Origin of the sequence: Arthrobacter endolithicus (genome assembly GCF_026627425.1) — a bacterium.
Classification (GTDB): Bacteria; Actinomycetota; Actinomycetes; order Actinomycetales; family Micrococcaceae; genus Arthrobacter_M.
Genome location: NZ_JAPNLH010000014.1, coordinates 57672 through 101599 on the forward strand (window position 1 = coordinate 57672; position 43928 = coordinate 101599).

The 43928-nt window shown below is 61.0% G+C and carries 40 protein-coding genes and 1 pseudogene; 22 read left to right on the forward strand and 19 right to left on the reverse strand.

Going from position 1 to position 43928, the window contains the following annotated elements; genetic code table 11:
- Positions 1 to 803 precede the first annotated feature (803 nt).
- Together OS914_RS18370 and OS914_RS18375 are read left to right on the forward strand one after the other, a co-directional pair.
- Positions 804 to 1112 (forward strand): annotated as a pseudogene (locus OS914_RS18370) (HNH endonuclease family protein); the annotation flags it as partial.
- Between the two features lie 219 nt (positions 1113 to 1331).
- Positions 1332 to 1997: an S-layer homology domain-containing protein gene (locus tag OS914_RS18375; RefSeq protein WP_476375313.1), complete on the forward strand. Its 666-nt coding sequence runs from the start codon at positions 1332 to 1334 to the stop codon at positions 1995 to 1997.
- Between the two features lie 890 nt (positions 1998 to 2887).
- On the opposite strand, the gene OS914_RS12995 is transcribed toward OS914_RS18375, so the two are convergent.
- On the reverse strand, positions 2888 to 3475 hold the full coding sequence (locus tag OS914_RS12995) for a recombinase family protein (RefSeq protein WP_267546482.1): 588 nt from the start codon (positions 3473 to 3475) through the stop codon (positions 2888 to 2890).
- Between the two features lie 1146 nt (positions 3476 to 4621).
- Positions 4622 to 4885 carry a hypothetical protein gene (locus tag OS914_RS13000; protein WP_267546483.1) on the reverse strand — a complete coding sequence of 88 codons (264 nt, stop codon included), beginning with the start codon at positions 4883 to 4885 and terminating at the stop codon, positions 4622 to 4624.
- Between the two features lie 234 nt (positions 4886 to 5119).
- Here OS914_RS13000 and OS914_RS13005 point away from each other — a divergent pair, with 234 nt between their 5' ends.
- From OS914_RS13005 to OS914_RS13020, 4 genes are all read left to right on the forward strand, one after another.
- Entirely contained in the window at positions 5120 to 6346 is a 1227-nt protein-coding gene (locus tag OS914_RS13005; protein ID WP_267546520.1) for an IS701 family transposase, read from the forward strand.
- A 406-nt stretch (positions 6347 to 6752) separates the two neighbouring features.
- Positions 6753 to 7427, forward strand: coding sequence for a DNA methyltransferase family protein (locus OS914_RS13010; RefSeq protein WP_267546484.1), 675 nt, complete (start codon positions 6753 to 6755; stop codon positions 7425 to 7427).
- The gene (locus tag OS914_RS13015; protein ID WP_267546485.1) at positions 7420 to 10707 is read left to right on the forward strand and encodes a DEAD/DEAH box helicase; all 3288 of its coding nucleotides are present in this window, start codon (positions 7420 to 7422) and stop codon (positions 10705 to 10707) included. Before OS914_RS13010 ends, OS914_RS13015 begins: the two co-directional genes overlap by 8 nt.
- Before the next feature lie 2 nt (positions 10708 to 10709).
- Complete coding sequence (locus OS914_RS13020; RefSeq protein ID WP_267546486.1) at positions 10710 to 11741, forward strand: Eco57I restriction-modification methylase domain-containing protein; 1032 nt, start codon at positions 10710 to 10712, stop codon at positions 11739 to 11741.
- A 284-nt stretch (positions 11742 to 12025) separates the two neighbouring features.
- Here the strand turns inward: OS914_RS13020 and OS914_RS13025 are convergent, their stop codons facing one another.
- The 3 genes from OS914_RS13025 to OS914_RS13040 all read right to left on the reverse strand — a co-directional run bounded on the left by OS914_RS13025 (position 12026) and on the right by OS914_RS13040 (position 15742).
- On the reverse strand, positions 12026 to 12826 hold the full coding sequence (locus OS914_RS13025; RefSeq protein WP_267546487.1) for a GIY-YIG nuclease family protein: 801 nt from the start codon (positions 12824 to 12826) through the stop codon (positions 12026 to 12028).
- A 966-nt stretch (positions 12827 to 13792) separates the two neighbouring features.
- Entirely contained in the window at positions 13793 to 14755 is a 963-nt protein-coding gene (locus OS914_RS13035) for a GTP pyrophosphokinase (protein WP_267546488.1), read from the reverse strand.
- A gap of 366 nt (positions 14756 to 15121) precedes the next feature.
- The gene (locus tag OS914_RS13040; RefSeq protein WP_267546489.1) at positions 15122 to 15742 is read right to left on the reverse strand and encodes a DNA-binding protein; all 621 of its coding nucleotides are present in this window, start codon (positions 15740 to 15742) and stop codon (positions 15122 to 15124) included.
- Between the two features lie 180 nt (positions 15743 to 15922).
- Here OS914_RS13040 and OS914_RS13045 point away from each other — a divergent pair, with 180 nt between their 5' ends.
- Positions 15923 to 16585: a helicase associated domain-containing protein gene (locus tag OS914_RS13045; RefSeq protein ID WP_267546490.1), complete on the forward strand. Its 663-nt coding sequence runs from the start codon at positions 15923 to 15925 to the stop codon at positions 16583 to 16585.
- A 12-nt stretch (positions 16586 to 16597) separates the two neighbouring features.
- On the opposite strand, the gene OS914_RS13050 is transcribed toward OS914_RS13045, so the two are convergent.
- The 4 genes from OS914_RS13050 to OS914_RS13065 all read right to left on the reverse strand — a co-directional run bounded on the left by OS914_RS13050 (position 16598) and on the right by OS914_RS13065 (position 18277).
- On the reverse strand, positions 16598 to 16879 hold the full coding sequence (locus tag OS914_RS13050) for a ParB family protein (RefSeq protein WP_267546491.1): 282 nt from the start codon (positions 16877 to 16879) through the stop codon (positions 16598 to 16600).
- Positions 16872 to 17174, reverse strand: a complete 303-nt coding sequence (locus OS914_RS13055; RefSeq protein WP_267546492.1) for a hypothetical protein — start codon at positions 17172 to 17174, stop codon at positions 16872 to 16874. The genes OS914_RS13050 and OS914_RS13055 overlap by 8 nt, the downstream gene beginning before the upstream one ends.
- A gap of 6 nt (positions 17175 to 17180) precedes the next feature.
- The gene (locus OS914_RS13060; protein WP_267546521.1) at positions 17181 to 17459 is read right to left on the reverse strand and encodes a glutaredoxin family protein; all 279 of its coding nucleotides are present in this window, start codon (positions 17457 to 17459) and stop codon (positions 17181 to 17183) included.
- A 389-nt stretch (positions 17460 to 17848) separates the two neighbouring features.
- Positions 17849 to 18277, reverse strand: coding sequence for a hypothetical protein (locus tag OS914_RS13065; protein ID WP_267546493.1), 429 nt, complete (start codon positions 18275 to 18277; stop codon positions 17849 to 17851).
- 1341 nt (positions 18278 to 19618) lie between these two features.
- Between OS914_RS13065 and OS914_RS13070 the strand changes: the two genes are divergently transcribed.
- Positions 19619 to 20839, forward strand: coding sequence for a DUF6575 domain-containing protein (locus OS914_RS13070; protein WP_267546494.1), 1221 nt, complete (start codon positions 19619 to 19621; stop codon positions 20837 to 20839).
- An 852-nt stretch (positions 20840 to 21691) separates the two neighbouring features.
- Here OS914_RS13070 and OS914_RS13075 read toward each other — a convergent pair.
- The 7 genes from OS914_RS13075 to OS914_RS13105 form a co-directional block, all read right to left on the reverse strand.
- Positions 21692 to 22075, reverse strand: a complete 384-nt coding sequence (locus tag OS914_RS13075; RefSeq protein WP_267546495.1) for a ParB family protein — start codon at positions 22073 to 22075, stop codon at positions 21692 to 21694.
- Positions 22072 to 22995, reverse strand: a complete 924-nt coding sequence (locus tag OS914_RS13080) for a ParA family protein (protein ID WP_267546496.1) — start codon at positions 22993 to 22995, stop codon at positions 22072 to 22074. The genes OS914_RS13075 and OS914_RS13080 overlap by 4 nt, the downstream gene beginning before the upstream one ends.
- Positions 22996 to 23154: 159 nt before the next feature.
- Positions 23155 to 24819 (reverse strand): hypothetical protein, encoded by a 1665-nt coding sequence (locus OS914_RS13085; protein ID WP_267546497.1) that lies wholly within the window; start codon positions 24817 to 24819, stop codon positions 23155 to 23157.
- 755 nt (positions 24820 to 25574) lie between these two features.
- Positions 25575 to 26681 (reverse strand): alpha/beta hydrolase family protein, encoded by a 1107-nt coding sequence (locus tag OS914_RS13090; RefSeq protein ID WP_267546498.1) that lies wholly within the window; start codon positions 26679 to 26681, stop codon positions 25575 to 25577.
- A gap of 41 nt (positions 26682 to 26722) precedes the next feature.
- The gene (locus OS914_RS13095) at positions 26723 to 27655 is read right to left on the reverse strand and encodes a hypothetical protein (protein WP_267546499.1); all 933 of its coding nucleotides are present in this window, start codon (positions 27653 to 27655) and stop codon (positions 26723 to 26725) included.
- Positions 27655 to 28014: a M78 family metallopeptidase domain-containing protein gene (locus OS914_RS13100; RefSeq protein WP_267546500.1), complete on the reverse strand. Its 360-nt coding sequence runs from the start codon at positions 28012 to 28014 to the stop codon at positions 27655 to 27657. The genes OS914_RS13095 and OS914_RS13100 overlap by 1 nt, the downstream gene beginning before the upstream one ends.
- A gap of 99 nt (positions 28015 to 28113) precedes the next feature.
- Positions 28114 to 29022 (reverse strand): MarR family winged helix-turn-helix transcriptional regulator, encoded by a 909-nt coding sequence (locus OS914_RS13105; RefSeq protein WP_267546501.1) that lies wholly within the window; start codon positions 29020 to 29022, stop codon positions 28114 to 28116.
- Between the two features lie 354 nt (positions 29023 to 29376).
- On the opposite strand from OS914_RS13105, the gene OS914_RS13110 reads away from it, so the two are divergent.
- The 12 genes from OS914_RS13110 to OS914_RS13165 all read left to right on the forward strand — a co-directional run bounded on the left by OS914_RS13110 (position 29377) and on the right by OS914_RS13165 (position 41996).
- Positions 29377 to 30462, forward strand: coding sequence for a CHAP domain-containing protein (locus OS914_RS13110; RefSeq protein ID WP_267546502.1), 1086 nt, complete (start codon positions 29377 to 29379; stop codon positions 30460 to 30462).
- Positions 30459 to 30995 (forward strand): hypothetical protein, encoded by a 537-nt coding sequence (locus OS914_RS13115; RefSeq protein WP_267546503.1) that lies wholly within the window; start codon positions 30459 to 30461, stop codon positions 30993 to 30995. The genes OS914_RS13110 and OS914_RS13115 overlap by 4 nt, the downstream gene beginning before the upstream one ends.
- A gap of 43 nt (positions 30996 to 31038) precedes the next feature.
- Entirely contained in the window at positions 31039 to 32538 is a 1500-nt protein-coding gene (locus OS914_RS13120; RefSeq protein ID WP_267546504.1) for a chromosome partitioning protein ParA, read from the forward strand.
- 38 nt (positions 32539 to 32576) lie between these two features.
- Positions 32577 to 33194: a DUF6668 family protein gene (locus OS914_RS13125; RefSeq protein ID WP_267546505.1), complete on the forward strand. Its 618-nt coding sequence runs from the start codon at positions 32577 to 32579 to the stop codon at positions 33192 to 33194.
- A 14-nt stretch (positions 33195 to 33208) separates the two neighbouring features.
- Entirely contained in the window at positions 33209 to 33478 is a 270-nt protein-coding gene (locus OS914_RS13130; RefSeq protein ID WP_267546506.1) for a hypothetical protein, read from the forward strand.
- 29 nt (positions 33479 to 33507) lie between these two features.
- On the forward strand, positions 33508 to 34269 hold the full coding sequence (locus OS914_RS13135; RefSeq protein WP_267546507.1) for a DUF8175 domain-containg protein: 762 nt from the start codon (positions 33508 to 33510) through the stop codon (positions 34267 to 34269).
- Positions 34266 to 35606: a TrbL/VirB6 family protein gene (locus tag OS914_RS13140; RefSeq protein ID WP_267546508.1), complete on the forward strand. Its 1341-nt coding sequence runs from the start codon at positions 34266 to 34268 to the stop codon at positions 35604 to 35606. The genes OS914_RS13135 and OS914_RS13140 overlap by 4 nt, the downstream gene beginning before the upstream one ends.
- Positions 35593 to 37101, forward strand: coding sequence for an SCO6880 family protein (locus OS914_RS13145; RefSeq protein ID WP_267546509.1), 1509 nt, complete (start codon positions 35593 to 35595; stop codon positions 37099 to 37101). The genes OS914_RS13140 and OS914_RS13145 overlap by 14 nt, the downstream gene beginning before the upstream one ends.
- 26 nt (positions 37102 to 37127) lie before the next feature.
- The gene (locus tag OS914_RS13150; RefSeq protein ID WP_267546510.1) at positions 37128 to 38696 is read left to right on the forward strand and encodes a helicase HerA domain-containing protein; all 1569 of its coding nucleotides are present in this window, start codon (positions 37128 to 37130) and stop codon (positions 38694 to 38696) included.
- Complete coding sequence (locus OS914_RS13155) at positions 38693 to 40471, forward strand: type IV secretory system conjugative DNA transfer family protein (protein WP_267546511.1); 1779 nt, start codon at positions 38693 to 38695, stop codon at positions 40469 to 40471. Before OS914_RS13150 ends, OS914_RS13155 begins: the two co-directional genes overlap by 4 nt.
- A 9-nt stretch (positions 40472 to 40480) precedes the next feature.
- Positions 40481 to 40924, forward strand: coding sequence for a DUF4913 domain-containing protein (locus OS914_RS13160; protein ID WP_267546512.1), 444 nt, complete (start codon positions 40481 to 40483; stop codon positions 40922 to 40924).
- A gap of 685 nt (positions 40925 to 41609) precedes the next feature.
- Positions 41610 to 41996 carry a DsrE family protein gene (locus OS914_RS13165; RefSeq protein WP_267546513.1) on the forward strand — a complete coding sequence of 129 codons (387 nt, stop codon included), beginning with the start codon at positions 41610 to 41612 and terminating at the stop codon, positions 41994 to 41996.
- Between the two features lie 13 nt (positions 41997 to 42009).
- On the opposite strand, the gene OS914_RS13170 is transcribed toward OS914_RS13165, so the two are convergent.
- The 3 genes from OS914_RS13170 to trxA all read right to left on the reverse strand — a co-directional run bounded on the left by OS914_RS13170 (position 42010) and on the right by trxA (position 43174).
- Positions 42010 to 42429 (reverse strand): hypothetical protein, encoded by a 420-nt coding sequence (locus OS914_RS13170; RefSeq protein WP_267546514.1) that lies wholly within the window; start codon positions 42427 to 42429, stop codon positions 42010 to 42012.
- Positions 42426 to 42611, reverse strand: coding sequence for a hypothetical protein (locus tag OS914_RS13175; protein WP_267546515.1), 186 nt, complete (start codon positions 42609 to 42611; stop codon positions 42426 to 42428). Before OS914_RS13175 ends, OS914_RS13170 begins: the two co-directional genes overlap by 4 nt.
- 197 nt (positions 42612 to 42808) lie before the next feature.
- The gene (gene trxA, locus OS914_RS13180) at positions 42809 to 43174 is read right to left on the reverse strand and encodes a thioredoxin (protein ID WP_267546516.1); all 366 of its coding nucleotides are present in this window, start codon (positions 43172 to 43174) and stop codon (positions 42809 to 42811) included.
- 133 nt (positions 43175 to 43307) lie between these two features.
- On the opposite strand from trxA, the gene OS914_RS13185 reads away from it, so the two are divergent.
- Positions 43308 to 43517 (forward strand): rhodanese-like domain-containing protein, encoded by a 210-nt coding sequence (locus OS914_RS13185; RefSeq protein WP_267546517.1) that lies wholly within the window; start codon positions 43308 to 43310, stop codon positions 43515 to 43517.
- Between the two features lie 88 nt (positions 43518 to 43605).
- The gene (locus OS914_RS13190; RefSeq protein WP_267546518.1) at positions 43606 to 43908 is read left to right on the forward strand and encodes a rhodanese-like domain-containing protein; all 303 of its coding nucleotides are present in this window, start codon (positions 43606 to 43608) and stop codon (positions 43906 to 43908) included.
- The last annotated feature ends 20 nt before the right edge of the window (positions 43909 to 43928 follow it).

Consider the following 43928-nt stretch of genomic DNA (forward strand, 5'->3'; position numbering starts at 1 on the left):
CGACACCGACAACTAACGAGACCAAACGATCACAGAAAGCCCCCGTCGAGCACTGAAACCCAAAATCGGATTCCCCGTCTGCGCGACCTTTGCAGGTAGGCGATGTATCCAGTTGGGGTGTACCCCAACTTGACGTCAGGGTGATGCCTTCTCGCCTGTCTGAATACTGTGAGCGGTCAGCGTCGGGGATACATCTGGGCCAGCAGCCTGATGCGGCGCACGCAGCGAAAGTTGGAGTAGGCCCCCGCAGGGCGAACGGGGTCTTTTGCCTGCCTGCACGCTTTACCTGCTTGCCTCCGACCGCAGCTGGTGCCCAGCCTTCAGAGGGCGGTGGGTGTGGCGCAAATAAGCGGCCGACGGCCAGTACAGAGCACTTTGGCCGGCGTCCGTCCGCCGGGCCTCCCGCGGGTTGCTGGCGGCACGGGACGGACTTTGTACCTTCAAATGTTGAATAACCGGGTGGCAAAGTAGTATCTAAGATCTCGCACGATATGGGCGTTCTTATCAATGGGGGGACACTGATGTCCAGAATAATTTCGTGGTCAGCATCGTTGGTGCTGGCCGCGTCGGCTGTGATTGGCCTGCCGCAGACAGCGGGTGCTGCTGATACTGCAAGTGCGGCTACCGTGCTGAGCTACCTCAGCGTTGGGGAAGAGTCGAACGCGGGGTATGATCGTTCCTCCTTTGAACATTGGATCGATGCGGACGGCGATGGGTGTGACACCCGCGCCGAAGTGCTCCAGCAGGAGTCCCTGGTTCCCGTGACCATGAGTTCGGGCTGCACGGTCGCGACGGGGCAATGGATGTCCTGGTATGACGGGAATACATGGACCAACGCCTCTGACGTGGACATCGATCACATGGTCCCCTTGGCTGAGGCCTGGGGGTCAGGCGCCAGGAACTGGACAGCGTCCCAGCGCCGCGATTATGCAAATGACCTCGGTCTCCCCGTCGCTTTAGAAGCCGTCACAGATAACGTCAACCAATCCAAAAGCGATCAGGACCCCTCCACTTGGATGCCACCCCTTACCGGCAGTGCCTGCGACTACGCCACAGACTGGACTTTGGTGAAGTACCGGTGGAACCTGAGCATCGATCCCGCCGAGCACACCGCACTCGCTTCCGTCCTTAAAGACGACTGCGGCGCCAGGCAGGTAGCACTTCCGGCTGTGGCGATAACCGCCGCGCCCGTATCGTTTGGCGATGTGCCGCCGTCAACACAGTTTTATACCGAAATTTCCTGGCTGGCAGCCCAGGGCATCTCCACGGGGTGGGTCGAAGCAGACGGCTCAAGAACCTACAGGCCCCTTAGCCCCGTTGCCCGGGACGCCATGGCCGCGTTCCTTTACCGGCTCGCCGGGAAACCCGTCTTCACCTCGCCTGCAGTGTCACCTTTTGCGGATGTCGATTCGTCTAATCAGTTTTACAAGGAGATCACCTGGCTCTCAGCCATGAACATCTCAACCGGATGGCCGGAACCTGACGGCCGGCGAACATTCCGGCCACTTGAGCCTGTCAACCGGGATGCCATGGCGGCGTTCCTCTACCGATCTGCGGGCAGCCCCTGGTTTCAGGCTCCGCCTTCATCTCCCTTCGTTGACGTCTCCACCGGGAACATGTTCTACCAGCAAATTACCTGGCTCGCCTCAATGGGGATCTCCACCGGGTGGGATGCAGGCTCCGGGTGTCAGGCCTTCCAGCCGGTACAGCCCGTCGCCAGAGACGCCATGGCCGCCTTCATCTTCAGATTCGTCAATGGAGGCACCAGCCCAGTCGGAAGCGGATGCAACACAGGCGGTGGTGGAACGGTCCTGCCACCTCCGCCACCTCCCACTCAACCGGCAAATCCGGGGGACACCAAAAACTGCGGTGACTTCGACACCTGGCAGGCGGCACAATCCTGGTTCGATACTTACTACCCCTACTACGGGGACGTGGCCCGGCTGGACTCCGACGGCGATCGCATCGCCTGTGAGACCCTTCCCGGACACCCCTGAAGCGTGAGCGGCCAGGTCCGAAACCGGATGCACCTGCCCTAGCCAGCCCGCCCTGCTGCTTCCCCGTGCCAGAACCTGTGCAGGCAGAGCGAACCCGTTGAGGTTAACCGGTTTCAGTGGCCCGGGGTCGGGGCGGGGCATTGTGGCCGGGTGTTGTTGTCAGAACGTGAGGTCATGATCCTGCCGGCACCACTACAGGTCGGCACTGCCCACGAAGGTGCTGCGCTGGGGAAGGATCCGGGGCCAGGACCACTCCGCCGGCGCTGGGCCTGGCGCATCCCATACGGCGGTGGGTGAGGTCGATGCCCCGGCGCACCTCTCGCCGTGAGGAGCTGGTGCAGGGCTGCTTCGACTCTTTCGTTGAGCGGTTCGGGTTTCATGCTATGCCGGTTTCCTGGATGAGTAGGTCGAGCTGTTTGACCAATGCTTGGTGTCTTCGTGCTTCGCTGTCCCAGCTGCGCCCGATGGCGTCTTGGGCCAGGAGGGCGGCGTCTTTGCGTTGGGCTTGAAGCACTTGCAGGTTGCTGTTCTCGGTGCGGAAGCTGGGGCAGTGTTCGCAGATGTTCGCATAGGGGCAGGCTTCCTGCGCCGGGGCGCGGAGGCAGAAGCCGCCGGCCAGGCGGGATTTGATGATCGGTGTTTCACGCCAGTTGCCGCCGGTGATGCTTGTGATGGGCAGCTGGGTTCTTCCTGTTCCGGTCGTGATGCCGATGCGGGTCTTAGCCAGGTCCAGGGCTCGTTCGTATTGACGGGTGTTGTCGCGGGTCTCGGATGTCTTCCTGACGGTTTCCTTCCTGGCGTGCTGTAAGCGGTCAGCGTCTGGGATACACCCCGTTCAGCAGCCTGAACCAGCTCACGCAGCGGGATCGGGCGCATCCCATCGCCATCGTTCATGAGCTGACCTCGGCGTACTTTCCGCTGCCGTTCAGTGCTGCATACAGCGTCTGCCGCGAGACGCCAAGATCCCGGGCCACCTTGGCTTTGGGCGCGTCCTGGGCAATCCGCTGGCGTGCCAGCTGGATTTGTTCCGGTGCAAGCTTCGGAACCCGGTCGTAAACGCCGTTCCTCTTGGCAATGGCAATGCCCTCCGCCTGACGCTCACGGATGGTCTTGCGCTCCAACTGCGCGATGGCGGCCAGGACCGTGAGCATGAACTCCCCCTGGGGCGTATCAGTGTTCAGGGCCGGGTTGTCGATGAACTCCAGGGCGACGCCCTTGGCTTTGAGTTGCTCAACGAGAGCGAGAAGGTCCGTCGTGGACCGTGCCAGGCGATCGGGTGACTTCACCCGAACCTTGTCCCCGTCGCGGACGTAGACGAGCATCTGCTGGAGCTGGGCTCTGTCGTCTGTGTTCTTGCCGCTGACCTTCTCGGAGAACAGCCTGTCCACAGGGCCAAGTGCTTCGAGCTGCCGCGCCTCGTTCTGGTCGGCAGCGCTAACCCGCACGTAGCCAACTACCTGCCCTTTGTGTCCAGCCATCTTTATAACCCTCCATCAGTTATGTCTAACCATAGTCGAAAAATACCTTGATTGACGTAACTCTGCAGTGATCTCAACATGTTAGTTCGGGTACACCCTGATGGACACTTGACAACGGCCCCGGTGCAACGAGTATTCTCTCGCCGCATCGGAGACGTCGTGGTTCAGCTGCTGCTTACATTGCAGCTGGTGATACCCGTCCCAGCCTGATGAAGGGGATCAGCTTCGTCGCGGGATCGACCCACCCAAGCCTTGTGATGGTCAGCAACGAATAGCCCACTTCTTCGCCTACCTTGGAGTACACCGACCCTCGTGCGGCCTTCGACTACTTGCAACCCTTCACTACTTGGCTGCAAGAGTACGCGCGAGATAAGGATGGGCGGGACAAGCCAAGTCCCCTCGCCGGCCCAGGCATCCACTATGCCTGGCTGATGCTCTCGAACCTTCAGAGAATATTCATGGAGTACGGCGTATCCTTCGATCACGTCAGGCTCACTTGGACCGGTCTGCATGGTGTCTAGTTCCTCTACGGGAACGGACTCACATGACCAAGCAACGCAGCTCAGATCAATGGTGCCGTAATCCCTTAGGAATGGCTCGTAGGTTCCGTGTTCCCAGAGCCATTGCCTAATGACTTCATCAGGCCACCCCAGTGCCAAAATGGCCGAGTGCCGGAAAAATGCCTCGCGTCCATCGGCGTCAAACCAAGAGTCCGGCCGGGGAAGACCGCTGAGATCTTTGAGATAGACAGACACCGTTAGATTCTTGCAGAGTGAAAGACCAATGTTCTAGTACTGCGTCCCCTCCGCCCGTGGTTCGTCATTCAGGCCAGTACTCGGGCTACGTCGTAGCTTGCGGACTTTGCCAGTGTGTGCCGGGCGTGGTCATAGCGACGGGTGGTGCGCGGGTCCGAGAGGTCGATCATCGCCGCACGAATTCACAAACCACCCCGATGGGACCACTCTCGGTTAGATGTCGCCGGCGTGGTTGGGCCCCCAAGAGGTTCCGCCATTGTGACCCCGGATATAGGGCCTGGACCCAGCGGGCCCGGTCATAGCATCGTTCACTGGAAATAGTCGACGGGAAACGAGGAGAACGGGCCCCGGCGCCGACCCTCCCGCCTTTAACGGATGAGCCGGAACATTCTCAGTTATAGCGCCAGCGGTGGTTTTCCAGTGCACGCAGCAGTGGAGCGGGGTCGGTCGTCAGATGGTCAACGGGGCGGTTCCCGGCCAGGTCCCTAAACGGGGCGATCATCCAGAGGGCGAAGTAGTTAGGTTGCACACCCAGCTCCATGGCCCTCCGAAAGAGCGCGGTGACGGTTGGCTGGAGTTGTCCGCCGGGGAGGAACTGGAACCCGGGGCAGAAGGTGCCGTTGTCGATGAAGACGCGGACGAGCTGCTGAGTCACGGGTTCGGGGTCTTCCATCAGCTCGGAGAGCCGGCGCCGCAATTACCCGAGGGTTGGCAGTGTGAACTCTCGGCGGATTCCTGCCCAGCTCTGATCGCTGATGGGCCGTGCCTTCAACGTCGACGCGCCCCTAGTAGTACTTAGTTAGGTCGGCGTGGCGGCTTTTAATCCCTGACCGATTCTGTTAATTTTTGAGGCACGAAACCGGATGAGCTTGCTGAGACCAAAGCGGAACTGGAAGCGTTCGTTCAGGATGTGTTCGCGTCGCTTCCGCGGGCGGATCAGCGGAACAAGGGGAACCTGTATCTGCACGGTCTGATGCTGGACGGGCGGCGGAAGTCGATGCAGCCGATGGGCGTCCTGCTCGGGGTCGATTACCAGCAGCTGCAGCAGTTCGTCTCGTCCTCGCCGTGGAAGCTCGAGCCGGTGCGCCGGGTCCTGGTGCGCAAGGCCGTTGAGGTGATCGGCCCCGATGCGTGGGTTGTTGACGATACCGGGTTCAAGAAGGAAGGCGGCTCCTCGCCGTGCGTTGCGCGGCAGTATTCGGGCACGTTGGGCAAGATCGGCAACTGCCAGATCGCGGTCAGTATCCATGCGGCCACTGACCAGGCGTCCTGCCCGCTGGACTGGCGGCTCTATGTGCCGCAAGCCTGGGATGACACGTCCGCGGACACGAATGCCCAAGCCGAAATGATCGCCGCCCGTCGGGCCAAGGCGCAGATCCCCCAGCTCCAGCGCCACCGGACGAAGTGGGCGATGGCCTTGGAAATGATCGACGAACCGGGCGCCTGGGGCTATCGGCCCCCGATCATGGTCGCAGACGCCGTCTATGGGGAGATCACCGCGTTCCGGTCCGGGCTGACCGAGCGGGCGATCCCCTACATGGTCGCCGTCAAGCACTCGACCACAGCACATCTGCAGGACGCAGCGATCGGCGTGGCTGAGTACGCCGGCAAAGGCCCCCGCTCACACCAGCGCCGCTACCTGGACGCCCCCACATCACTGAAGGACATGGTCGTGGCAGCCGGCCGTAAGGGATTGCATCAGGTCACCTGGCGGCACGGGACCAAGTCCACCACGAGCAACAAAACCGCTTCGATGAGGTCCCGTTTTATTGCACTGCGGGTCCGGGCCGCAAACCGTGAAATTCCCCGCGCCCAGGACGGTTCCCTCCCCGCCAAGTGGCTGCTCGCGGAATGGGCCAAAGGCGCACCCACACCCACCGATTACTGGCTCTCCACCTTGCCGGAGACGACACCGCTGAAGGAACTCGTCCGGATCGCGAAAATCCGGTGGCGCATCGAGCACGACTACCGCGAACTGAAAACCGGTCTCGGGCTCGACCACTTTGAAGGCCGCACCTGGCTCGGCTGGCACCACCACGCCACCCTCGTCACCGCCGCCCATTTATTCATCACCACACTGCGCCTGACACGCCCAAAAGCGCCTGGGGCAGCCTGAGCCTCTACGGCATCCTCCGCGAGCTCCAACACCTCGTCGCCGTCCGGACCGGATACTGCCCCTACTGCCACCCACGAGCACCAACCTAACTAAGTACTACTAGCCGCGATGCTTTTCAAGGAGCCATTGGGTGGAGAGAGCGGGTTCCGGCGCAGTGTGAAGGTCCGCAGCGCGGAGCTCGAGGAGCTCGAGGCGGACCTGAACTAACTTGCCAGTATTCGATGCTGACCAGGTCACCGCTTCCCACAGTCGCGGTGCAGGGGGCATCCCAGTTGCAAGGAATTGAGACATTGCCATTCGTTGGCCTGTCCGGGAGAGGCGCGGCCAGATCAGCAACGAGCTGCGGGTAAAGTCAGTTAGGCCCGCGCGGGCCTAACAGATCAGCGCGGCCTAAGATGCAAGGAGTATGGCACCAGTGACAGTGACGGCGACGGTGACGGTGACGATTGTTGAGGAGCAGGTCGTGAAGTCGCGCCATCGTGTCAAGACCTACGGTGAGGTCTTCACTCCGCGTCACATGGTCGACCGAATGCTCGACTTGGTCCGCGAGGAGTTGGAAACCGGCCACGACTTCGTCGACAAGACCTTCCTTGAGCCTGCAGCGGGCGACGGCAACTTCCTGGTCGCGATCCTGCGCCGTAAGCTCCACGCGATCGAGAAGCGTTACCCGGTCGAAGAGTGGCCGGAGGAGTCGCTGTTCGCTCTGGCCTCGATCTACGGCATCGAGCTGCTGGAGGACAACCACCAGGACGCGAAGGCGATCATGATCGCCGAGTTCCTGGGCTTCCACCAGGCCCACGGCACTCCCTGCGGCCCGGACACCGACCTGCGCCGGGCGGCGGTGTTTCTCATCGACACAAACATCGTCCGCGGCAACACCCTGACCGGCCAGACCCCAAAGGGTCAGGATATCCAGTTCTCGTGGTGGATCCGGATTGGAGGAACCCCCAGCATGGTGCAGCGTGAGCCGTTCACGCTCGCCTCGTTGCGCGACGACGGCGTCTTCGACTTCACCATCTACGACAGCTATCAGGTGTGCCGGATCGACAAGGTCCCCGAGGAAGTGAGGGCCGGTGCCTAGTCCGAAGATCAGCACGTTCCGCGAAATCACTCCACTGATCTACGCGTGGACGACGCCGGACATCCCCAAGTACGTTGGCTGGGAGAAGATCGGGTACACGGAGCAGGAGAGCGCCGACGCCCGTATTGCACAGCAGGCATCCCAGCTGTCCGTCGAGAAGAAGAAGGTGTGGGTGCGCCGAGCCTTGTTCACGTCTGAAGCCGGTGGGCGCTTCACGGACAAGGACTTCCACTCCTACCTTCACCAGCAAGGCGTCGAGCGTGAGACTCAGCCCAAGCGCACGGAGTGGCATCACTTTATGATCGCGCCGAAGGGGTCAATAGAGTACTTCAACGACTTTGCCGGTCAGGACTTCCGCGACGTACCGAGCATCGGCGTGGAAGAAGACTATGTCCTGCGTCCCGAGCAACAGGCGGCCGTCGACCAAGCCGTGGCTGCTTTCCAGTCGGGGCAGAGCGAGGTGCTCTGGAACGCCAAGCCCCGGTTCGGCAAGACGCTGACGACGTATGACCTGATGCGGACTCTTGGCGTCCGGCGGGTCTTGATCGTTACTAACCGCCCGGCAATCGCGAACTCCTGGTTCGACGACTTCACGCACTTCATCGGCCACCAGACCACATATCGGTTCGTCTCGGAGTCGGCCTCACTGGCCAGTCGTTCGCCCATGACTCGCGAGCAGTGGCGAGCCTTCTCGCTCAACCATCAGGACGAGGATCCGCGCATCGTAGAGTTCCTCTCGCTGCAGGACCTCAAGGGGTCTCAGTACTTCGGCGGCTCGTACGACAAGCTCACGCACATCGCTCACTTCGACTGGGACCTACTGGTGATCGACGAGGCTCACGAAGGTATCGACACCACCAAGACCGACGTCGCGTTCGACCAGATCAATCGCAGGCGGACGCTGCACCTGTCGGGTACGCCTTTCAGGGCGTTGGCTTCCGGCAAGTTCGACCGGGACCAGATCTTCAATTGGACGTACGAGGACGAGCAGACGGCCCGCCTGCAGTGGTCCGATGAAGGCAAGGAGAACCCGTACGCGGCACTGCCGACGCTCAACCTGCTGACCTATCAGATCTCGCGGATGATCACGGACCGTCTGGCCGAGGGCGTCGCGATCGATGAGGACGATGCGAACATCGACTACACGTTCGACCTCAACGAGTTCTTCGCGACCAAGGACAACGGGTTCTTTGAGCACGAGGCCGAGGTAATCAAGTTCCTCGACTGCATGGCGACCAATGCGAAGTACCCATTCTCTACTCCCGAGCTGCGCGATGAGATCCGGCATTCTTTTTGGCTGCTAAACCGGGTTGCCTCCGCGAGGGCTTTGGAGAAACTCCTCAAGGGGCACGACGTATTCAAGGACTACAAGGTCATCCTGGCGGCGGGGGACGGCCGTTCCGACGACACCGATCCGATTACCGTTGGCAAGTCTCTCGACAAGGTGCGCGCGTCCATCTCGGCGGCCGAGAAGGCGAACGGCAAGACCATTACCCTGTCGGTTGGGCAGCTGACTACTGGCGTGACAGTGCCCGAATGGACAGCGGTCATCATGTTGTCCAACCTGTCATCTCCGGCTCAATATATGCAAGCGGCGTTTCGCGCGCAGAACCCCTGCACCTTTGAGCGTGCCGGGCACGTGTACCAGAAGAAGAACGCGTACATCTTCGACTTCGCACCCGAGCGCACGCTGACGATCTTCGACGCCTTCGCCAACAACCTGCACCCGAACCCCTCGGGGGACGCGAAGGTGCGGCAGGAGAACATCCGCACGCTACTGAACTTCTTCCCGGTTCTGGGCGAGGACGCCGAGGGCCGGATGATCGAGCTCGATGCCTCCCAGGTCCTGACGTTCCCGCAAGTGTTCAAGGCCCGCGAGGTTGTGCGCCGCGGATTCCTGTCCAACCTGCTGTTCGCGAACGTCGCCGGCATCTTCCGATACTCCGAGCACGTCAAGGAGATCCTCGACAAACTACCCACCGCCAAGCAGGGCAAGATCACTAATAGGCAGAGCTTCGACATTCCGCAGCCGCCGCCCGTCACGGATCTTGATGGCAACGTCCAAGTCGACTTGGAGACTGTCATCAATCCCAAAGTGGCCGAGCTCGGCAAGCCCGTATGGCGTATCGAAGATATTCCTACGCCAGAGCCCGGTGCCCCTGCGCACGAGGCGGCGACGCAGATCGCGAAGGCCGTGACCGAGCAGAGTCGCCAGAAGCGCGAGGAGTTGAAGGAAGCCTACGAGCTCACGGTCAAACAGGTCGAGCGCGACGAGAAGCGCACCGAGCAGGTCGTGAAGGGCCAGGTGGAGCGCGCCTACACCGAGCACAGCATCGCCAGTAAGCATCTGGAAGACGAGCTGAAGAATGCGGCCACCGAGGCCGAGGCCCAGGTCACCAAGGCCAAGAAGGCCGAGCAGGACAAGGCATTCACGACGAATATCCTGGCCCTCGTCGAAGGGACGATGGACTCGATCGTGCCCGAGGTGGTGACTCGCGAGGAAACCAAGAAGGAGCAAAAGCGTGCAAACCAGACGATGGACGACGCCCGCTCCCACCTGCGCGGCTTCGCGCGAACGATCCCCATGTTCCTCATGGCGTATGGGGACCGCGGCATCCGCCTCTCGAACTTCGACGACTACACGCCCGACGACGTGTTCGAGGAGATCACAGGCATCAGCGAAGCCGAGTTCCGCCTCCTTCGAGGCGGTCAGGAGATCACCGAGGAGAACGGCACAGTCACGAAGATCCCGGGCATGTTCGACGAGGCCGTCTTCGATCAGGCTGTCCAGGAGTTCTTGGGCAAGAAGGAAGCGCTGGCCGACTACTTCGACGACGCGCAGACCGAGAATATCTTCGCCTACATCCCGCAGCAGAAGACATCTCTCGTGTTTACCCCGCAGCCGATCGTGAAGATGATGGTTGACACCCTCGAGGCGGAGAGCCCGGGCATCTTCACCGACCCGGACAAGACGTTCGCGGATCTCTTCTCGACAGCCGGCCTGTTCCTGATGGAGGTAGTGCGTCGTCTCGACACAGGCCTGGCCGAACTATTCCCCGTCCAGGATGAGCGCCTCCAGCACATCCTGACCTCACAGATTTTCGAAATGAGCCACAACGAGATCCTTCACCGCATCACCATCGAGGCCGTCTCCGGCGGCGTTGATGAACGGAAGAAGTGGGTCGAGTACTCCGGCCACTTCAGGGTCGGCAACCTCGCTCGGATGACCGCGGATGAGCGGCAAGAGATGGCCGATGACATGCTGACGGAAAGGCACTGACCATGAGTAAGAAATTCGACGTAGTGATCGGCAACCCGCCGTACCAGGAAGAGGCCGGCGGCACTGCGACTCACAGCATGCCCGTGTACCACCAGTTCATGGACGCGGCTTACGAGGTCGGAGAGAAGGTCGTGCTCATCACCCCGGCGCGTTTCCTGTTCAACGCTGGGTACACCCCGAAAGCGTGGAACGAGAAAATGCTCGCAGACCCGCATCTGACCGTCCCGCACTACGTGCCCAACAGCGACGAGCTCTTCCCTGGCACGGACATCAAGGGCGGTATCGCCGTTACCTACCGCGACGACGACTACAACGGTGAGCCGATTGGCACGTTCACGAAGTACCCGGAACTCAATACGATCCTCCACAAGGTGATCGAGTCGCACGTGGAGTCAATCGCCCCCGAGATCACGAGTTCGCGCTCATATCGGTATACAGCCGAGATGCACAATGACCATCCCCACGCGTCATCCATCATGTCCAGCGGTGAACAGTTCAAGATCAACACCAGGACATTCCAGCAACTCTCCTTCCTCTATCACTCCGAAGACCCTGGAGGAAACCAGGAGTATGTCCGCGTGTACGGGCTTGCCGGGCGTGCTCGTGCTTACCGCTGGACTCGCAGCGAGTACCTCACCGGCCCGAAGAGCTTCGGAGCGCACAAGGTCGTGGTCCCGGCCGCAAATGGTTCCGGAGATTTGGGCGAGGTGCTGTCAACCCCTGTTGTCGTCGGGCCGGATGTGGCAGTCACTCAGACCTTCATCACGATCGGATGCTTCAACGACCAGGCCACTGCCGACGCTTGCCTCAAGTATGTCAAGTCGAAGTTCGCCCGCGCACTTCTCGGCATTCTGAAGATCACCCAGCACAACCCGGCCAAGGTCTGGAAGTACGTCCCGCTGCAGGACTTCACGTCGGAATCGGACATCGACTGGAGCAAGCCGATCCCAGAGATTGATAAGCAGTTGTTTGCCAAGTACGGGCTCGACGCCGACGAGATCGCCTTTATCGAGGCCCAGGTCAAGTCGATGTAATGACCGCTGGAGATGCATGCCAGAGGTGGAAATCCGCGCTCATCTGCGAGTAGGTGGAGTGCTGGTCTTCGACAGCAGGAACCCCCGGAGACCGTGAGTGGGAAAGCTGGTGTTTGACTATGTCGACCCTTTTTGGCCCCGGCATGACGGGTGGATTCCAACCATCGTCGCAGTTCTCAGTCCTGCGTGATTGTCACGGTAACGGACGTTTAGGGTTTCCGCTGCACTCCGGCGTATGCGTTTCACCCGGCCGCTGCCGCTTGTTGAGTTGGTGCTGTCCAGTGTCAGCTCAGCGCTTGGTCTTCAAGTTGTTGGAAGGTTCGACCTGTAGCTGTTTTCCATGTAATTCTGCCGTTGATGCTGCCGCCCAAAATTACTGCACCGGCGGTGCTGGGGCTGTTGAATAGCTGGTCCTTAAGGAAGACGTAGTTATTGCCGCGAACTTCGACAACGCCTTGCGCTATAAGGTCATCGCGGCGGCGTAGGAGAGATGCTGAAAGCGATGGCCGGGCGGTTGCGTTGCCAACGGATCCTGCTAGAACCAAGAGGCCTTCGGTCGTCGGCCTTGCTCTGGCTTCGGTTCCGCCCTCTCTGAAGCCCAGGGTACCGGCACCATCGCTGGCGCCCGGCAGCGGTACCGCCATCAGAGGCTCCAGGATTGGATAACCCAGAGTCGTCAAGAGGATTGAGATGGTTTCCAAGTACTCTCGGCAGTCAGATTCCAGGGGGGCCGGGGTGTGGGGGTTCGAGGCATCGTTGCCGTTGTGCAATTCATAACGGGCGGCCACGGTTGCCCGCTTGATGACCTGCCATTCCATGTATCCGGTGTGAGTGTTGGTCCAGGCGTTTGTCAGGGACACTGCGACCAGTGCATGGTCCCAGAAGTTCTTTTTATCGGAGTGTTGTTTTAGCCTGTCTCCTATGGCGCCGCTCTGTCCGATATAGCAGGAAGGAAGGCCCGATGACGAGGAACCAAAAAGGAAGTAGACACCGACCTGCTTGGATTCGGGCATGTCCCTGAATTCCCGAAGCAGCGGGCGGGGAACTTCGAAGACGCAAACGGTACGTGTGGTGATTTCGGCCATTCGGATGCCGGCGGGGTCACCCTGCGGCAGGTATATCTGAATGGTTTGGGGCAGTGCCGTGTTCCGAAGCATGCATTGATCCTTCCACAGTGGAGGTTAGGACGCTGGGCCATGAGGCACACCAAACTTGACGATATTCGGTGAGTAACCGGCGCTAACGCCAGCGGAAGGATTCCAGCGCGCGGAACAGGGGTGCGGGATCGGTCTTCAGGTGGTCAATCGGGCGGGTCCCGGCAAGATCCCGGGGCTTGAGGACAAACGTGCGGGAAAGTCACGCTAGGCCGGTGGGGCCGTGCAGCGGAGGTTCTGGTCAGCATGACTGTTACGCGCCGCCACGGCGCTGGGGTGGCGTGTCGCCCAATGTTTGATTTGTTGAGGTGATCGTCGTAGCGCAGGGCCTGAAACAAGTTGGCGACTCATTGGACGGTGTGGTCCGAGGCATCGGACGGTCACTGGTTGACGACTGAACCGGAGTCGATTGCGATCACTGCGCCGTTTAGCGACGAGGTTCGGATCGGAGTCGTCCAGGAAGAAGAACCGCTCCGACACCGCCTGGGACGGGGTCTGCGCCTCGAATCGCCTGTACGGGGGATCCTCGGCCGCAGTCAAAGTATTTGTGTTTAGCCCTGCAGGCTCAGCGAGCCGAGGCAACCCTCGTTACGGCTGGAGATTGGTCTAGCGTGACTTTTCCGAGCATTGGTCCTCAAACCCTTGGCGCAGACGACTTCTGAAACTGACATATATAGGGTCTGGCGGGTGATGCCGAGTTCGGTGCTGAGGTCGCTGACCTTGGTGTCGGGGTTGCCCATGGAGGCTAGAGCGAGACGGAGTTTCGCAGGGGTCATCTTGTAGGCAACGGCTGGCAACGTGTGGCGGTCGAGGGGATTAGCCCCTGACCTCACGATTGTGCGGATATTGGTTGTGCCTGACCGTCACGGTGCGTCTCCCCGCGTACTCCCAGATGGCTTAGTCGTATGTTTTCTCGTATATGAGGGACCGAAATTTATCGTTGCCGAAGGATAGTGCGCGCCTGGCAATGCCTACGCGGAAATATTTTCCTCCCTCTCCAGGTCCAGGATTGTCCTTTTCCCAATGGAGTGCAGCAGGAAGGTACGTCTCCAAGTCAGCTCGCAGTTGTCCGACGGTACGATACCCCACCTCAATGAGTTCGGCTACGAGTATGGACGTCCCAAGTTGAACGTTGACAGGGGGCACGCCTTTGGGTGGCTCTATATAGTCGACTCGGCCCGGAAGCAGCTCTTCGAGTAGTTCCGTGGTTGTATCCAGGTCAAGGGGGTAGCCGGAACGTGGGGGCTGAGAGCCTGCTGCTGCAGTGGCCAGTTTCTGAAATTGTTCGTCGGCTAGATACAACGTGGCCGCCAGGGCGTTGAAGCCCTTCTTTTTATCCGCTGGGAACCCGTGCTCGCCCTTATAGGCAAGGTGGTGTGAAACATTCGCCCAAGCATCCATCAAAATTGTCCGAACTTGCAGCTCGAATTTAAGGCCGCACAGACGGTTGTACCGCGAACCCGAGTCAGTCTTGCTGAGCGTGCACACATAGTGCACGGACGTGTATCCGAAGCGGTCATCATCTTCGGACGCGGTCTTGTCTTCGTATGTGAGAACATCAAAAAGCGGCCTGATCAGACCATCGACCTTCGCTAAGTCGGCGCGATAAAGACAGATCACCCTTACCCCGACTATGTCTTCAATTTCCTGGCCGGGCGATGCGTAGGACTTCCGTGTGATCTTGCCGAAGACGCTTTTTCGCTCTTTTACCCTGCCCACTACGCTGTGCACTGGGAAGTCCAACGCATCTTCGAGGGTGAAGATGACCTCGTCTTTCAGTCTGTTATACAGCCCGATATTGTCGTCATAAAAGCTCAGATCGCTGTAAGGCGCTTTCTTCCGGACGGGCTGTTTCTCCATGGCCTCAGCTTAGGCGAGCCACTGTAGTGTCAAGATCATCGAATGAGCGAGCGAAGTATGGCGGTATCCCTGCCCAGGTCTGATCGCTGATTGGCTGGGGGTTCAACGTCGTTCCGCCGTTAGTCGCTGATACTGTCAAACAGCCATTGGGTTGAGAGCGGGTTCCTGCGCAGGGTGAAGGTCCTCAACGCCGAGGTTGAGGTCAGACGAACCTGGACGTGCCAGAACTCGATACTCACGAGGTCGCTACTGCGGACGGCCGCGGTGCGCCTCTTCTCCCACCAGGTTGTCCAACCACTCCACAGCGCTACCTCCGGATGCCTTTGCCAGAGATACTTTCCCGGCCCGATTTCTGTCGTCGTGCCGTCAGTCCTTCTGCTTGCGATTCATGTCGCGCAGCTCGTCGCGTTCAGCCAGGAGGCGGTCACGTTCGCCCGCTACGGCCTCGGCGCGGGCCTCTGCCTTGTCGGCGCGGGATCGCTGCTCAGCCAGCGCCGCCCCGTTTCTGATCTCGGCAGCGGCCGCCTGTTCCCGTGCTGTGAGGGTCTCCGCCCGCGCCTCATCTCTCGCGGTCGTCAGGGCCTCATACGCGCTTGCATGCAGGCGGCCTGCGTCCTCTAACCGCCCGGCCAAGGCGTCACGCTCGGTCTCAGCCCTCTCAACGTCCTCCACTGCGGCGTCGTGCTCGGCTTGTGCCTGCTCCACCGTGGCGTGCCATCCGGTCCGAGCCTCCACGAACTCGCCCCGGGCGACGGCCACTGCCTCGCGCCATAGCGCAACGAACCGCGCTTCAACGGCGGCGGGAGGCGCGGGCACTGCTTCAGCTTGGGCTTCGCGCTCATTCCAAGACCGCGCGGCCTCTGCCGCTACGGTCATGCGCACTCCGGACCGCTCACGGACGGCTCGGGCTGTGACGGCAGTCCCGCCGGCGGCCAACGCCTCGGCGGCCTCCGCCGCCCGCTGCTCAGGTATCTGCTGCCCAGTCATAAAACTAGCCTTCCCTTTGATAACAATGGTAATAACGTTTCCTGTTTCCGACGTTACCATAGATGAGAACGCTTCTACCAGTCTTGGTTCAGGTCTGCTCCTTGCCTACTCCGGGTCCGCTGGCAGTTTTGATGTCTCTTCGAACGCGAATGGCGAGGCCGGGTTGGTAGTCTCCACTGCATGGACGAAAGCGAAAGCGGAGGCGAAGGTGAGACGGTGCGGATGTTCCGCACGGGTATCCCGGCTCCCACGATTGTTGAGCTCACGGGTGTGCCCCGGTCGACGGTATTTCGGCGGATCCAGGTCGCGACGGATCGTGATCCAACACTGCACTCGGACCACACCGCAAACCGGAAACCGACCCCGGGGCCGGAGACCAAGACCGTTCCGGCGAGCTGGGCAGCACGGACCCAGGAGATCCATGAATATCGGGCCCGGACGGGTTGCTGGCCACACCAGCATTCGGGAGACGCGGAGACGAGGGCCATGGCCGGATGGCTGGCGGTCCGGCTGGCCGCGTGGCGGCGCCTTGAGCTACCGTCCGGGCACGAGGCGTGGCTTGATCAGCAGATCCCGGGATGGAAGCAACCATCCCGGGCTGTCAGGGATGCGCAGCGTTGGTTGGAACGCCTCGACCAGTTGGTGACCTTCACAAACCAGACAGGATCCTGGCCGCGGTACCCGGCGGCAGCCGATGACCATGAGCGGGTTCTGGGTGTGTGGCGACATGTGCAGCGACAAAAGCTCAGCCAGGGAACCCTCGCCCCGGATCAGCTAGCCGCTCTTGATTCACGGGCTCATGGTTGGGCGGGGCTGACGCGCCAGGGCCGGCGGGATTCTTAACACCCACCAGCCTCATGTTTGCTGGTTGCCCCGGTTTTTCTTTCTTTCTGTGTCTTGTTCGGTCCTGGTGCGTTGTCCCGGTCGGAGGGCTCCGGGGCCGGCTCCTTCCCAGGGCTTGCCATTGTGGTGTTTGCGTTGGAGCCGGCGCACTTCTTTGAGCGTGGCGGCTTCGATGAGTTCGGAGATGGACGCGTAGCCTTCGACATGGCCGGCGGCCAGGAACGCGGCCCGTACCTGGTCAGCGTCCTCACCGGTGAAGTAAGGGGCGAAGGAGGATGGTTTCTTTCTACTCACCGGTCCCCTCACTGTCCCAGGCGACGGGGCCGCCACGGTAGCTGCCGGGGCGGGTACTTGCCCTGGCCCTGCGGACCTCTGCCATGGTGAGCGTGTTCGCCAGCTCCGCCCTGATGTGCCGTTCGCAGTCCTGGAGGGTGAGCTGGCGGCGCGCGGTCAGGTCAGCGAGGTTATCCATCCCGTCCCTCTCGTCGTCGTGGCCCTGGGCCAGTCCGGTCTCGTACCCTTTCAGCCAGATCCGCCAGGCCAAAGGATCGGCGGTGATGAAGACGGCCAGGTCTTCTTCGTCCATCATGGCCCCTCACTCCCCCGCACCAGCGGTCGCCGTCGTGATGGCCTGGGTGTGGAAGGCGGCGATGGCCTCCTCGATCATGTCCGGGCGGAGCCCGGACCAGTGAAAGTGGTCATCCACGACAACGATAGGGGCCTGGGAGTAGCCGAGCTCTTCGGTCACATACTCCAGCGCCGCGGGCGTCGTGGTCAGGTCAACTTCCCGGAAAGGGACACCCTGTGCTGTGAACTTCTCGGCCGTTTTGCGGCATCCGAAGCAGCCAGGCTTGGAGTAGAGGGTGATGGTCAGCATGGTCAGTCCCTGGTTTCGTATGGTCAAAAGTTACGTTCGGCTGTGCTGCTGTATAGGTTCAATTATACCCTTCATTCATATGAATGAACAGGTGCTTTGGCCTGATATTACGGGAATTTTTAGAGGATAGTTGGACTGTTTCGGGTGTCGTTTCCGGCGTGCGCGGCGTCCGGTGGCTGTGGTGCAAAAACGGAGAGAACCTCATCGCCAATCCCCCAGGCGCCTGAAAACCCGGCTCCCCTACCAAAGGCTCCCATCCTCACTCAGCCCTCCCCCGCCGCCACGGTGTGGTCATGGCTGCTCTTTCTGTGGCTGTGGGTGCTGTGGGGGTGGGGGGTGTGGTGGCCCTCCCCCGGCTTTTGGGGAGGGCCACCACACGTTGGTGACTAGTGGAGCCAGCCGGGGAAGGGCTGGGCGTACTCGGCGCGCATGTCCGCCGCTGTTTCCGGCAGGTCACCGGGGCCGGACGCCTGTCCGCTCATCCAGTGGAAGTGGGCGTGGACGCTGATCGCTACCCAGTGGCCTTTTCGGGTGCGGTACCACGTCGTGGTGACGTCGCCCTCGCAGTAGGTAGCCATACCGAACAGCTCACCGCGGTGATCGGCGGTGCCGGTAGCGGCCACCATGACGTACGGCCACGTCCCAAGGTCCCAGCCCTCGACACCCCAGCTTGGAATGACCGCCCAACCCGCAGCTTTGATGTCTTCCATCCAGTCGTAACCGGTGTCGTGGTGGTAGTCGCCCAGGACCTGCCCGGAAGTAATGATTTCCCGGGTGTCCTGCGTGGTGACGGGCATCAACGTTGTCAGGCTCATGGTGTTCTCTTTCCTGGTGCGAAGGATGGGGTGAGTGAGCGGTGCAACCCGGCCAGCTACTCTCTGTCTTCTCCCCGTTGTTTTTTGGTTGCTGGCGAAACAGCGTGGAGCTGTGGCCGACGGAGCCCTGTCTACCCTTTAGGGCAAGGGGCGAGAAAGAGTGTGGAGGAAATCAGCGACGCAGGAGCGCCGGAACATGTTTTCCCGCCCCTTGGCCCCGACGCAGGAGGGGCTAGACAGGGTGGAGCGGACACGTAGAATCCGAAGGACAGCAACCAAAAAATAGTGGGACCGGACACGACGGAGCCTGCGCAGTCGTACCCGGGCTTAGACAGCCGGCCGCGAAGCGGACGCCCATTTCCCTGACACGAACCTGCAAACACCCAGCACCCTATCTTGGGTGCTGCTGCCGGGTTTTCGGGATGAATGGCTGGCCTCGGACACTGACGGTGACCGGGGTGGTGGACACCTCCGTCGAGGCTGCACCCCGGGCGACAGTGGCACCTCCAGGTGCACCAGGGCGGACCACTCAGGGGAGGTCCGACCGGGGTTTGGTTGACAACTGACTCGTGAGTTTTGCTTGCGAGTGAAAGGGTGTTCGGCTCTTAACCGAGGTCTTATGTTGAGTCTTGTTTATGAGTTAAAGCAGACTCCAGTGGTTTAGCAGAGGTGGGTTTAATTCAGGCTTAATTCAGGGGTTAGAGTCTGTCACCCCTTCTGGATGAGCCAGACCTATGAGCCAGCGTTGGGTATCGAAACTGATAACCACGGCATTTTTGGCGGCCGTGGTTTGGGCACAGCTCCAGTGGCCTCTCAGGAAGAGGACCTTCTTCCTGACAGGCGACCACTATGCCCCGCAACTTGCTACCCGCCCTTCATTGTGGCTGCGCCCTAACCCAACTTGGTGGCATTCGTTGCTAGAGTCATCACAATGAGCTTAATTCCAAGCGTGCCGCCAGCGGCATTCCCGCTCCCTCACCATCCTCACACTGCAGTTCCAGCAACGGGGATGGTCTTTCGGTTGACAACGGGGAAGCTCAAAATTGGCGACACGGTCCCGAACGCTGACTGGATTCTTCCGATCAGTAAGTCAATGGGCGCGTGCACCGCACCAGGGTCAGACGCGAAACGTGACTGTTATGGGCACTCTGTATTCACAGATATCGAGGACTTGGTGAAGGCCCAACAGAGCACCCCGTGGGCCCGGAAAAAATCGATATCGTCAGTCGATCTGACGTGCGGTTGGATCGATGCGAGCCCTAGAAGCGGTGACTCTCATCATGACTGGTGGCCCAATCCACTTACCCATATCCCGACAGCAACCTGTGTGGCGGAAAAACCATGACACTTGTACCTACCACTGACACTGTCCTCGGGCCCCTTGAAATTTCGGAAGTCTTTTTTGAACACGACGGGCCGCGCCTCTTCGTCGCACAGAACCGCGCGGGGAACCTCTACTTGGCTAACTGTGTAGACGAGGATGAAGAAGAATACACCGAAACCTATCTCTACGTTTCGGTGTCCCGCGATCGGATGAATCTAGTTCGTAGCGGGTATATCCCTCTGCGGGAGGTATATACCCAAGCAGAAGATCGCTTCGTATATAAAATTACGGCTGAATATGGGAAGGCCGATCCCGGAAATCGACTTGAGACAATTCCTGCTGATCAAATACAGGATGACTGGCTTCCTCTTGCCGAAGCACGGTTGGAGATCGCAACTGAAACTCTCCCCTCTTTCAATCCGGAAAAGTTCAGAGCCGACTCCGAGGGGGAATTTAGAACTCGCATCGCACTAGAGATATTTCCCGTCGACATGCTTCGAACCGAGGTTTCACTCCGCTCAATGTCTCGACTGGCAGGATCCTTTCAAGACACAGTTGACTCGCTGGCGCAAGAAGAGCGTGGCAGGCCGACGGCTCGAGGGCTGATACCCGAAGAAATTCTCCAAGAATCAGAACTCGTTTTCACCGGCGCCCAAGCAGCATCATTCGTCATGGTTCTTGCACCAAAATCAAGCCCTACACTGATCGGGCACGACCTAGTAAACAAATCGACAGGGAGATTGCTCGAGCTTCTACAAGCGGCCGACTCGCAAGAAGAATTGACGAGGCTACTTGGTGGATATGGCATTAGGGCTCGAAGTAAATTCCGTAGCCTTTTAACGATGCTTTCAGACGACGAGACCGGAGCCGGCGTGTTCTTGGCTGATCATCGTGGACAGCTGAGCGTCGCTAAAATTGGCCTCGAATCGGTCCGGAATGCCCTGTCGATCATTGACAATCGAAGCCCTGATAGTGAGAAGTTGGAACTATCCAGGGTTACGTTGGTTGGCGTTAATCTCCGGACCGGCATCTTCGAGCTCTTCGACAACGTTGCTGGACAAAGGTATTCGGGACAGATGGCGCCTGATGCCAAAGTCCAGATATCTGGGCTTCCTACGGGAGAAGAGCACTTTTACACCGCGTCTCTTTTGAAGACCATGGAGTACTCAACCATGACCACCGATGTATCTAGCAGCTATCGCTTGTTGTACATTCGCCCCGTCAACGTGAGCCTCTGACGAAGACCAACTGAGATGACTGGCAGCCGAGTCAGCATTTACCTGGGGAAAGACGGTCATTCCCTGCAGGCTCTGGCTCTCAGCTAACCTCTTAGCCTTCGTGTAACCCCTCTCGCGCTCTGGTGCGCTCTGTGTAGCCTCTCTCCCCCACTCTTCTGTTGTGGGCTTGCCACCTTTTCGCCTTGTAGCGTCTCTGGACGCTCTATTTGTGAATCGAACCGGAGGGAAGGAAAGATTGAGAGAGTCTGCAGCGGGGAGTCTTACACAGGCTTGTGAATTCGTCAAATATCCGACGCTAAGCCTGCGCAGCGTCCGGTAACGATCGTTCGCAAGACACTGGCTGTGATCTCATAGAGGCCAGCAAATACAAGGGCCCACTGTGTAGCTGTTGTCGTGTCCCCACCAAAGCAACGCGCACCTCCCTTCGCTATACACCAAATGCAGACGGTGACCTCGCGTGGCCACGAGCAGGCCCCGTCGTCACGCCTTCGACTGATCGTTTCTGTTGAAATATCGCACTAACGTCGGATATTTCACTTTTTCACAAACCACCCCAACAACAAGGCTAACCCCAGGCACGTGGGGCCAGGCTTCTGGCCAAGCAAGTCGAAATCGCGTCCGACCAAGGTCCAGTCCTCCATAAGTCCAGTATTCACTCCACCACAATCACACGAAGAGGCGTCGCTCCGCTACAAACTTGGCGGCTCACGACACCTTCAGGAGTACCGGGCCCATAGGGTTGGGCCTTTTCGTTCGGTACTGGTTTTAGATCCTACATGTCAGTACTTCCGGTCGGCCCCCTGCAGTTGCTTCCCTACTTTGACGGCATTACTGTCAAAGACTGCATCGCGGTCAAAGCTGAATCTTTCGGCCTGGAGCCAAGTTCCGCGCCCCACCCTGGTACCGATCTCCTTCGTTATAGAGACCTTCACGCCGTTCCACTTCCCTGAGGACAGCACGGGAAACAAAGTCGGACCAGCTCCGATCCATCTCCTGGCCGCTGGTTCCGGTGTAGGCCGCCTTGGCTCGCTTTAGGTCATCCGTGGCCATGTAAAACGTGACCTGCTTCGGCGCAGTGTCCGGTAACGGGCCAGGAGCCGACATCGGAGAAGCTGCGTTCGTGTTTCCTTCGTTTGTCCCGGGGCTTCTGTTCGCCTTCACCAGGTTCTGCACGGAAAGATTGCCAGTTTGCCGGCGGGGCGGGACACCGATCGGTTTGCGGTTGCTTTCAGTCATGATGCATTCCTTTCCTCGGCGGCTTCCAAGCGAGCAACGAGTTCATGGGCAATCTGGTAGAGGTCTTCAGCGACATTGCCGGCCGACCGCGGTTGGCTCTGCCCGGCTTGGGCTGTTCCCTTCAGTACCTCGTACCATTTAGGGGCAGCCTTAACTTGTTCTTCGAGTTCGTGGACCAACACTCCCCTATCGCGGGCTGCCTGGGCCGGAGCTTCCGCGTGACGCACCATTCCCGTGAAGAGGACGGCATCCGTGCCGAAGGTCTCGGCGATGGCTTCCCGCGTCATCCGGTGAACGTTAGTGGCGGTAGAGGATGTGGCAGTGATGATCACACCGAGCAGATCGAGGTTTGGATTGACATCAATAACTGTTTCCAAGCGTTTAGCGACTCCGATGAGTCCTTCGCGGCCAGCCTTGTCCGTTTTGGTTGGTACAACCACGTAGGAGGCTGCACCTAGGGCCGCAACCTGCAGGGGTTCGTTGCCCGGCGGGCAGTCGATGAAGATTATGTCGTAGTCGGCGGCGATCGGTGCGAGCGATCGCGCAAGTGCCAACTTGGCCTTGCTGCCGTCTTTGCTGCCCTGTGAGATGAGGCCGGCCGCTGCCTGGTCAAGCTCTGCCCCTCCAGGAATGACGTCAAGGTTAGGACGGATGTCCCTCAGCGGCGTCAGCCGTGACCCGAACATAAGGCTTTGGGCAAGGGCACTGCCGTCGTCGTCAAGGGTGCCGTGTCTGTACCCAAGGTCGAGACCTAGATTTCCTTGCGGGTCCATGTCTACGAGCAGGACTTTCCACCCGGACGTTGCGAGCAGGGCGCCGACGTTTGCCGTCAGTGTCGTCTTCAGCACGCCTCCCTTGCCATTGACGAAGCCGCAAATGCGGTCCATGCCTGTCCGGTCAAATGCTGTTGTAGCTGCCATGTACCCCATCTTACTGTCAATACTGTCGTAGACGTCTTTGAAGGTAATCGTGTCAAAGACTTTTTTACTGGTTATACTGTCTTTGCAGCTATTGACTACTTTACTGTCAATAGCTGCATTACGGTCAATGAAGGCTTTCCTGTCAAATCTTCCGAAGCGTCATGCCACTCGCCATATCGTCCCACTCCAGTCCAATTCCCCGTCTGAGGGAGGAATCCAGTACAGGTCCGACCCGGGGTCGTCGACTTCGTGTTCGGCGACCTCAGGTACCAGGTGACGGTCAAGCCACGCGTGCCAGGCTGCGCGTTGTTTGCGGTGCCGGCTGATCTGCTCTGCAGCGTCATCAAGTGCCCCAAGGCGGCGTGCCAGGTCGGCGAGGCCGGTCCCGGCCGTAATGGTCCAGTGTCCATGCCGGCGTTCAATCATGGTGTAGCTGCTCATGGCAGCCAATGCGGTTTCAACAGCGGTACGACTGAGCCCGGTAGAACGGACAATGGCTGCGGTGGTGGGGGAGAGACGTCCACGTTCAATCGCTTCATACACGAGGGCCGCAACGTCACCCAAAGCACGAAAGACGGGGCGGATACCATGGATTTTGCCCCTACGCCAGGACAGGTCCCGGGCGAGTTGTTCAAAGTGCGGAGGAAGCTGGATCAGATACGTATCCGCGTTACGTCCACGGGCCTCAAGCACTTTAGAAAGGATTCCGTCCGAAGCTCCGACCAGGGCCGGCAACAGCCGTGCGACCGTGACGTGGTGCTTGCCCAGGGCAGCCGCGAAAGTCCGGCAGCCTACGTCCAAGAAATTGGTTTCCATAGTCCGCATGTAACCCAGCACCGCACGGATAAGCAGCCGAAGACTCACACCTTCCCGTCCCCGTTCTTTCAACCGGTGGTCCAAGACCGCATAGAGGACATTTTCCAGATCGTTCACGAGCTGTTGCACACCAGCAGTGCTGATGGATCCAGGTGCCCCCCCTGTGGGTAAGGGCTGGCTTGTGTTGTTAATACGGGTACTCTTTTGGCTCTGCTTCGGGTTGGCCGGTTTTTGGATCCAGGCGCAGGCCTTGGCCCATTCGGCCTCGAGCAGGCGTTCCTGCCGGCCGGTGCTGGCGTAGAGGGCGGCCAGGCCGGGGAACTGCCCGCCGAGTTCGCGCCGGACCTGTTCCAGGGTCCAGCCGCAAGCACAGAAGTGGTTCAGTACGGCCATGCGGGCCTCTGAGGCGCTGGCATACTGGGCTTTGTCGTACAGACCGGTACGTGCCGTCCAGCGCAGCGGGGACTCGCTGCCAGCGCCTAAGGGCAGCTCTGTGGCCGAAGGACGCGGTGCCGCTGCAGCTTTGGCCAGACGTGCTTTAAGTGTCTGGTTACGGAGCAACTCAGGAGCCAGTACGGCTCGGAGTGCCGCAACTGCTTCGGCTGGATTGCGGCGACGCATAATGTCATAGGCGCGGGACAGGGGAGTGACGAGGGTTTGGTGGCCACCCAACTTATGCGCAGATCCTGGGACGCGGATACATCCATCCGTGATGTTCTGATGAGGTCCCGGGTCCAGACTCGCGGCTATGCGGCCCAGCCCTTCAACGAGCTCACGGGCCTCGACAGCGTCAAGACGTTTTTGCAGTGGGATGTACAGGTGCCGGCCGCCGCTGGGGGAGAAGTCCTCCACGAATATGACCCTGGCCGCGTTCAGCAGCATCCTCAGCCGCTGGGCGTCAGCGTCCACCACTCCCTGCAGGGCCTTGGATGTATCCAAGTCAATGCAGAGTGTGGCCACGGTACCGTCCCCGCCGTGGATCATCACTGCTGCTGGACGCTCAGGCAATGTCCCGGTGATCCTCGGCGGGTTCCTCGGCCGAGGGTATTGGAACCTGGAACCTATCCACTTACCAAGCCGGTAAGACGGGCTACCAGCGATCAGTGGGGCAAGAACCCATGCTTCACCGGGGGTCGACGGAGAGCCGACACTCGTGTGGGCATGCATTGACGAAGAAACTACGTGGGGTACGATGGAGTCATTCCTTCCCTCGTGGATGGGTAAAACAAAGTCCACCCACTGGGTGGGTGTTCAAAATGTTCAGATCTTCGTCCGCCAAGATTTCGGATCTGAACTACACACTTAGACGAAGGCCCGCCAAGGCGGGCCTTCTGCTTTTAACTGGCCTTCTGGATAGGCAAAGCCTCCGGAATCTGGCTACGGTCGGCCCAGGCCGGCAATCCATCGGCCTCTAGCTCGAGGCGTTCTAGGATAAATTCAAGACCCTGGGATGCACTTATCCCCATACGGTCCGACATGTCGTGAAGCTTGGTCTTGCAGGAGACAGGAATTGAGTAATTGGTCTGGACATTGCTCAGACCTGACCCGCGCGGACGCCGCTGTACGTTTCCCATAGAACCCAGACTATTCATAGGACTAGGCATTTGGGCCTACCGACACGCTGGTCATGTTGTTCTCCATCGATCAGGATTTGGCTATATCTGCTCCGTCAGCCAGATAAAGGTCAGTCAGAACGTGTGCACTGTAATAATCTTAGTACACTGCATCTACAGTACACCTCGGGTTGTGACTGATCGAAAGTTTCAGGGGGCCGTCCTGATGGTGCTTACCCAGGACTCCACCTCGTGTTCGAATTTTTCCGGCAGGGAGTTCCACTCACATTGGTGGGGGACTGCGGGGAATTCCTTGAGCGTGACGAGGTTATTGTTAGAGGCGGCAAACTTGAGTGACAGCGAGTACGGCACCTCCGTATCTCCGGGCGAGTGAAGCACTAGTGCCGGCACGCGGAGCCGGCTGGGGATACGAGTCCAATCCAGGTTCTTGAAATCAACGGGTTCTGTGAGCGAGGTGAGCCGCCTCAGTAATGGACTGGAAAGTATTCGCGGAACCCACGCAGCGATCTTCCTGGGAAGCCCCGCAGTCTTGGCGTTTTCGGTTATGACTGCTTCTGTATTCGGTCCTGGCGATACAAGGACCAATCCCGCGATCAGATGCCGGTATTTAGACGTCTCAGTGAGCAGAAGCGAAATCGTCGCGCCCATGGACCACCCGAAGAGGTAGATGGCCTTGGCGCCGTGGTCGGCTGCATACCCTAACGCTTTCTCAACATCAGCGGCCTCCAGTCTTCCGTAGTGACAGACCTGGCCCTTGCTATGGTTCTCCGCGTCTCCGTAAAAGGAAGGCACTAATGAAACCATCCCGAGGTTTGCGGCCGATGGCACGCTACGAAGCATCGAAGACCGGGAGGAACGGAGGCCATGTATATGTATGGCCCATATATCCTCAGACGTGCTCTTCGGGCGGAAGACCCAAGCTGGGAGTTCTCTTTCTGCTTGGCCAAGTCGCACCTCATCGAAAACCATGCCTAGCTGGTCCGGTGATGCAATGGCTTGGCCAGTCCATACTCCGCGCAATCTCCCAGTAGCGCGTGAGCCCCTCCACTGCGTTATTTCGCGTGTTACTTCACCGCCGATCGTCTGTGAGACGACTTTTCCGACCGTTAGATGGGCGTCCTTAAGGAGGATCCCGTAGGTACCAGGAGCCGTGGTTTTTGCGTCTGACTCTAGTGTTACTTCACTGTAATCGGCAGAGACAGTAAGGCCCCGTTGCTTGGGATCTTTCCAGGCAGTCATCCTTTGACCTAGAGCTGCTACTGCGATAATCAGCATTGACAATGCGGTGGCGGTCATAATGCCAGTCCATGTTTTAGGGGACATACGTGTTCCTTACTTCAAGAGGAGTTCGTGAGCGGGAATTCAGTGAGAAGATCGTCGGCCCTGTGGGTAAGCGTCAACTCCGAGCTGTTAAGGATGAACCCGCCAAGAGCCATGAAGTCACGGACAAGGATCAGACCTTGGTAGCAAGCGTTCTTGGGGTCTAGGAAAACTGCCAGCCAATTTGGGGATTTCGCTTCCGTGTGAGCCAATATTCTCCAGATTCTGACTGCGTAGTAAAGGAATCGGTGGTACCTGAGCAGGGAGTAGAACGACCCTCGCAGGAACCCACCACAAAGAAGGATGACACCTGCAAAAAACAGTGCGATGTAGACCTTATACAGAAAGGCCGGTACATTGGGGCCGACAATCTTCGTGTGTTGAAGCCAGAGAAGTCCGATATCGATCGCGTTGCCAAGACTTACTAGGGAAAACCCCGCAATAAAAACTTTGGATCGCGGTGCCGTCTGCCAAACCGCATAGAGCGAGAGCAAGGAAATGATCCCCACGCTACCCAAGTAGATGCTGAGGTAGAGAGCCGTCCATGGTTGGTCGATGAGTGTGGCGATAAAGCCTTCAACAGACACAAATCTTTCTTGCTTGTCGTCGATGAGAGCGAAGCACGCTGAACAACAGGCGATAGCGAGCATCAGGCCAAGGTAATAAAACCGAGCGGCTTCTCTCGATGTGTGGATAAGAATTGCCTGGTACATGAAGTGGAAGGACAGAATGGCTGAAGTCGACCCAAGTATGTTCCAGTACCCGGCCGAGCCCAGCACAGCGTCAAGCTCGGGGATAGGAATAACAAAGCCCAGGCAAATGACCGCAAGCAAACCGAAGGTACCAGCCAGCCATCCTGGCCGCGAAGCTTTGGTCCGCAATGCGTACGGTGCCCGCAGCACCAAAATAATCCCTGTCAGGTAGAGCAGTAGCGTGGAGGGTTCCCTCATCAGCCAAACGCCTGGCTGCTGCGAGGCTTTCGGCTGATAAGAGCGGTGATCTTGTAGGCGAGGAACTCCGCCTCCCTCTCAGCTTCATTCCAGAGCAGCTGCTGGGTCGGATCCGAATCAGGAGCCGTTGCTGGTCTTTCGCAGTTGGTGTGGCCGCACAACAGGTGTCCAAGCTCATGGAAGAGGCTATGCATCTGATAGGAGTGAGGATCAATCCCACGAAAGACGATGAAAACGAACTCCAAAGTGATGGCGAAACTACCAGTTGTAGTCTTAAACCGCTCGTCTACGGTTGATTCAAGCACGATCGGTTTCCCGATTACTTCCGCAACAGTTTCAACGACGTCGTTTGCGGTCATACCGGGAGACAACCGAATTTTGCTGAGCGCATCTTCGGCACGTATGCGTGACTGCGATGAGATCCTGATCGGCTGGTTGTCATATCTCCGTGGCACGACTCAGTCCTTTTCAGACGTGCCTAGTCTTTTTTGGACGAGCTCTGCCAATGCTTGGAGTGCCCCACTGTCCAATGTTCCGCGGCCTCCGAAGCCGGTGACGCCAGCAAGAGAAAGTGCATTCTCGGCTCGCATACGATTTTCTACCTCACGAATAGTCTCATCGTCATCTGTGAGTAGATAACTTACTGTTCCCGTGAGTACTTCCGAAAGATAGTTCAGAAAATAATCGCTAGCAGGGCCGCCCTGGTCGACGAGGGTTGCCCAAGATTTGTAGCTCATCGTCATATTGCGTTCGGCCATGAGGGGACCATATTTCTCATATGCCTGGCGTGAGTCGCCGGCATCCTTAATTTCAATCACCTTGTGGAGGCGCAGGGACACAGCCTCGGAACGATTCTTTTGTGTCTGCGATGTTGTCGACGCTGCTAAGAGCTGTGCCGCGGGGGTTTGCTGAGTTCCAAAACGCTGTTCAAGGAGGCTCGACGGGGCCACAGTCATCTGAAGTTCGCGTAACAGCCTCACCAACATGCTGGTATGTTCTGCTGGGTGTGGGCCTACAAACTTCTTCAAGAGCGCAAAATCAGCGGCAATTATTGAATCAGCGGTAGATATTCCGTTGGCTGTGAGCGACCACAAGACTTTTCTTTTGTCCGTGCCAGAGCCTCTCTCCACCAGCCCTTTTGCAACTAGAGAGTCAACGGATCGGAACGGGTCTCGGTTCAGGAGCAACATGTCCCCGAGTTCTTGCATGGAACGAGAACCAGACTCGTTAAGCATCAATAATATTTCGACTTGAGCGCTCGTTAGATCACGGGTGCTTCCCTGATCCAGAACTGCCCGTTCCCATTCTCTTGAGATGGCAAGGAGCAAATACCGAAGCTCAGACGGGGCCAGATGTTGTTCGGACATAGCTCCCTAGCGTCGGTGATATTCCCAAAATCTTTGACTCAGTCTAGCGCGACAGCACTATCAACCCCTCCCAAAGCTACGAAATAGAGAGAATATGCCTAGCGAAATAATATAAACAGTGCTACTACGCAGGAGCTACCCAGTTTCCAATGTATGTACAGTGCATTATGTTAGATTGGTTGCACGAACCGGCGGCCGACACAAATTGAGCTCACGGGGACCAGTCTCTGCCGGAAGTACTACCGGCATCCGAGGTCAATGAAAGGGGAGCGGCGTCATGGAGGCATTGCCGTCTGGTACGGATCGGCCAATTACGGCCCATCCTGGAGAACGTCTCGTTATGAGTGGACGATCATGAGCCAACCCAAATCGCTTGGTCTCGTGGCGCTTATCGCGGTACCTGGACTGTTCCTTGGGCCGATCATGACCATGTTCTTGCTGTTGACCCCGGCAACACCGGCCGTTGCTGATTGCGGCCCGGCTGTGTCGGTTGCTCTTCCGGATGAGAGCACTAAGGTCTACGGGTACGACGAGGAGCAGTTGACGAACGCGGCGGCGGTCATGGGTGCCGGCAAGGCACTGGACCTGTCCGTAAAGGGGCAGATGATCAGCGTGATGGTTGCCCTGGGGGAGTCGGGATTGCGTGTTTTGGACTACGGCGACGGTGCCGGCCCTGATTCGCGGGGGTTGTTCCAGCAGCGTGATAACGGCGCGTGGGGCTCCTACACGGATCGTATGGACCCCATTATCAGCGCTACCAACTTCATCAAAGCCCTGCAGGGTGTCGCTGGCTGGGAGCTGTTGGAACCGACACTGGCTGCCAGCAAGGTTCAGCGCAACGCCGACCCGTACCACTACCAGAAGTACTGGCCCGAGGCCGTCAAAATTGTGTCGGCACTTTCGAACTCTCAGTTCTCCGTGGAAGGCAGCGGCTGCGCCATTCCGGGACAGTCCGGTGCCGGGGATGACTACCCGTGGAAAAACTCTCCAACCTGGGTGCAGGTTGGTGCCGGCGCTGCCAGCACTTCCCCGTTGGGCATGTACTACCGGGAGTGCGTGGACTTCGCTTTGTGGCGGGTGAACCAGCAGGTGGGTTCGACCAGCGCCCCGTTTAAGTTCCTTAACGCCACGTTCCGCCCGGATGGGCAGGTCCTTGGCTCGGCTCTGACGTGGAAGGCCGGGTGGGACGCCAAGGGCTGGCCTACCGGCAGTACACCCAGGGTTGGTGCGGTTGTTTGGTACGCGCCGGGCACCGGGGGAGCGGACCCAAACTTCGGTCATGTCGCGGTGGTCAAGGAAGTCAGGGACAACGGGACCTACGTCGAAGAGGGCTACAACGGCAACCCGGCCCCGGAAGACCACAACTACTACACCCGGACCGTGTCCAGCACTGTCCCCACATCGTTCCTGTACCTGCCCATCCAAGAGGAGAAGAAGTGAAAAAGTCTTGGACCCTGCTCGCCGCCGCCTTCGCCAGCACCGTGGCCGTGTTCTGTGTTTCGTGTGCACCGGCAGCAACCACTACCCCGGCGCCGGCGGAATCAGCCAGCACCGTCCCCACCGCGTCCGCGCCGGTGTCGTTGAGCGCCAACAGCGGACCGCAGGCACCTGGCGGCACAGCCCCGGCCCCCCTCGGTATCCGCTGGGACCAGGCCAGCAAAGACAAAGCCGTCGACGTCGCAGGGAAAGCCATGGCGGACTTCGCCCGCCCGGCGGTGGAGGAAAAGCAGTGGGCCAATGACCTTGCCCGGTGGCTGACCCCGCAGGCCATTGCCGACTACTCCGCCGTTGACCCGGCCAACATACCCGCCCACCGTGTCACCGGCCCGGCCACCCTCAGCGTCGAGGAGGCCAACGGTTTCGGCGTCACGGCAGCGGTCCCCACCAATGCCGGGACCTACACGCTGCAACTGCTGCGCACAGGCAAGGACGCCCGGTGGAAGGTCAACCAGCTCACACCACCGCCCTCCTAAACACCGGCACTACTGGCATCTCATACAGGTAAGGAAGAAGTTCATGAGTACTACACCAACCGAGGTCCTGGCCTTTCCCGCCATCAGGGCCATTGTCAGCGCTAACGGGACCGCTGAGGTCATCGTCGCCGGGAATTCCCGCGTCGTTCCTGCCGGGGACTCCGTGCAGGAACTGCGCCGCAACGCCCTCGCCCTGGTGGTGGTCGAGGCACAGACATTGCAGCGCCCCGTGCGGGTCCGGATTGAGGATCCCGAAGGGCACGGTGAACTGATCGTGCACCCGGATCACACGATTGAATCTCTCTCCTACCAGGCTCATCCGACCCGCCGCCGGACAGAAGCCCCGGAAACCACGCCCGAGACCAGAGCACCGGCCCTAATTGGTCCCGTCCCTGCTGCACCTGTTACTGTCCCTGTTGCTGTCCCTGAGCCGGTGGCGACCGCCGCCGTAGCGCCCACGGGGGCTCCGGCCCCTGCAGCAACGGTGGACCGTCAACCGGGGGTACCCGATTCCGTAGCCTCCGGCAGCAGGGGGGTGCCGGCCACCCCGGGACCGCAGACGGCTGTCGTTGCTGAGGAAGCCCCGACGCGGCGGAGTTTGAAGGAAACCTCCTTCCTGGTCAGCGCCCCGGTGCTGGAACCGGCCACCCAGGGCTGGCGGGGAACGCTCACGCGCCTGGGGCTCCGGCTGGGCCCCTCCGCGGAGGAACTTTCGGAGCGGGAGGATATCCGTACGGTCAGCCAGCACTGGCCCGGCCCCCGCACCATCGCCGTGGTCAACCGTAAGGGCGGGTCGAACAAGACACCGACCGTGGTGATGCTCTCGGCCATTCTTGCCCGCTACAGCGGGGCTGCCACCGTGGCCTGGGACAATAACGAATCCCAAGGCACCCTGGGATGGCGGACGGAGAAGGGATCCCACGACCGGAGCGTCCTGGACCTTATTGATTCCTCGACCGAGCTGCTGTCCCCGGCAACGAACGCAGCCGAAATCGCCACGTTCGTCCATCACCAGACGGGGGATAAATTCGATGTCCTGCGCTCGGATGAAAACGAAGAAGGCGATCATGAAGTGAGCGCTGAGGAAGTCGATATCGCCCACCAGGTCCTCACCCGCTATTACCGGCTGGTGATCATGGATTCCGGTAACACGGCTCGGGCCGCGAACTGGCGGCGGATGATCGAGCACACCAACCAGCTCGTCGTCCCCGTCACGGCCATCGAGGACCGCGCCGAAGCTGCCCGGCTGACGCTGCAGACACTCGAATCCCGTGGCGGCCACAACGCGGAGCTGGCCCGCAACGCCGTCGTCATCGTCTCCGAGTCCACCGACTCCAAGCCCCACCTGAGCGGGGACGCTTTGAAGCGGGCCAAAGACGAAGCGCAGCGGATCGCTGACGGTTTTGAACCGTTCGTCCGGGCCGTCGTCCGTATTCCCTACGATCCTGCCCTGGTCAACGGCCCTATCCGCTACGAAGCCCTCCACCCCGCCACACGAAGGGCGTGGCTGGCCGCAGCGGCCGCCGTCGCTGCCGGCTTCTAAAACACTCAGCAACGAAAAACCGTTGAAAGGAGGAAACCATGCAACAGCCCCTGAACCCCTGGCTCACCCACCCAACCCCCACCGACCGGGCGGACGAGGCAGCCCCGGACGCGTACCTGCTCCCTGCGGCGGTGATCAATACGCCGTTGCGGGGAATGGTGGAACCTGACGCAGCAGACCGCCTGGCCTGCCGCACCGTCTCCGGCTCCGCAGTGCTGTGGATCACCGGCGCCCACGGGGGAGCGGGGGAAAGCCGCATCGCTGACCTCATCCAGGGGGCACGCGTGAGCGATCACTGCTGGCCCGTCCTCCAGGATGGTGGAAGTACGCCGCGGGTGCTGCTGGTCTGCCGGGCCGACATGCGCGGCCTCACAGCGGCCCGGAACGCACTGACCCAATGGGCCGCAGGTGCAGCACCTGCGGTGGAGCTGCTCGGCCTTGCGATCCTGGCCGACGCCCCGGGGAAAACCCCCAAACCTTTGCGGGACTTCGCCGCCATCATCGGCGGCGGAGCGCCCCGGCTCTGGACCCTGCCGTGGGTCCAGGCGTGGCGGCACGGGGACTTCACCACCGTCCCGCCGGGCCGGGAGTACCAACGCTTCATCACTGACTTAACCGCTTTGGCTACCGACACCACCCCCAGCATCACCTTTTGAAAGGTCTCCCGTTCATGAATTCCTTGTCCATACGTGCAGCAAACGTCATCCCCGACCCCACCCCGGTCGTCCCGCCCGAGGCCGGCGGGCTGCTCACGATCCTGAACTGGGCCTCCGGTATCGGCCTGGTCCTGGGCGTCCTGGGCGTGATCATCGTCGGTATCGGCATGGTCATTCAGCTCCAGCGCGGTGAGGGCGGCCAGGCCCTCGCCAAGCTCGGCTGGGTCCTCTTGGGCTGCATCATCATCACCAGCGCCGCAGGCATCGTCCGCGCCTTCGTCTAAGCCAGCACCAACAAAACGGGAGGTTCACCATGAGCCAGTCACCAGAGAGCACCACCGAACCCAATCCGTTCACCAAACCCGGGTTCATCATTGCTACCGCCCTGGTCATCGCCCTGATCGCAGCCACCATCGTCATCTTTCTGCTCCCCAAAGGCGACGGGAACGCACCACCGGCCCCCGGACCGGCCGCCGCACCGTCGTCCAGCAACCAGTCCGGCAACCCGGCCACCGCCGGCCCCAGCGCCCCGGCGGCAGCCGGTAAGAGTATTTGTGGACTCCCGGCTTCCTCGGACACGTCGCTGGGGGCCGCACCGGTGACGACGTGGGAACTTGTAGGGACCATGGCCGCGCCAACCGATCCGAAAATCGGGCCGGGAAAGACCGACGATCAAGGCATCAGGTCCTGTTTCGCTCACACACCGACAGGGGCGCTGTATGCGGCCGTGAACCTTTGGGCGCTGGGCAGTGACTCATCCAAGGAACGGGCCATCGCCGATCAGCTGGCAGCTAAAGGACCTGGCCGTGATGCCGGGATGAAAGCACCCCCGACCTCAGTCCCGGCTTCGGCCGTGAAGATCCAGATCGCAGGCTTCAATGTCTCCTACACCGCAAACCAGGCCGTGGTGGAACTGGCCTTCAAGGCCGACAACGGAGCGCTGGCTTCGGTACGGACAACGCTGCTGTGGCAGAACGGGGACTGGAAGGGAGTCGTCGCTGACACTGGCGCACCCCTGGAAGAGCCCCGGCAGATCCGTGACCTGTCCGGATTCATCCTCTGGAGTGGAGCATGAGACCTGCATGGAACCCGGTCGGGAACTGGCTGTCGGGGCTCGGTAATGACGCCATGGGAAACATGGCCAAAGCCATCATGGAGGGCATGAGTCAGATGGTGACGACACTGTCGACGTTCTGGGTGTCCACGCCCACGGTGAACCTGGCCAGTGCAGACGGAACGACGCCGAGCCCGGTCGTGGCCATAGTGAACAGCGAGTTGATGGTCTGGACGGTGGCGTTGGCGGTCCTCGCCGTCATTGTCGGTGGCATCCGAATGATCTGGGAACAGCGCGGGGCACCGTTGAAAGAGCTTTTACGCTCCCTGGTCACGCTCACCGTGGTATCGGGTCTGGGCCTGGGTGTCATCTCGATCCTGGTCATCGCAGCGGATGCTTTTTCAGCGGCCATCATCGACCGCTCCACGGACGGTAAGGGCTTTGCTGAGGCAATGCACATCGTCGTCCTGACCACCCCCACAGGGGTCGGCGTGTTTATCCTCATCATCCTGGGCCTGATCGGGTTACTCGCCTCCCTCGTCCAGATCGTCCTGATGGTCATCCGCAGCGGCATGCTGGTGATCCTGGCCGGCATCCTGCCCACCACGGCCGCTTTCACGAACACGGAGATGGGCAGGCAGTGGTTCCAAAAAGCTGTCGGCTGGACCCTGGCTTTCATCCTCTACAAACCCGCTGCGGCGATCGTGTACTCGGTCGCGTTTCTCCTGATGGGAAACAACACCGGGAAGGACACTTTGATCGGGTCCATTACCGGGTTCACGCTGATGGTTGTCGCCCTGTTCGCGTTGCCGGCGCTCATGCGCTTCGTCACGCCGATGGTGGGTGCCGTTGCCTCCGGCGGGGGCGCCGGGGCCGGGATGGCCGTTGGTGCCATGGCCACCGGTGCTGTCTCCCTGGGGCGCAGCGGCAGCGGTAAAGGCCATGCCGCCCCGACACCGGCGAGCACGCACAGCGACCCGCCAGGCACTCCTCCGAAGGGCAGTGACGGAACACCCGGCCCTCAGGGAGGCGGCGGCCAGCCGACGCCGGGCTCGACCGGTCCCACAGGCCCGGGCGGAGCCACCAGCACCGCAACCACTACTACCGGGACCGCCACCGCTGGTACTGCAGGCGCCACCACCGCTGGTGCTGCGGGTGTTGCGGGGACTGCTGGAGCGGGGGCTGGGGCTGCTGCCGGCACCGCCGGTGCGGGGGCGGCGGCGTCTGCGGGGCCGGCCGGGCTCGTCGTCGCCGCTGGAGCACAACTGGCGTCCAGGGCCGGACAGGCCGCACAACAGGCAGCGCAGGATTCAACCCAGCACGATTCACCACAGGAGGGCCCCAGTGGCAGCAATTAGCACCGACTATAAGGAACCGTCCTACGGCAACTGGCGGGTGCCGCGCTCAGCGGGCCTGGGGAACCTCGGTACGATCGGCACCGGGATTGTCATGGCCGGGTTGTTGGCCGGCATCATCAGCTTCGCCCTGGCCGGTTTACTCCCGGGCCTGGCGGTCCTGGCCGTGGCCGGGGCCAGCGCCCTGCTGCTGAGTGTGAAAGACAAGCACGGCCAGTCCGTGGTGGACCGCGTCGGAACACGGCTGAGCTTCCGCCTGTCCAGGTCTTCGGGGACGAATCTTTATCGTTCCGGTCCGCTGGGGGTGACGGCGTGGGGGATGTACCAGCTGCCCGGGCTGGCGGCGAAGTCGACCCTGTACGAGTTCACTGACTCCTACAAGCGCCCTTTCGCGCTCCTGCACGTACCCACCACGAGCCATTACACGGTGATTTTCTCCACCGAACCCGATGGTGCGTCTTTGGTGGATCCGGAGCAGGTTGATGCGTGGGTCGCGAACTGGGGCGGCTGGCTTGCCGGGCTGGCCGATGAGGCCGCCCTGGACGCCGCGGCTGTGACGGTGGAGACCGCCCCGGATTCCGGCTACCGGCTCCGCAACGAAGTCATGATGAACATCGACCCGGACGCGCCGGTCTTTGCGCGGGCGATTCTGGGCGAGGTCGTGGATACCTATCCGGAAGGTTCGGCCACGGTGCGGGCCTGGGTGTCTCTGACGTTCAACGCCGCCCTGCGGGCCGGGTCGAGGAAGCGTGTCCCGGAAGATGTGGCCCGGGATCTTGCCTCCCGGATCCCGGGCCTGTCGGCCCGGCTGCAGTCCACCGGTGCCGGGATCGCCCGGCCGATGTCCGCGCAGGAACTCTGCGAGGTCGTGAGGATCGCGTACGACCCGCCGGCGGCGTTGATCATTGATCAGGCCCACGCCGCCGGTTCCCCGGTGTCCTTGACCTGGGGTGAGGTCGGCCCGACCGCGGCGCAGGCGAGCTGGGAGGACTACCGGCATGATGGTGCGTTCTCGGCGTCCTGGACGATGACCGGGGCGCCGCGGGGGTCGGTGAATTCCTCGGTCCTGTCCCGGCTGCTGGCCCCGCACGGGGACATTGACCGGAAGCGCATCTCGCTGCTGTACCGCCCGATGGATTCGGCCCGGGCGGCGGCGGTGGTGGAGCGGGACCAGAACAACGCCAATGTCCGCATCACCTCCGGGAACCGGCCCTCCGCCCGCGCCCTGGTCGATGCCCGCTCCGCCGTACAGACAGCCCAGGAGGAAGCCCAGGGGGCCGGGCTGGTGAACTTCGGCCTCGTCGTCACGGCCACCGTGACCGACAAGGACCGCCTCCCCGATGCGGTCGCGGCCATTGAACAGACCTCCGGTACCGCCCGGGTCCTGTTGCGCCGGGCTTACGGTGCGCAGGACACCGCGTTCGCAGCCTCCCTACCCCTGGGCCTGGTGTTGCCCAAGCACAGCATGCTGCCCGCCGAAATCAAGGACGCCCTCTAATGGCTCTCACAGAGTTTCTGACGTCAATGACAGCAAAGACAGTAAAGCCGGCAAAAGCTGGACGCGAATGCAAGGCTGAGAAGCAGCCCCGGGCGGCCGGGCCGGGCTCCCGGGGCTGGACCGGACGCGGCGGGGGCATGGCCGCCCTCGTCCCGTCCGTAAAGGAATACCGGGGAACCACGGTCCAGGTCTGCGGGCTGTGGCCGTTTTCCTCCGGTGCGTCCTCACCCATGATCGGCGTGCCCTTAGGACGCCATGAGGAAACCCAGGCCACGGTCTGCTGTGACCCGATCAGCTGGTTCCAGCGCGCCCGGCTGATCTCCAACCCCTCAGCGTTCATCCTCGGCAAACCCGGCCTGGGGAAGTCCACCCTGGTACGCCGCATGTTCTTAGGCCTCTCCGCCCAGGGCGTGAATGCACTGGTCCTGGGGGATTTGAAGGGCGAGCACATCAAAGCCGTCCAGGCACTAGGGGGCCAGGTGATCTCCCTGGGCCGGGGCGTGGGGTACCTGAACATTCTCGATCCCGGCCAGGCCGTCGAGGTTGCCCAACTCCTCGAGGACCATGGTCACCACGAAGCGGCCACCCGGGTCCGGGCCGACGCGCACGGCCGGCGCCTGAACATGGTCGTCTCCCTGATTACGATCAGCCGGAACAACCCGCCCACCGACCAGGAACAAACCATCCTGGACCGGGCCTTACGGGTCCTCGATGACCGGTTCACCGGCATCCCGGTATTGAAGGACTTGCTGGATGTGATCGTGTCCGCCCCGGAGGAGCTGCGCCAGGTCGCCCTGGACCGGGGAGATATGGCCGTGTACCTGCAGGAAACCCGGGCCCTGGAGGCCACCTTGCTGGGCCTGACCGGGGGTGGGAAGCTCGGGGAGATCTTCTCCCGGCAGACCACGAACCCGATGAAACGGGACCGGGCCGTGGTCTTCGATGTCTCCAGCATTGACGAGACCGAAACGGACCTGCAGGCCGCAGTGCTGCTCGCGTGCTGGTCCTACGGGTTCGGGACCGTCAACGTCGCCCACGCCCTCGCCGACGCGCATCTGGAACCGCGCCGGAACTACTTCGTGGTCCTGGATGAGCTGTGGCGGGCATTGCGCTCGGGTAAGGGCATGGTTGACCGGGTGGACGCCCTGACCCGGCTGAACCGCTCCGTTGGTGTCGGGCAGATCATGATTTCCCACACCATGTCCGATCTGCTGGCACTGCCGGCAGAAGAGGACCGGATGAAAGCCCGCGGATTCGTGGAGCGTTCCGGGATGGTGATCTGCGGTGGGCTCCCGGCCTCGGAAATGCCGTTGCTGACCTCAGCGATTCCCCTCTCCCGGCAAGAGCAGCAGAAACTCATCGGGTGGCAGGACCCGCCCGCGTGGGACTCACGCGGGGTCGACGTTGAACCTCCCGGTCGGGGGAAGTTCCTCATCAAGGTCGGCGGCCGCCCGGGCATCCCTGTCCAGATCGGGTTGACGTCCATTGAGCAGGACGAAGGGCTGAACGACACCAACACCCGCTGGCATACACCCGTTGAAACGCTGCTGGTGCCGGTCGCTGCGAAGCTGTCACAGGATGGAGGGAACTGGTGAGTGCACCGAACCGGAAAGGAATGGGCCTAGGAGATGCCCTGTTGGTCTGGCTCGGCATTGGCTTCATCGTCGTCGTTGGTGGTGGGGCCTACGCGGCCGCTCACCTGGGGTCCTGGCTGGCCGGCCTCGACGCACCCCCTGCCCAGCCGATTGACCTGATCGCCGGGCTGGTCAAAGGACAGATACCCTGGCCGACCCAGTCCACTATCGTGGCGGCCCTCATGGCCGCCGTGATCGTGGTCCTGGCCATTCTCGTCCTGGTGGCCTGGAAGAAAGGCGCGTCCAAGCGCGCCCGCGTCGATAAAGCCGCCCGCTATCTCGGGCGTGGGAAGTCCCTGGCCGCGTTCTCTCAGAAAGGCGCCCAAGCAACCGCTGAGCGCCTCGGCGTGAAAGACACTCCGGGGATCGTGGTGGGCACGGTCGTCTCCACGGGTCAGAGGTTTATTCAGTCCTGGGAAGACCTCAGTCTCGATATCTGGGGGCCCCGGACCGGTAAGTCGACCTCCCGGGTTATGCCCGCGATCCTGGACGCACCCGGTGCCGTCGTCTCGACCTCGAACAAGCGCGACGTGGTGGACGGCACCCGGGGCGTCCGCGAGGCCACGGCCCCGGTGTGGGTGTTTGATCCGCAGAAGATCGCCCAGGAGGAACCGCGCTGGTGGTGGAACCCGCTGTCCTACGTCACGGACGAAGAGAAGGCCTACAAACTCACCCAGCACTTCGCCGTCGGCTCCCGGGTCCCCGGGTCCAAGCCGGATGCGTACTTCGACCCGAAAGCCGAAGACATCCTCTCCTCCTACTTCCTCGCCGCCGCGCTCGGGAAGCTACCCATTACTCAGGTCTATTTGTGGGTGACGGAGCAGGTCAGCCGGGAACCCATCGAAATCCTGAAAGAGCATGACTACGAGCTGCAGTACAAGGGGCTGGAGTCCACACTGAAGCTGGCCGACAAGCAGCGCGACGGTATCTTCGGCACCGCCGAGAAAATGATCCAGTGCCTCAAAAGCAGGAACACGCTGCGCTGGGTTGCTCCGGCCCGTGGCGCGTCCGTGGCCACGGACACCCGGCGCCAGTTCAACCCGCATGCTTTCGCGGCCTCTCAGGAAACGATCTACCTCCTCTCCAAGGAAGGGGCCGGCTCCGCTGCCCCGCTCACCACAGCACTGACGGTGGCCATCGCTGAGGCCATGGAGGAACGGGCCGAGCGCAGCGGCGGACGCCTGCCCCTGCCGGCATTGTTCGCCCTGGATGAGTTGGCCAACGTCGTCCGCTGGGCTGCCCTGCCGGATCAGTTCAGCCACTACGGTTCCAAGGGCCTGATTGTCATGGGTATCCTGCAGTCCTGGTCCCAGGGCGTCGAGCTGTGGGGGGAGGCGAACATGCGGAAAATCTGGTCGGCCGCGAACGTCAAGGTCTACGGCGGGGGAGTGGCCGAGGAAGGCTTCCTCCGGGCCCTCTCCGACCTGATCGGGGACTACAGCTACACCAACGTCTCCATCTCCTCCGGCAAATCAGGCTCCAGCCGCTCCCGGCAGGAAGGCAAGGAACGCATCTTCGACGTCTCCAACCTCGCCGAACTCGACCGCGGCCGCGCCGTCGTCCTCGCCTCCGGCGCACCAGCCACCCTCGTCCGGACCATGCCCTGGTACACCGGCCCGCACAAAGAAGCCGTGGAAGCCTCCATCAGGACGTACAGCCCCCGTCCGGAAGAACCGTTCGTCCTGGTAGCGGATGTGGTGGCTGAGCCCGTGGCCAATCCTTGGGTCACGAAGTAGAGGTTCAAAATGACCAACGACATTGGACGATTCAGCTCAGCTCCCGCCGTCCAGAAGACGGAGAAACCTGCTGAGAAGGCGGCGGAACAGCAGAAGCAGCCTGAGCTGGTCTACGGCTCGGCCGAGGAGTTCCTGCACGAGCAGTTGCTGCCAACGTACGTCCGCGACGTTGATGGCCGCGCCGCGAAATGGTGCGCGGAGTGGTACTTCCACCCCGAAGCCGTCTCCCGCGTAGAAGCGTTGTGGCGGGCCTGGGAGCACCTCAGACTGGACGGAGCCACCGGAATTAGTGTCTGGTGGAAGGATCACGCAGACCACCACATGAGCGTCCTCCTGGACCCACGCGGTCCGTTCTACAAATGCGACATGCAAAAGCACCGGGACCCCGAACATCTGGAACCAAAGAAAGCCCCTGTGGGCTGGTTCCCGGACGTGCGGACGCCAAGAAGCTAGGGAAACCAAACCACACAAAAAGGCGGACGACCGTTGGCAGTCCCGACCCAGCAAAACACCGATTGTGTGCGCTGATGCTGGTTCTTCTGCCATGCTGAGTCCTGCCGGGACAGCAACCCCTAGCTGCACTCAGGTGGAGTGAAGAATGGCCCCGGACTAAAGCCGGGGCCATTCCGCTGTCTACTGGAGAAGGAGGAGTGGTGTTCGTCGGGGCCTACAGCCCGAGGAGAGCGGCGAAGCCGGTTGTCAGCTTGGTCGTGCTCGCGTAGTCGGCCTAGCCCGACCCGCGGCTGTCAGCGAAACCCGGGGGCATATCGAAGGAACATACCGATGTTCACTAGAAACAGTTCCTGGGGGAGGATTCTTGCTTTCATGGCCGTCGGGGCGCTCTTCGCGTCCCGACAGTGCGCTACGCCAGCCAGAACATCACGATCACCGGCGATTACTGTGCCGCCGTTGACGGCGCTGATATTACCGGCACCCAAGGGGGCCTCTGATAAACGCAGGCGCCGCATTTCTCCGTCGCGCCGTTGGGCGTGCCCAGCTCCAACCGTCATAAGCTCACCGGCGAGTCGCAAGGTGGTCCTGGATCAGACCGTCACAGTCACCGCATAGCATGTCTTGGAATATTCGCAGCAGATTCTGCCCGTCGAAGGTTGGTCCTGCCGATGTTGGAGGAGTTGTTATGACGGACACCGATTTTTCGAAGGGTCCGCCCGAGGCCGATGCCTCGAGGGGTGTTGTGGTCCATTGCGTAGGACCGGCCGAGAGTGCCGGGCTCATCGGGGCCCTGCGCAGTGCGGCCAACGCTGTGGCAGCACTGGCTCCGGGTGTCCCTGTTGAGGTCGTGGTCCAGGGCCCGGGCGTGGGTCTGTTGGCCATAGAGTCAACGCTGGGGGAGTCCATCAGTGAAGCACTCGGTCAGGGCATCCGGGTTCTTGCCTGCGGGAACAGCTTGCGTTCGGTGGATTTGGCCCCGGGGCAGCTTCTCCCCGGGGTAGGTTCTGTGCCGGCTGCCATTGCCCATCTGGCGACGCGGCAGTGGGAAGGTTGGGCGTACATCCGCCTGTGATGCCCGATGCCGGTCAGGCGGACGGGCTGCTCGACGGACCCGGCTTGGTGGGAAAGAGCGGGCGGCACGTAGTGCACACATCGCCGGTATCCCCGTCGGTGGAGGGCGATACGGCCTTCCGCTCGAGTTGGAGGCGCTCCCGCAATGCCCAGCCCAACAGGGCAAGGGAGAGGAGCGCGAAGGCGGGTTGGATCATCCCGGCCAGCACTGCTGGGGCGGTGCCGGTGAATAAATGTGCGGCCAGGGCCTTTTGGCCGGTGGACGTTGCGACCACCAGTCCGGTGAGGCCGAGCACCGGCCAACGGGTGTCGCAGACCGTGGCCCCGGCTCCGATGGGCGCACCGATGTAGCTCCCGGCCACCAGGCCTGCCAGCAGCGAACCGGCCGCGACAATCATGATGTTCCACCAAGGGGCGCCGACTACTGTCATCATCCCGTTGAGTGAGATGACAACAGCCGCGGCGGCGGCTGCGGCGACGCCGCAGCGGCAACCCGCGACCACCTCCAGCTACGAAGCTGACGCCAGTAACCGTTCAGGGAACCCAGTCGCGCATGAATAATTCCCCGGTCGTCGTCGCCGAGGATTTCCTGCTCGATCCGGCTGTTCGTATCCATGTCTGATCCTGGCTGTAGGCAGGTTGTGGTGGCGACGGTGCGCTACGTGTACCGGCTCGATGGCGTCGGTCGCCAAGCCATGGGCCGATTTTGCGTTGCCGGCGGCCGTGATAACGCGTTTGCTGCTCATGAGCGTTCCTCGAGCCGCGGGGTCGGCATGCCCAGGGGCCCGGACCCGGCTGGGGCCCTGGGGTTTCCTACGATGTCGGGGCGGCTGCCATTTTCGCCCGTACCTCTTCCATGTCCAGCCCCTTGATGCCGGTGATGAGATGCTCGAGTCCGGTCGCGTTCATCGCCCCCGGCTGGGAGAAGACGAGGATCCCTTCCCGGAAGGCCATCAGGGTGGGAATGGAGGTGATGCCGGCGGTGGCGGAGAGTAAGGGCTCGGCCTCGGTATCCACCTTCGCGAAGACGATGTCCGAGTGGCTATCGGAGGATTTGCTGAACGTGGGGGCGAACATCCGGCAGGGCCCGCACCAGGCTGCCCAGAAGTCCACCAGTACGATGTCGTTGCCGGTGATGATGTCGTTGAAGGTCTTTTCGGAAATGTCGATGGTTGCCATAGACCAATAATATACCCCCTGGGGTATTGGTGCAAGGCGGGTACGCGGTTTGCACGGATACCCCTAGGGGTATCATAATGGAAACGACGGATGGCCGCCCGGGGCTCCCGAACACCATGAAAGGACACCAGTAATGAAAAGCGTCTCCGTGAACGAACTGACCACACTCGGCTCTGATGTTTCGATCATCGACGTCCGGACCGCTCATGTGATGTGCGCTTCCGGTGGCCGCAGCTTCTGCGCCACCGAGCACCTTGCAAGGGAAGGCTACGACGCAGCTGATGTCGTGGACGGCAGCACACAGTGGCACCACGACGATCACCCGGTCACCTACTGCACCTGACCCAGGCCGGCCCGCCTTCCTCCCCGGGAAACGACTTAGTTCTGATTTTTGCACCGCAACAGCCCCGTCCTACCGAAAGGTCCAGCCCATGGAAATCACCCCACAGCAGCTCTCGGAGCAGCTCACGAACGGCCGCGGCGCCCAGATTGTGGATGTCCGCGAATCCGCTGAAGTCACCGAAGGCATGATCCCCGGCGCCAAACACATTGCCCTGGGCGAACTGCCCGGCCACCTCAAAGACCTGGACACGTCCCGTCCCGTCATCGCCGTATGCCGCAGCGGACGCCGCAGCGCAGCAGCCGCGGACCAGCTCGCCGCCGCAGGCTTCACCGCGTACACCATGCCCGGCGGAATGCTCGATTGGACAGCCGCAGGCTTCCCCATCAGCTGAGCCCACCAGAGCGCCCGGGC

Coding starts and splice junctions, on each gene's coding strand:
- OS914_RS18375 (WP_476375313.1), top strand. CDS start 1,332: ATGGCCGCGTTCCTTTACCGGCTCGCCGGGAAACCCGTCTTCACCTCG.
- OS914_RS12995 (WP_267546482.1), bottom strand. CDS start 3,475: ATGGCTGGACACAAAGGGCAGGTAGTTGGCTACGTGCGGGTTAGCGCT.
- OS914_RS13010 (WP_267546484.1), top strand. CDS start 6,753: ATGGCACCAGTGACAGTGACGGCGACGGTGACGGTGACGATTGTTGAG.
- OS914_RS13020 (WP_267546486.1), top strand. CDS start 10,710: ATGAGTAAGAAATTCGACGTAGTGATCGGCAACCCGCCGTACCAGGAA.
- OS914_RS13025 (WP_267546487.1), bottom strand. CDS start 12,826: ATGGCCGAAATCACCACACGTACCGTTTGCGTCTTCGAAGTTCCCCGC.
- OS914_RS13035 (WP_267546488.1), bottom strand. CDS start 14,755: ATGGAGAAACAGCCCGTCCGGAAGAAAGCGCCTTACAGCGATCTGAGC.
- OS914_RS13040 (WP_267546489.1), bottom strand. CDS start 15,742: ATGACTGGGCAGCAGATACCTGAGCAGCGGGCGGCGGAGGCCGCCGAG.
- OS914_RS13045 (WP_267546490.1), top strand. CDS start 15,923: ATGGACGAAAGCGAAAGCGGAGGCGAAGGTGAGACGGTGCGGATGTTC.
- OS914_RS13055 (WP_267546492.1), bottom strand. CDS start 17,174: ATGATGGACGAAGAAGACCTGGCCGTCTTCATCACCGCCGATCCTTTG.
- OS914_RS13065 (WP_267546493.1), bottom strand. CDS start 18,277: ATGAGCCTGACAACGTTGATGCCCGTCACCACGCAGGACACCCGGGAA.
- OS914_RS13070 (WP_267546494.1), top strand. CDS start 19,619: ATGACACTTGTACCTACCACTGACACTGTCCTCGGGCCCCTTGAAATT.
- OS914_RS13075 (WP_267546495.1), bottom strand. CDS start 22,075: ATGACTGAAAGCAACCGCAAACCGATCGGTGTCCCGCCCCGCCGGCAA.
- OS914_RS13080 (WP_267546496.1), bottom strand. CDS start 22,995: ATGGCAGCTACAACAGCATTTGACCGGACAGGCATGGACCGCATTTGC.
- OS914_RS13090 (WP_267546498.1), bottom strand. CDS start 26,681: ATGACCGCCACCGCATTGTCAATGCTGATTATCGCAGTAGCAGCTCTA.
- OS914_RS13095 (WP_267546499.1), bottom strand. CDS start 27,655: ATGAGGGAACCCTCCACGCTACTGCTCTACCTGACAGGGATTATTTTG.
- OS914_RS13100 (WP_267546500.1), bottom strand. CDS start 28,014: ATGACCGCAAACGACGTCGTTGAAACTGTTGCGGAAGTAATCGGGAAA.
- OS914_RS13105 (WP_267546501.1), bottom strand. CDS start 29,022: ATGTCCGAACAACATCTGGCCCCGTCTGAGCTTCGGTATTTGCTCCTT.
- OS914_RS13110 (WP_267546502.1), top strand. CDS start 29,377: ATGAGCCAACCCAAATCGCTTGGTCTCGTGGCGCTTATCGCGGTACCT.
- OS914_RS13120 (WP_267546504.1), top strand. CDS start 31,039: ATGAGTACTACACCAACCGAGGTCCTGGCCTTTCCCGCCATCAGGGCC.
- OS914_RS13125 (WP_267546505.1), top strand. CDS start 32,577: ATGCAACAGCCCCTGAACCCCTGGCTCACCCACCCAACCCCCACCGAC.
- OS914_RS13130 (WP_267546506.1), top strand. CDS start 33,209: ATGAATTCCTTGTCCATACGTGCAGCAAACGTCATCCCCGACCCCACC.
- OS914_RS13135 (WP_267546507.1), top strand. CDS start 33,508: ATGAGCCAGTCACCAGAGAGCACCACCGAACCCAATCCGTTCACCAAA.
- OS914_RS13140 (WP_267546508.1), top strand. CDS start 34,266: ATGAGACCTGCATGGAACCCGGTCGGGAACTGGCTGTCGGGGCTCGGT.
- OS914_RS13150 (WP_267546510.1), top strand. CDS start 37,128: ATGACAGCAAAGACAGTAAAGCCGGCAAAAGCTGGACGCGAATGCAAG.
- OS914_RS13160 (WP_267546512.1), top strand. CDS start 40,481: ATGACCAACGACATTGGACGATTCAGCTCAGCTCCCGCCGTCCAGAAG.
- OS914_RS13165 (WP_267546513.1), top strand. CDS start 41,610: ATGACGGACACCGATTTTTCGAAGGGTCCGCCCGAGGCCGATGCCTCG.
- OS914_RS13170 (WP_267546514.1), bottom strand. CDS start 42,429: ATGATGACAGTAGTCGGCGCCCCTTGGTGGAACATCATGATTGTCGCG.
- OS914_RS13175 (WP_267546515.1), bottom strand. CDS start 42,611: ATGGATACGAACAGCCGGATCGAGCAGGAAATCCTCGGCGACGACGAC.
- trxA (WP_267546516.1), bottom strand. CDS start 43,174: ATGGCAACCATCGACATTTCCGAAAAGACCTTCAACGACATCATCACC.
- OS914_RS13185 (WP_267546517.1), top strand. CDS start 43,308: ATGAAAAGCGTCTCCGTGAACGAACTGACCACACTCGGCTCTGATGTT.
- OS914_RS13190 (WP_267546518.1), top strand. CDS start 43,606: ATGGAAATCACCCCACAGCAGCTCTCGGAGCAGCTCACGAACGGCCGC.